Raw genomic sequence first — 57,671 nt, 5'->3', positions numbered from 1 at the left:
ATTTTGTGAGAAATGTGGTTATATTGCAGAAGGAGAGCCACATCCTAATTCTCATCGGAATCCAAATGCAAAAGTAAAATCAATAAAACCATTTTACCCACCTGAGTTAATTATTCAGGATGAGTTACATTTAATCACTGGTCCACTAGGTACAGTATATGGATTATATGAAACAGCTATTGAAAAATTGGCAACAGCAACTGTGAATGGAAAGGAAATATTACCGAAATATGTTGCTGCAACAGCAACAATACGAAACGCTGAAGAACAAGTGAAAAAAGTCTTTGGTAGATTAAAATCAAATCAATTTCCACCAGCAGGATTAGGTGTTGAAGATTCATTTTTTGGGAGAGAGGTTCCACTTGATGAATTCCCGTTTAGATTATATACAGGTATATGTGTAAGTGGGCACTCAATGAAAACAGTTATACTCAGAGTATATGCGGTATTACTGCAAGTTTCGGAAACCTTAATAACAGATGAAAAATATACTCAATTTGCTAATTATGTAGATCCTTATAGAACATTGATAGGATACTTTAATAGTGTTAGAGAATTAGGAGGAGCAGTTAGATTACTTGATGATGACGTTCGAAAGAGAATTCAAACGATAAAGAAAAAATATGGATATCCAAAAGAACGTTATATAAATAGAAATGAAGAGTTAACATCACGTGTACCTTCTTATCGAATTCCAAAGGTATTAGAATTACTAGAAAAATCATTAGGTGACAATGAATTAGATGTAGTTTTAGCGACAAATATGATTTCAGTCGGAATGGATGTGGACCGCTTAGGGTTAATGGTGGTTAATGGTCAACCAAAACAAACTTCTGAGTATATTCAAGCTTCTAGTCGTGTAGGAAGAAGCAAACCAGGGTTAGTAATCACGGTATATAACCCATATAGACCAAGGGATTTGTCACATTATGAGAATTTTAAGGGTTACCATAGCAGACTATACCATTTCGTAGAAGGAACTACGGCAACACCTTTTGCAGCAAGGGCAAGAGATAGGGCCCTGCATGCATTATTAATATCTGTTTTAAGGTTAAATGATACTAATTTAGCAAAAAATGAGGATGCAGTTAATATTATCAATGCAGACATTTCTGAATTAAAACAGTTTATTATAAATCGCGTAAGTATTTCAGATATGAAAAACAAATTTGATACGGAAAGAGATATCCATAAAATATTGGACAAATGGATTGAATTAGCTACTAAAAACAGTGAATTGAAGTATTACTTTTATCCTAGTAAAAAGCAATTAGAAAAAGAGGAAGTCCGTTTACTATCAAGATTTAATGATATTACTCCGAAGAATAAAGATGAGTTCGACACATTAGATTCTATGAGGCATATTGAAAGTACCTCTAAAATTTTCATTAAGGATGGGTGGAATAATTTATGAAAAATGAGGTAGGAGAAGTTCGTCCGGGACAATTAATCACTACATATGGACCTGGAGCTATTATGGATTCGGTTAATGATTCATTAGTGATTTTAGATATTACTTTTTGGAAGAAAAGTTTACAACCAATCCATGATAGTAGATTAGCTAGTTTTTTACATAAAGAAATGTTTAGAAAAATACCTGCTAAAGGAAAAAATGACTTACCTGCTATACCTTTCCCGAATTTTCATGTGTGTTCAAATAATAAATGCAGACGCTTATTTGATATTAGAGAAAGTTTTAATATGGAGAGTTATTTAGAAAAAGGTCCAATATGTCCAGAATGTGAAAAGAAAGCCTATCCATCACGATTTGTCATTTCGTGTAATGGTGGAAATCATTTGGACGATTTCCCTTGGAGTTGGTGGGCACATCAAAAATCGGAGAATTTTAGCTGTAATGGTAAGTTAAAATTAACCAATTCAGGAAACAATTCAGGGCTTTCATCGATGATCGTATCATGTGAAAAATGTGGAGATTGGAATCATATGGGAGCAGCCACTCAAAAGTCTTCTTTTGCTAATAAAGGATTAAATTGTACAGGAAACCATCCACATCGATTAAACGAAAAGTTACCTTGTAATGGGGAGCTTATACCACTTCAACGAGGTGCTTCAAATGTTTATTTTCCTGTATTGAGAAGTGCAATATCAATTCCTGAAAAGAAAAATATGAAAAAAGAAAAAATTATAGAGTTAGAAGATGATTTAAATCTTGCAGAAAAGTTATTTGGAGAAACAGGATTAAAAAGGGTTTATGAATATAGTCTAAAGGATTCTAATATATTTAGTTCTGCAGAAGATTTTATAGAGAATTGGTTAAAATATAAAAACCAAGAGACATCTAATGGGGATAGTGAAGATTTTAAAAGATATGAACAAATTAAAGAACTAGAGTACGAAGCTCTAACTAATCTATCAAAAGCAATTAAGGATGAAAAAACCTTCAAAGCAGAGGAAGTATTAATTCCGGACGATTTACAGAAATACTTTGTTAAAATTGTTAAAGCTCATAGACTTAAAGAAATTCTAGTGTTATTAGGTTTCACTAGAAATGATAGTCCAGAACCCGAGGTAAAGGATCCTGGAAATATTGTCTGGCTAGGTGACCGTCAAACAAAATGGTTGCCAGCGGTAGAAATATTCGGTGAAGGTATATTTATTGAATTTAATCGTAAGAACGTCGAAGAATGGTTAGAAAATAATTATGAGGTTTTTAATAAATCAGAGAAATATAAGAGTATGTATAAAAAATATTTAATCAGGAAAGAGTGGAAACATCAAAGTGATAAAGACGTAATTTATGTACTATTACATACATTATCTCACCTATTAATGAAGCAACTTTCCTTAAAATCTGGTTATTCTTCTTCTGCGATTAAAGAACGTATTTATTATAATGAAAAAATGGCAGGTATTTTGTTATATACTGGTAGTACTGATCAGGAGGGTTCTCTTGGAGGTCTAGTTGAAATGGGAGAAATCTCAAAACTTAGAAAAGTTTTAGTAGGAGCATTAGAGGATGCAAGATTCTGCTCAAATGACCCAAATTGTGCAATACAAGAACCTACAGATGACAATTATATCAACGGTGCATCGTGTTTTGCTTGTACAATGTTACCAGAAACAGCTTGTGAAACAGGGAATATGCTTCTAGATCGATCTTTACTCGTTAAAACAATGGAAAGTAATTTTACTCCTTTCTTTGATGGATTGATTTGATATGAATGAGGGTATTAGCTCAAAACTTTTTGTATTAGCAGATGAATTAAAAATGTATTTAGAAAATCCTAATTTAGATTTAAGAGAAGGATTAATAGATAAAATTCTTGCATCTTTCAAAAATTTAAATAAATCGGAAGCAACTGATATATTAAGTATATTTCAACTTCTAACCAAAGAATGGGAAAAATCCATAGCAACTGCTGAATTAGTTGTAACATTACCCCCTGATATTCAACATGAGTTTAGGCGAACAGTAGGTGTTCTTAGAGAGTATATTCTTTCTGCAAAACATACAATTACGATGACTGGTTTTTCAATTTCAGATTTTGCAAATGACTTAATTGAATTAATCATTTTGAAATGTTCTAGAGGAGTAAGAATTCGCTTTTTTATTGATAAAGATATTGATGAAACAATTTTCGATAATGCTATTAAACTACAAAATTTTGAGTTGTATAAATTTCAGGCACCTAACTATTATTCGCACTTACATTCTAAGATTGCTATTTTTGATAGTAAGAAAGCATTTATTTCATCTTCAAATTTATCTTACAATGGAATTTTAAATAATATTGAAATTGGTAGCATTGTAACAGGAGAAAAAATTAAAGGTTTAGAGGGGATTTTTGAAGCATTGGTAGTAAATAAATATTTTCAAAGAATACTTTAAAAAAAGCATCATTTCGTAACTTTACGAAATGATGCTTTTTTTATTTGTCTGATTTAAATATTCTTGCAATATTAATGCAATGTGATAAGCCATTAGTGGTGGTACTGCGTTACCTATTTGCTTGAAAGCTGCAGTTCTTGAATCTTCAAAGTAAAAGTCATCAGGAAAAGATTGAATTCGAGCAGCTTCACGAACAGAAATTGAACGATTCTGATTGACATCCGGATGAATGTAGTAGTGTCCATCCTTTGAAATATGTGCAACAACAGTATGGGAAATATCCTCTAATCTAACTAATTTAAATCTGTCTAAAAAGCTTTCTTTATTCTTATGTGATTGTAATTCATTTGGTAGCTCATTATACTTTAGTAGCCGTTTCTCTTTATTCCAAGTATCTACTACCAATTTATATATAAGTAAATCCTTTTCATTATTACTGCGAGTAATATGTTGGGATAGGATATTCCATTCTTGAGGTCTTATAAAAGAATTTGCAATTTTGGCTCGTTTCCTATATTTCTTCAATCCATCAATGCTTTCTCCCGCATTTAAAGGAGGTAAGTCATTAAATAGTTGTTTAATATTAACAGGTTCTGGAACAATATTAAATTCAGGGAATTTAAACTGATATATATTTTTCCAACCAATCAAAATTACCCTTTCTCTATTTTGGGAAACACCGAAATCTTTTGAGTTCAAAACTTTATAATCAATTTTATATCCAGCTCGTAAAACGCTTTTTTGTAAACTTTTAAAAATTGTTCCGTTTTTAGCAGTTAATATGCCTTTGACATTTTCAAAGATAAAGAACTTAGGTTTGTATTTTTTTAAAAAGCGAATATAGTGACGATATAGGTAATTTCGAGGATCATCTTTCATTCTATTTGGATCTCTAGATATTCCAACATATGAGTATGCTTGGCATGGAGGTCCCCCAATAATAATATCAATATGGTTATTAGGAGAGCTTTTTAACCTTTCATCTATTATTGATGTAATTGATGAGAATGTTTTATTACTTATTTCAGATTCTATTACGTTATTTAATACCCTACTTGGTACTTGTTCATATAGTTGTTCTCTAGAAATTTTTTTTTCTAAATAATCAAGATATAATTTAAATTTATTTGAAGATTTTAAATAATAATATGCTTCTCTTGTCCTTAACGTGTTACAAGCACTTTTATCCATTTCAACATGAGCTACAATATTAAAACCAGCCTTTCTAAAACCTTCAGACAGTCCTCCCGCTCCCGCAAATAAATCGATTATGTTCATAAATCAACAACTCCCTAGTATGGATTATACCAGGATTAACAAATTAATAGAATAAGTAAAATCATGAAGGAAAGAAAAATGGGTAAATTATAAATAATTTATTAAATATTTGATAATAGCTAATCAGTTTCTTTGAAGAGCTGTTTATTTATTGATATTAGAGAAATCAAAACCACTTATTAAAAGAGGGTCATATTTTTCAGAAATAAGTTTTCTGATAGTATTTCCTCGGTTTTTGTTATATTCATAGTAGATATGATAAGGCAAACAAAATTGTTCTTTGAAATGTATTAATGATTTATTAAGAATTTCATTTCTATTATTCTTAGTTAGATAATATAAATTAAGTATTGCAGATGTATCGAATATGAAAATACAATTTTCCATATTTCTTTTAATTCTTCTGATGTTGGTATTTTATAGCAATTACATCAAAGTTATCACCATACTTTTTTGGAAAATAATTGTAATATAAATAATTTTACCATAAATCAGATATAAATAAGCCACATTTAGATGTATCACATTGAACCGTACCACAAGTGATAGTAAAGCGTAAATTTGAGTTTTCTCTCACTTGTAAATAAAACTTTTCATTAAATATTTTAAAATTAAAGAGCGCTTCGGCTAAGCCAAGCGCTCTAATATAATTCCTCTAGAACAGTCCTGATAGCTTTTACAAAAGAATTTTCTTCCTCTTTATCTACATTAATGCCTATAGGAATTAAATTTCTTTTGAGTAGTTCAGCAGCATCAAAAGGGTGTAAATTCTCAATAATTATGAAATGTTCCCCTTTTATTTGGGCATAGATTTTATCGTACAAATCTTTAAAATACTGATCTTTAAAGGAAAAGCCGATAAACAACAAAGTTTTATTACTCATGATACCATTAAGAACATCTTTTATCTTTTCTTCTCTATAAAGCTTATTATAATCGTCTTCAGTAACTATCATAGAATTGTACATATCTGCATTTCCATGAAGATGGATTACTTTTTGCGTGTCTTCCTCCATTAAATCCTGTAAATCATCTAGAGTATCCAAGTTTTGAGGCATTACGAATTCACCTCTATAATCCTTTAAATAGTCAGATACTATGTTGTCATAGTTAGTAGTTATAATGAATTGTGTATCCAGTTTCAAAATATCTAAGATGTTGTGAAAAGTGTTATTAGGTTCTTTAATATAACTAGATTTGATTATAGATTTAATATCTTTTTTTATAGTTTGTTCATTTTGATACAATCCTGAATATATTTTTAAAAAGCTTAAAGCTTTTAGATAATCACCTTGTTGGATTAAATCAATATATTTTTCTCTATTAGTTTCATTAAGTCCTTTGTCTAATTGTAGTAGTAAATTCTTCCAACTAGGTAATTTAAAAGGTATTGATACCCCAGCGCCTAAAAAGGGAATTATTTTATGAGTACGATTTTTTAATCTATCTAGGTTACTTCTGTAATCCTCTATTATATATTTTTTTAATTGTTCCTTTTTTTGCTGACCTATAAGTTCCAAGAAGGGTTTATTCAGTGTATACGCTTCACGGATGATATGCGTTGGGGAATCCGCCAATTCTTCTCCACAATGATTGCATTTCTCACTTAAAGCAATAGCAAAATCAACTGAGTCTGTAACTTCACATTCATACGAAAGGTATTTTGAGGCCATCCCTTCACGTAATAGCTCATTGATAATCACATTACCTGTTAAATCACCAATATCATAATGTGTTAGTCTTTCTTTATAAAAAATTTCATTTTTTACTATTTCAGCTATAATGTTTAATTTTTCTATAGTTTGTTCTTCACTTATTTTTAATTTGAGGCTAACGGTATGAATTAATTGTTTTAATGACATAATGAATTATCTCCTTATTTAAAGGTCTGTCAGGAAGGAAAACTATCCTAAATTGATTACTAGTAGAATATATAGTCGTTTGGATGACGTCAATATCTTTTTCATCATTAAATTTGTAGTCTGTAAACCAAGAAAGTGACCAGCTATCTAATCCTAATGCTTGCTCAAAGTTAAAATAAAGACTATGAAACATATCAGAAGCTGAAACAGGATATTTAGCATTAGTAGATTGTGTAGAACTTTTACTTGATTTATTGGAAGTAAAGTTAACACGTGTTGGATAACCTATTAAATTACTCTTTTTAGCTTTTCTGACCAGATCCATAGGTGAGACTTTATATTCAATGTAATAAGACAGTAACAAAGAACTTATTTTTTTTCCTAAATCTTTCTTGTCAGCCATGGTGAGGGTATCACCAGGTATATTAAACAAAACCTTGTTCAAGTTTTTAACACTGCCTTTTATAGCTTTGTCAGTACGCGTGTTCACGTCATTTCTTAGATCGTCTAATAAATTATCATCTAATTCCTTACAGAGGTCAAACATACCTGCACGATCACTTTTAACGTCAGGCTTTTGTAAAGAAACGCCAAGTATATTAAAGATCTTTTGAATTGCATTCTTGTGGATTTGGTGAATTGTAGTACTTGCGTTTTTTTCATCCTTTTGCAAACCTAAAATATTTTTTACCATGGTCAGTGCGACTTTACTTTTAAAATCTATTTCAATGCCTGCTAAAAAATACACTTGTCCTCCGCTTTTTTTAGAAGCTACCTCTACAAAAAGAAATCTTGCATTGATTATAATTCCATTTTCCTCTTCATAATCAAATCCCGCAATAAATGTTGTATTAGGGGTTGTGATATTTAAGAGATCCATCAAATAAAAACCATTTTCACTCATTAACCTTTGAATGTCAGGAGGGATGGATTCTTTAATATTAATTTCGGTTATTAGTTGCTTTACTCTTTCTTTAAAATGTTTCACTTTTAAATTAGGGTGTGCAGAAATCTTTTCAACAAAAATATTTTTAAGATGACTATAAAGGATGTTTTCAAAAAATATTTTACCGACTTCTTCAAAATCACTGGATAAATTTTCATATAAATACTCATAGTATTCTGCAAAACTAAATTCTTGTACCTCTTCACTAATTTCCCATTTTTTCTGAATATCGTGTTTAAACTTGTCTACTTCTATAAAATCAATAAATTTATGTCCATTGAATATATATAAAGCATCTTCTAGTTGCATCTGATTGGCCCCCTTAACCAACTAATTATATCATAATGTTAAAAAATTCATTACAAGGAATTTTTTGATATACAGTATAATACGGATATTGGAGACAATAGAATTTTAAAATGTATGAATAAATTCGTAGTGTATTGAGAGCGGAAAGGTTTTAATGTTATTAAAAAGTGAACTATCATTTTGTTAGAAGAGTAAGTAATTTCTTATAGTAAATAATTATTTAGATTTTCTATATTTAATTTATGTAATACCGTTTAATTAGAACGAAGAAATTCTAGATAGGACAGAGCGAAGCGGAGTCCTCCGAGCAAGGCGAGGAGAAATTTATAATGATCTATCTGAGAGTCTGAGAAAGCTCTGAGGAACTTACGAAAGTTTCTATATAGCTAAGATACGAAAAAGTTAATAGTCAGTATTCAAGAGCGCTGATGACCTGAAAATTTTAACCTAAATATTGCTTATATATATTTTCAATACTAACTTTAAAACCGAGATATAATATTGATCTTAATTGGTAATAGAATGAATAGAATGTATTTTGGTAACATTCATATAAAATCAACTAATTGTTTGATTAATAATGGAGTTTAAGAAACTTTACCAACTCTGAAGATAATAAGTACTTTCAAATCTTTTTACACATAGCCTTATTTAATCCTTATTAAATAAAGGATTTCGTTTCTAATTGCCCCCGACCACCGGTATCAATAACTATCGACTAACGTTAATAAAATCAAGTTTCTCACAAATTGTGGGGAACTTTATCCTTTTTCTTATACACTGAATTCCTTGAGAATCTTTGCCATCAGGAATAATAGCTCTAAAACCATCACAATTTCTTCCATGAAGTACACTTTGCTTTACCATTCTCCCCAAATTTTTTCTTACTGTAAGAGGGATTTCATTCCAATCCATCTCTGTAATCAAATTTCGAATAAGAATACGTGTACCGGATTCCATTTTTTCAATTCCAACATCTACTTGCCATATAAGATCTTCATAATCATAACTTGGAGCTTCGTCCAGTAATAACAGACGTGAGTACTCTTGGATTGAGGGTCAATTTGAATTATAAGCATCCAATGTTATTTTTTCATATTCTTCTTTAGTCAATTCAATTTTAATCAATGGCAAAACGATCACTCCTTTTTGAATGGTTTAGGTTTCTTTACCATATCTAATTGATTTAGGAAGTGGAAATTAAATATTTAAAATTCTTTTCCAAATATAAGAACTCTAGATATTATTTCTTCAACACTGCTTTCGTGTTCAACCTTCATCTTTTCCCTTGAAAAATTAATGCTTACTTTTTCTTACTTCAATTCCTACTTGAGGTGAAGTATCTTCTTTACCAATGATTTGAAGTTTAGCAGTATGATATTTTCCTTTTACTTCTAAAATGTCTTTTAGCTACGCTTATCCTTTCTCAATTGTTAATTCACTTCTTGATTAAATAATACTTGGGCTTCCAATTCATCATAGTTGAATTCTCGATAGAATGATACCAGATGTTCAAAAAAGTCTTTGTTTTGATAAGCCGTGGTCCAGTTAACACTATTATGCTAGTTTTTTGTACAAGGTCCATTGTCACTAGTTTTTTGCCCTGGAAATTCTTCTATTTAAAATAGTAGATATTCCAGTGTTTTTTTCTATTATTCCAATGGATTAAAAGCAGAAGAACCGCCCATGTGCACAAATCAAATCTAATAATTTTCAAAATAGAAAAATAATGTTGTAATTTTAAAAATATTATTTATAATAAAAGTTGAGAGGTGATTCAGGTGTCAACTAAGAATGTATCTGAGGAAAAAGCATTAACTCCGAGAGGAATTGAAACACGTGAGAAGCTTTTACGAGCAGCTGAGGAGGTTTTTGGGCAGAAGGGATATTTTGAGGCGTCCATTGTTAATATTTCACAGGAAGCGAAAGTTGCCCAGGGAACGTTTTATAATTATTTTCCTTCAAAGAAGGATATTTATGATGAGTTAATTCGGAGCTATAGTCGGGATTTGCGTATTGCGATTAAAGAAGGAATGGCAGGAAGCTCGTCTTTTGAGGAAGCACAGCGAAATGGCTTTTTTGCTTTCTTCAGCTGGGTAAAAAACCATCCTAATTTGTACAGTATTGTCCAACAGGCGGTTGTGGTGGATCAGGAGCTATTCCGCTGGTATTATGGCAAGCTTGCCACTGGATTTTTAAAGAGCTTGTCTCAAGGAATCGAAGCGGGAGAATTTAAGGACCTGGATCAGGAGACCGTTGCCTACTGTTTAATGTCTATTGGGCAGTTTCTCGGAATGAGATGGGTGTACTGGGAAAAGAAAGAGGTTCCTGAAGAAGCATTTGATGCTGCGATGACGCTTATCTTCCAAGGATTAAAAAAGTAAAGAGGGGGAGTTCGATGAAAGGGATTGCCTATTGGATTGAGAAATGGGCATACACACATCCAGATCGAACAGCAGTTATTACAGATAACGAAATGGTGTCCTATAAACAGTTAGATAGAATGATAGCTTTAGCTGCCCAAAGGATCCAGGAAAAACTGCAAGGAAGAAAAGGGGAGCGCATTGCGATATTGTCGCATAATCGCTTGGAGTACATCGTCCTGTTATTTGCGATTGCTAAGGCAGAATGTGTGGCGGTCCCGTTGAATATTCGGTTAAGTGCGAAGGAGCTTATTTTCCAGCTCAATGACAGCGGTTCAAGGATCCTTTATGTCGAAAGGGATAATGCCGAGTTTGCCGCTTCCCTTGTTGAGCAAAGTGAGCTTGAACATTTGGCGTTCATGGAGGATGTATGTGAGGAGTCTCAAACAAGCTTTGCTTTTGAGCGAATGATTGATGAGGAGGCACCATACATTATCTGCTACACGTCAGGGACAACCGGTAAGCCAAAGGGGGCGGTGCTGACACAGAGTAATATATTCTGGAATGCCGTCAATAACAAGCTTGCCATCGATTTGACGTCAGAGGATCGCTGCATTGTGCTTCTCCCGTTGTTTCATATTGGCGGAATCGGGCTGTTTGCGTTTCCATCCTTATTTTCCGGTGGAACGATCGTTATCCCTGGAAAGTTTGATCCTGAAAAAACACTGGCAATGATTGAAACGTATCAGGTGACCGTGGTGATGGGCGTTCCGACCATTCATCAGGCTTTGCTCACGAGTCCATCATTCAATACCACTGATTTGAGTACTGTCCGCTGGTTCTATAATGGGGGCGCACCATGCCCGCGTGAATTAATAGATGCCTATTTTGATAGAGGCTTCTTATTCGGCCAGGGCTTTGGGATGACCGAAACGTCTCCTACTCTATTTATGCTTTCGAAGGAAGATGCCCCAAGAAAGAGAGGCTCCATTGGTAAGCCTGTGTTATTTTCCGAATATAAGCTGCTGGATTCTGAGGGGAGAGAGGTTGAAAAAGGGGCAGTTGGTGAGCTAGCTGTTAGAGGGCCAAATATTATGAAGGAATATTGGAATCGGGCGGATGCCACAAAGGATGCACTAAGGGATGGATGGCTGCTGACAGGAGATTTAGCGAAAACAGATGATGAAGGCTTCCTGTTTATCGTAGGCAGGAAAAAAGAAATGATCATTTCTGGCGGTGAAAATATTTATCCGCTCGAAGTCGAGCAGGTCATCAGCCAAATGGAAGGTATCGCGGAAGTAGCCGTCGTTGGAAATGCGGATCCGCTTTGGGGGGAAGTACCTGCTGCGTTTATTGTCAAAGAAAATGGAAGCGCTTTAACTGAGGAGGCAGTGATTCAACACTGCCAAGGAAATCTGGCAAAATATAAAATTCCAAAGCAGGTTACATTTTTAAAAGAAATGCCGAAGAATGCGACTGGAAAAATTCAAAAAACAAAACTCATAGGAAGCAGGTGACATGGTGAATAGTTATCATATCGGTCAACAGGCCTCTTGCAGCAAAACGATTACCGAAACAGACTTTATCCTGTTTGCAGGAGTAAGCGGTGACTTCAATCCTATCCATATTAATGCGGAATATGCCAAACAAACGAGGTTTAAACAGCGTATAGCGCATGGGCTTTTAACTTCAAGCTTATTATCACAGCTCTTAGGTGTTCATCTTCCTGGCAAAGGGGCCGTTTATGTCGAGCAAACCATCCAGTTTAAAGCCCCTGTTTTTATAGGCGACACCATTACAGCACAAGGAACCGTACAAGAAATTGATGAAAAGAGACGAATACTGACACTGCTAACACAGTGCTTTAATCAAGAGGGGAAACTGGTTTTGACAGGTACCGCCAAGATGATGGTTCCTGAGGATGGAGGGGTAATTTAATGGGAATTGGGATAAAAACAACAGGCGTCTATTTTCCGCCTGGTATAGAAACGTCAGCAGACTTAGCTGTAAAAACGGGCATACCGGAACAGGTGATTATCGAAAAGTTTGGTTTAGTCCAAAAGCATGTGGCAGATGATAGCCTACATGCATCAGATCTTGCTGTGGCCGCAAGTAGGCAGGCACTTGAAGGAATTGATCCGCTATCCATCGATGTGGTGATCTATTTTGGCAGCCCTCATAAGGATTACTATGTTTGGTCGAGCGCGCCAAAAATACAGTATGAATTGGGTGCGAAAAATGCCTATGCGTTTGAAATTATGAATGTCAGCTCCTGTTTTCCAATCGCCTTAAAGGTAGCAAAGGATATGATAGCTGCGGATTCATCGATCCAAAACATCCTGCTTGTTGGGGGCTGCAAGGAATCACAAGTCGTGGATTATGCCAACCCGCGTTCACGCTTCATGTTCAATTTTGCGGACGGGGGCAGTGCCGCACTCGTAACAAGGGATTCCACCGAGAGCGAAATTCTCGGGAGCGCCATCCTGACAGACGGATCCTTTCATGATGATGTTAGAACACCTGCTGGAGGGTCGAAGCATTTTGCCAGCCATGAAACGGTCGAAAAGAATCTTCATTATATTGATGTGAAGGATCCACAATCCATGAAAGAAAGATTGGATCCTGTGTCGATCGCCAATTTTGATACTGTTATTCGCAAGGCACTTCATAGAAGCGGTTATACTCCTCAAGATATTAAACTCCTATTGCCACTGCATACAAAACGATCAATGTTTAAAGAGCTCTTACAATCACTGGAACTTCCTGAAGAAAAGGCGATCTACTTAAATCATCATGGCCATATGTCAGCACTTGATCCATGCGTTGGTCTACACTTTGCCCAGGAAAAGGGACTTCTGAATCCTGGCGATCTCGCTGTAGCAGTTAGTGCCGGAACGGGCTATACATGGGCAGCGACTGTTGTGAAGTGGAAAGGAGAGAAAAGATGAAAAAAGTAAGGAGTCTCGTCCTTTTCCTTCTTCTATTTTCCCTTATGTCTGGCTCGAGCGTGTTTGCAGATGAGTCCTATCGTTTCCAGCATGCGTGGGGGAATGAGATTGATCCTTCTAACGAGTTCCGCACGCCGGTAGCAATGGCGAAGGATCACTCAGGGAATATTTACATGGCAGATATGGGGAATCATCGAATTGTAAAAATGGATTCCTCCGGTAAAATTCTCAAGTCATTTGGCACGCTTGGTCATTCCCCTGGCCAATTCAATATGCCATTTGGCATCGCTGTGGATCAGGAAGGGAATATTCTCGTTGCTGATACAGGGAACTTTCGCATTCAAAAGTTCGATTCTGAATTCAGGTTTATAAAAAGCTGGGGGACGAAAGGGGAAGGAAATACTCAATTCGGTTTCCCAAGAGAAATTGCGATCGATCAGGAAAACAATTATTACATTACCGATGAATTTAATCACCGAATTCAAAAATTTACTTCTGATGGCCAATATCTTCTCACGATTGGTTCCTATGGAAAAGGTGATGGTCAGATGGCCCTCCCGCAAGGCCTTGCGATAAACAATAAGGGGGAGGTCTATGTAGCTGATACGTACAATAATCGAATCCAAGTGTTTGATCAAAACGGCAGATTCATAAGGAAAATTGGCGGGCTTGAGCCTGGAATTGGCGCGTATCAATTTTACCACCCACGAGGCATTAACTTTGAGCCAAAGTCTGGCGCTCTCTATGTAGCCGACACCTATAATAACCGAATCATGAAATTTGATGAAAAGGATAGGTTTGTTTATACGACAGGGATTTTTCCTAATTTAGTGTATCCGAATCAGATTTTACCATCCGAGAATGGCGATTTATTCATTACGGACACAGGTAATAATCGGATTGAGGTGTACAAGGAAATTGGTCTGAGTATTACCTATAAAATGACCATCGGCTTAGCCAGATACGGAGACAAGCAATATGCAGGACCTTATGATGTGCAAAGCGATTCAAAAGGAAATGTCTTTGTATCCGATTCATTTAATCACCGGATTTTGAAATATGATGCAAACGGAAGTCTAGTAGGCAAATGGGGAAGCATGTTCGGTACTGGCGGGCCGTTTGGCTATGGCAGTTATTTTGGTCAATTTTTTGTACCGCGGCAACTAGCAGTGGACCGTTATGACAATGTCTATGTAGCCGACTCAGTGAATCACCGGATTCAAAAGTTCTCGAATTCAGGGACGTTCCTTGCGGCGTACGGCTCATTAGGAACATTAAGCGGCTTTTTCCAATTCCCAAGCGGGGTGGCAGTTGACAGCAAAGGCAATATCTTTGTGTCCGACTCGGAAAACAATCGAATTCAAAAGTTTAATTCCTTTTTTGTCTACACGAAGGAATGGGGCAGAAAAGGGACTGGCAATGGTGAATTCTCACAGCCGATGCAGCTTGCCATCGATTCGAAAGACAATGTGTACGTCGTGGACCGTATTAACAATCGTGTTCAGAAATTCGATAACAATGGCAAGTTTCTCGCGAAGTGGGGAACCAATAACGGAAGCGGGAACCTCGATCCATTGGAAAATTGGGGTGAAGAGTCAGGTGATTTGTTCTTGCCGACAGGAATTGCTATTGATGATCAGGACCGTGTCTATGTAACTGATACGTCAAATAATCGCATGAATCTCTATGATGAAAATGGAAGATTCATCGAACAATTTGGTTCCTTTAGTGGCGAAGATGGTCAGTTTTTCTCTCCTCAGGGGCTAGATATTGATCGTAATGGGAACATCATTATCGCAGACGGACTGCTTCAAAAAATACAGTTCTTTAAAAAAGAAAATTAATCATAGGGGGAATGGGAGATGAGGTATAAGATGTCTGGCATGAAGTCTGTTTTATCGATCATCATCGTACTCACTCTTTTCGTTGTAACAGGTTGTTCCGGGGAAAAGGCAAGCTCGAAGGAAGACACCATCAAAATTGGTGTCCTTGCTTCCTTAACCGGTCCGCTTGAGACGTATGGAAAGCAGACAGTAGCGGGATTTGAATTGGGGCTAGAGTATGCAACCGAAGGATCGAATGAAGTCGCAGGCAAGAAGGTGAAGTTTATCGTCGAAGATACGGAAACAAAACCGGATGTCGCGGTAAGAAAAGCAACGAAGCTACTGGAAGAGGATGAGGTCGATTTCTTAGTAGGTTCATCAAGCTCTGGCGATACGCTGGCCGTCTTGCCGCTTGCTGAGGAATACGAAAAAATTATGGTGGTGGAGCCTGCCGTTGCCGACAGCATCACCGGTCAAAACTGGAACAAGTACATTTTCCGGACAGGACGAAATTCCTCACAGGATGCTGTAGCTGGTGCAGCCGCAATCGCTGAGAAGGATGTGAAAATTGCTACCTTCGCCCAGGATAATGCCTATGGCAGAGAGGGAATCGCAGCTTTTAAAGAGGGAGCAGAAAAGCTCGGTGCGACAATTGTGAATGAACAATATGCCGATCCAAATTCAACTGACTTCACAGCAAATATTCAAAGCATTATAAAAGAAAAGCCTGATTATCTCTATATCGTCTGGGCAGGGTCAAATGCACCGTGGAAGCAGTTAAAGGATATGCAGCTTGAAGAGCAGGGGATTAAAATCTCTACTGCCGCCCAGGATATCGCTTCTTTAAAAACAATGGATTCCTTAATTGGCATGAGTGGTTTTTCCATTTACTATCATACGCTGCCAGATAATAAAGTAAATGACTGGCTAGTGGAGCAGCATAAGAAAAAATTCGATGGGGAAATCCCTGATCTCTTTACTGCTGGTGGGATGACGGCTGCGATCTCTATTGTCGAGGCGCTTAAGAAAACAGAAGGCGACAAAGATGTTGACGGTTTAATTAGCGCAATGGAAAATATGGAGTTTGAGACACCGAAGGGAACGATGAAATTCCGAGCAAAGGACCACCAGGCTTTACAATCGTTGTATGCAGTAACTCTTGAAGAACAGGAAGGTGTGGATCATCCGGTTCCAGTTCTCATCAGGGAATTAAATATGGATGAAACAGAGCCACCGATCAGAAATGGCAAATAAAAATTCAGAATAATTAGATATATAAGAGAGGAGGAGTATCGGCATGGAACCTATTCTGGAAACAAAAAACCTATCTGTTTCCTTTGGTGAGCATGATGTCATCAAAGATGTGACCTTGAAAATAGACCGCGGAAGGCTCATCTCAATTATCGGTCCAAACGGGGCGGGCAAGACGACGCTTTTTAACTTGCTGAGCGGGCAAATTTCACCGACAAAGGGAGACATTTATTTTAAAAACGAGAATATAACCAAGCTTTCTGTCCCATTACGGGCGAGAAGGGGCATTGGCCGCTCCTTCCAGCTCACAAATATTTTTCCGGAGCTGACGGTTCTTGAAAATATCAGACTGGCCATCCAATCCTCAAGCAACGATTACTACTCCATCCTGCCGCGGCTTTCTTCCAGGAGCCGCCAGCAGGAGGAAGCAAAAGCTTTTATGAAAAAATGTATGCTGAGTGGCAAGGAAGAGGTGCTGGCACAGGATTTGGCACATGGGGAAAAAAGAAAGCTGGAGCTGGCGATGCTGCTCGCTCTAAAAACAGAATTACTGCTTCTTGATGAACCTACAGCAGGAATATCGATTGAAGAGGTTCCTGCCATTCTGGAAGTAATCGAGAACATTAAAAAGGAAGGCTTGTACACGATTATATTAATCGAACACAAAATGGAAATGGTGATGCATTTATCGGATACGCTTGTGGTTCTTTTCAATGGCGAGCTCTTGGCCAGCGGGAATCCGCAAGATATCATCAAGGATCAAAGGGTTCAAACGGCATATTTAGGAGGCTTGCATCGTGAGTCTATTAAAACTGGATAATTTGGAAACCTATTTGGAGCAATATCACATTCTGCAGGGCGTGTCCCTGTCTGTTGAAGAGGGGAGCATCACGGTCCTGTTCGGTAGAAATGGGGCAGGCAAAACGACAACACTCCGCTCGATTATGGGCTTTAATCCCTCCACTACTGGAAAGGTGCATTTTCAAAACCAGATAATCAGTGGAATCTCTACCCATCTCATATCCAGAAAAGGAATCGGATATGTGCCTGAAAATCAGGGGATATTCAGTGGCCTGACCGTAGAGGAAACACTGAATTTAGCTAAGGCAAAGAGTGTGGGCGAGACGGAAGCAAAAATGGAATGGATGCTAGAGCTATTCCCAGATTTAAAGAAATTCTGGCGCAAAAAAAGCGGATTGCTATCTGGGGGACAAAAGCAGATGCTGGCGATTGCCAGGGCGTATATTAATGGGGATGGTTTGCTACTGATTGATGAGCCTAGCAAAGGCTTGTCCCCTATTATGGTTGAAAAGCTGATGGAATCACTTCTTAAAATGAAGGAAAAAACGACAATTCTTCTTGTTGAACAAAACTTTCTGATGGCCAGCGAAATTGGCGATTACTTTTATATTATGGACGACGGAAAAATTGTCCATGAAGGCGTGATGCAAGACCTTAAAGAAGATAAAGAAACCTGCCAGAAATACTTAGGGATAGCGTAGAAACGATCGTGTTAAAATGATCGACCGGAATGATGACCGAAAAAGGAAAGAAAGAGGAAGAAAGGTAACCAATCGCCCGGAAAGGTTCCCGAAACTCGAGAGAAAGAGGAAGAAAGGTAACCAATCGCCCGGAAAGGTTACCGAAACCCGAAAGAAAGAGGAAAAAGGGTAACTAATCACTCGGAATGATGACCGAAACGTGAAAGAAAGAGGAAAAAGGGTAACTAATCACTCGGAATGATGACCGAAACGTGAAAGAAAGAGGAAGAAAGGGAACCAAACGCCCGGAATGATGACCGAAACGTGAAAGAAAGAGGAAATAAGGTAACAAATCGCTCGGAAAGGTGACCGAAACGTGAAAGAAAGGGTAAGTAGGGTAACCAAACGCTCGGAATGATGACCGAAACGTGAAAGAAAAGGGAAGTAGGGTAACAAATCGCCCGGAATGATGACCGTAACACGAAAGAAAAGGGAAGTAGGGTAACCAACCGCCCGGAATGATGACCGAAACCCGAAAGAAAGAGGAAATATGGTAACCACTCGCCCGGAAAGGTTACCGAAACTCGAAAGAAAGAGGAAATATGGTAACCACTCGCCCGGAATAGTTCCCGAAACACGAAAGAAAAAGGAAATACGGAACTATTCGATCTAAATGATGACCGAAAGTAGAATGATATAAAGTTTTGACAATACGTAGGAAACGAAGGGGGGCTGGATATGGAAGTTTTTATTAATTTATTGGTCAATGGGGTTTCAACAGGGCTGCTTATTTTCCTTCTGGCTGCTGGACTTACTTTAATTTTTGGATTAATGAATGTGTTGAATTTTGCCCATGGCGGATTATTCGTCTGGGGGGCTTTTTCAGGCGCATGGATTTTTAAGGAAACAAACAGCTTTTTATTAGCGATTGCTGGTGCCATTGTGATCGGAATCGGATTAGGCTGGGTCATGGAGAGATTTCTCATTCGTCCAGTTTACGGGAATCATGTCCGGCAGCTGCTGATCACATTAGGTGGCATGCTGATTTTATCAGAAAGCATCAAAATCTTTTGGGGACCCAATCCCATTCGAGTAAATTTGCCCGGATGGCTGGAAGGAAGCTATCAGTTTGACGGAATTATTATTATTAAATATCGTGTGTTTGTGATTGTGATCGGCTTGCTTCTATATTTGGCATTATGGCTTCTGCTCAGCCGTACGCAGATCGGCCTGATGATCAGGGCTGGTGTCATGGATAAGGAAATGGTCCAGGCGCTCGGAATCAATGTAAAGGGACTGTTTACCTTTGTGTTCCTGCTGGGAGCGGCATTGGCTGCTTTAGGAGGTGCGCTTTTGGCGCCATATTCAGGAGTCGTTTTTGCGGAAATGGGCATGCAGTACGCTATATTAGCTTTCATTGTCGTGATCATTGGCGGAATGGGCAGCCTGCAAGGATCTGCCCTCGCTTCCCTGATTGTAGGTGTAGCGGGAGCCTTTATGGCCTATTTTATGCCTGATTTGTCACTCGCATTGAATATGCTCCTTTTGGTTATTGTTTTATTAGTGAAACCAACTGGACTGCTGGGAGAAAAGGGGAGTGCAGTATGAGAGGGCTATTTCATAAGGTTCCAATGTATGGGGGGCTTGCCATTGTCTTGATTATGCTGCTGTTCCCATTTGTCAATGACTCCCGAAGCATCCTGATTTTATTTACACAAATCTTCATCTTTGCTATTTTTGCGATGAGCTTTGATATCCTTTTAGGGTATACCGGTATCGTATCCTTTGGGCATTGTATGTTCTTTGGAATTGGTGCCTATAGTACGGCCATTATTTTTAATCATTTGGAAGCCAATCTGCTTACGTTTGTGATCGGTTTGGTTATAGGGATTGTCCTGTCAGCCTTGGTGAGCTATATCATCGGTTTATTATCGTTAAGGCTCAAAAGCCATTTTTATGCGATGCTGACATTGGCGGTTTCCCAGCTATTTCTCGTTCTAGCGGAGAAGTGGCGTGGATTCACACATGGCGGAGATGGATTTACATTCAGTGTGCCTGATGTATTCAAGGATCGTACTTCTTTCTATTATATTGCACTCCTAAGTGTGGCAGTTGTGTTTATCCTGCTGAAGCTTTTCACCGAATCATCTACTGGCAAAGTGTTAAAAGCCATTTCTCAGAATGAATATCGGGCAGCGGCATTAGGGTTTAGAACGCTACATTATAAGCTGATAGCCAGCGTAACGGCAGGGGTGGCCGCATCCTTTAGTGGAGCGCTATATGCTGTATCATTAAGATTCATCAATACCAATGTCTTTTCCATCGAAGTCACGCTCGATGCGCTATTAATGACGATGATCGGAGGACTAGGAACGCTAGCAGGGTCTATTGCCGGGGCAGGAATAATCGAGTTTTTACGGCATTATCTCTCAGAGCTTGCGATGTCCTACCCTATTTTTGAAAGATGGACCATTATCCTCGGATTCTTATATATCGTGGTACTGCTTGGATTCCCGTCCGGCTTGGCAGGGTTTATTAAGAAATTCACTTTGAAAAAGAAGCGGAAGGTGAAGAAGAAAGGGGAATTGGAGAGGACTGCTTAGTAAATAATTGACCAAAAGAGGGGGGCGTTTTTGCTCCCCTTTAGCATTTCATATATTTCAAGGGGTATTTACTTCGAATCGGTCATTCGGCAATGCAATAACTCAGTAAGGTGAAAAAACTGAAAAGTTCTTGTCTTCTGATATTGTAAATAATTGGTTCTCCTTATATCATTAAGGATATAGAGAAGGTTAAAGGGGGATACAATTATGATTCCAGCAAAAAGGGGTCCCATTTCAATGACTAAGTCAAAAGAAAAAAGTGTCGAATCGATCGTCGATTGGTTCGATCAGCATAAACAGTCGTTCTATATTCTAGGTTGGTCCTATCTTAAAAATCAGCAGCAAATGGAAGAGCTTTTTTATCGATCCATTGTAAAAGTCCACAAGGAGTTGCGATATAAAAGAGATATATCATTCGAAACGTGGGTAACGTCTATTTTTTTGCATATTTGCCAGGAGCTTTCCGATGATCGTAGTTTACAAGTTTCCGAGAAAGGCGAACCACGCCATGATTTATTTAATGCACTCGATCAGTTGGAAAAGGTTGAAAAGGATGCAGTAGTCCTTACATATGTCAAAGGAATTTCCCAGGAGGATACAGCAAAACTTCTCAAAGTTTCAGTGGAACAGGTGAAAGAATATTTGTTTTCCGGTCTCCAGTCACTTAGAAAAGGAATGGGGGATGGGTCCCATTTTAATGGCTGTAAAGAGTATCAACAGAATTACATTGATTACATAGAGAGAACATTGGAGCGGGAGAAAAAGGTTGATTTCGAGGTACATATGTATCATTGTCAAGACTGTCAGGAGGATTTCGCTGCCTTTAAGGAAATCATGTATACCTTATTAAATTTTACCGAGAGTATGAAAGATTTCAATGTGCCGTCTGATTTCATGGAAAAAGTCACAGCTAGGCTGACAGAAAAGGATAAGCAAAGACGATTGAAGAGGAAGAAACGTAAAAGAATGGGGCTTGTTTTTGCAAGTGTGTTCGTATTATTAATGGGCATAGAAGTTTTTACAGGGTCTTTTACGAGCCTCTACTATACATGGGCAGAAGAAGATCCGGAATTACGTAACCTTCTACAACAGGGGCTGGGTAAAAGGCTGGACCTGGAAGCGGAAAGTAATGGGGTGAAAATTAAGATTAGGAGCGCGATCGCTGATGATGTTCAGACGCTTGTTTTTTATGAAATAGAGGATACAGCTGAAAATAATCAATATGCGATCGTTTATAATGACGGTGCTTCTGTAGAAAATGATTATGATATCATGAATAGGGAAACTGGTCATATGTACTATTATTTTCCTGATCTTAAATCGGATCAAAATAATAAGGAAAAGAACGTGTTTCAAGGAAAGCTTAGTCTCCTGGCACTGACAAAGGATAAAGGGACAATTAAATTAAAAATCACACAGCTTCTAAAATTGGTTCGTGACCCTTCTGACCCAAATAGTCTTGGAGCTTACGAGAATATGGAATATAAAAAAGGGGAATGGAACTTCGAGATCCCTGTAACGAAATGGCCATCTAAAGAATATGCATTAGATGAATCAACAGAAATAGAAGGAATCCCTGTTCGATTTAATAAACTAACCATTGCTCCAACAGCGACCATTCTAAAATATGCAGTTAATAATGAACAGCCAGAGAAGCGGGTAGAGTTTCTTACTGCTGATAATCTGGAAGTAAACAATAAAAAAGTGAAAGCGACTATTTATGACAGCTCTTTTACAGATTTTGATATGAATGGAAGTACGTTTCAAACCAAATTTCCCTCACTTTATGGAGAAAAACCAAAAGAGATTAAAGTTCAATTCGGATTTGCTCGTATAACAGTTGAACACCAAAAAGCGATCGAACTCGATCCTTCTAGTAAATATCCTGAAACCTTTGAATATGCTGGCAGTACGATCTCCATTGACAAGGTGGAAATTGGAGAGTCTACTAATATTGTCATAAGCAATCATGACATCGAGAATCGAGCATTTGAGTCTCTTAACTACGATATTGTGAGTGAGGCTGAAAAAGAATATAGTTCAATGGAGATGAATTCTGAAGGGGTACTGGTTGATAAGAATGGGATTAAATACGATGAGAATGAAATCCCCTTCGCATATGAAGAAATCGAACAGCCCCGTTATTTCTATACTGTTCAAGAGACACAATTAAAAAGTGACTACGCTGGAGAGACGGTAATCCCTAAAAAGCTGATAATTAATGGATATAATACAACAAAATATTTGGATGATGTTGTGAAGATTTCGTTGAAAAAATAGTTATGGCTTACCTGCATTGTTATAAAAGTTATGGTTTTATAAGATAAAAGTAATTGAATTAAAAGTACCCTATAGAGTAGACATGAAAAATTCTACCTATAGGATACTTTTTGTATAAACACAGTAGATCTAACATGGAGGCCAGGAAAATAATGAGTAAAAAGATTTTCACAGAGAAAGAAATCATCTAATAAATACGTTAAAGTAGTTAGTTCAAAAGGAATTACTTATACGGGGTAATACCAGCGTTGCTATCTGTCCCCTAAAAAAGAATAGATATTATTGGATATTTTATGCGCAATGCTTCACAATGAAACCTTCAGAAGAGAAAAAAAGTGAAATCTATCGAAAACAAAAAATCGATGTGGAACCAGTTTTTAAATTCTTGAAGGCCAATTTACGTTTTACTCGACTTACTATACGAGGAAAATTAAAGGTTGAAAAAGAAATGGGACATTCTGGTAGTGGAAATAGCTGAACGTACACTACCTTAGGATATCAATTTGAAGGTGGAGAATTTATAAATAATTTTAAATTAACTTATACAGGTTATAGCAATTCAAACCTAAAACAAAATTAGTATATTTTGCAACAAAGGTATCGGCAAGAAGACCATATTATATTGATTCTTGGATTACTGGAGATGCACTATCCCCCAGCCGCATCACGAAATAATCTAGTTTTTGTTTTTGTATCCAATCACGATCCCGATAATATCTTCAGTTTTGATTTTCATTTGGTCACTTCGCAACCAATCATCTCCACTCACAAAAAAATCATTTTTACCAAGAGTAATTTTTTTTATGTTTTGTTTAAATAGTTTTTCCATTTCCTCTTTATTATAGGAAATTTTATTTTTATCCATACTTTCGAAATATTCCTCTTGTGAATAGCCTAATCGATGAACTTTACCATAAAAAGTATCTAGTTCCTTTGAGTTTATATATACTTGACCATCTTGAACATATATTTCTTCTTTTGGAACCCCTAAAATTCTTGTTATTACTTTTTCACCATCGATATTTTTTAATAGAACGACACTTCCTCGAGTTATTTTTGACTTTTCAATTTTTGTATTAACAACAACGACCTCGTCACTTAATTCATGATTCCCCCTGTCCATAGAATCGGACATATTATGTAATGTGATCATTTCAGAATTAATATTATTTATAATTTCTAATTTGGGAGTTGTAACCTCATCTGTAACGGTCTGGGCAACAGTTATTTTGGAACAACCAATAAGCAAAATTAGCAACATAAATAATAAAGTTAGTCTATTCAAAATCATCCCCTCCTTATAAGTACTTTACAACATTAAAGGATCAATTAGTTATCGGATTTTTGTATATTTTTAGAATTATTATATTTCTCTTCAAAAATACTATTGGAAATTGTACTTTGCAGGTATAGCAGCTTAACTTATATAAATGAAGTTGACATCTTAAAAGAGAAATAATTATCATTAGTTTCGGAATTGGAGTAGTAAAATAAAAATTGGATTTTTCTCCACAAAAGAAAGCAGTGATTTATTTCATGATTGGAATGTTAATTGGTTTAGGACTGATTTTTGTAGGAAGTATTATAGTTTATTTTGAAAATAAAAATGAACCTGGAAAATTTCAATTGATAAATCTTATATTAGATCTCAATCCATTCAACCTAGGTCCACTATCAATGGTTATATTAGGAGTAATCGTATTTTTTATAAGTATATTTTTTAAGTAAAAGCATGTTAGTTAAATTACTTTTAGTATAATCCTCCAATAAAAATAATTCGTTGACAAAAAAGGTTTTTCTACCTTATTATCAGCTTTTTTATTCGAGTAGTTTGATAATTTGCTTCAAAAAATACTTGAATTATTATAATAGGTTCTCATATTGTGGTGACATATTAATTCTTAGAAAGTAGAGTGTTTTTTTCCTTATTCCTCTATTAAGAGGGATTAAAAAATATATATTAAAGGTGATATTCGATTGAAATATTTAGCTATCTTATTATTTTTTATAATTGGAATTTATTTACTTTATTCTGGAATCAGACTTTTTATTAAAGAGAGAGAAAACGATAAAAAATGGTGGGATTACTTAGATGTAATTTTAGATATTATATCCGATCCAATTTCAAGCGAAGGGCTTCGTATTTATTTGGGAGGGTTACTAATTTTAGCTGTATTATTGCTGGTCTTCAACGTATTATGATTCATTTTCTTACTCATATTACTATAATTGTAAAGATGGTAGAAAGTTTTGTAAAGGGATGGATGGAATATGGACGAAAGCATAAAGAATAAAATTTCTGCATTATATGTGATTCGAAATCCTTTTTAGAAGAAATGAGTCGCATATTCTTAATTCTTGGATTGACTATTTTTTATAAAATAAGAAATTAATATTAACACTAGTAAGGGTATTAAATAAAATAAGATACTTTCAACCTGTAAATTCAATAAAATTTGAAAAATGATTAAGTAAAATATCAAGGGAATTATAAATAACAAATTCCAAAATTCATCTTTATTCTTAGCAAAAAGAATTACTATTAAAATTGCAATACTTATTAATCCACTTAGGCAAGACGAACTAAGCTGCGCTAAAGCCCTCCGTGACTTCAACAAAGTGTTTACCTGTATATTCAACATTTACCACCACCTTATTGGTTATCTTTTCATTCATCAAATCTATTAACTTTAACAAGTTGTATAGGAATATTAAGAAAAACAGTGAATTCAAGAGATAATTGTTTGTTTATTGAGGGAGGATTATTGAACAAGCAAGGGGTGGGTTTTATTAAGGTAGATATTTCTAAATCGTAAAGTTCTGGCCGGTCAAACAGGGTTTCTTGTCGAACCTTAGGCATATGAAATTCATTAATTGGAGGAAAAACAGATGGCAGAAGTTTTGTTGTTACACCATGTTTTAGGCCGAACGAAGGGGATTGAAGCAATGGCCAATCAACTGAGAGATGCGGGGCATACTGTACATGTGCCAGATTTATTTGACGGCCGCATGTTTTCCTCGCTGGAGGAAGGCTTGGTATTTGTTAAGGAAATCGGATTTGAAGAAGTGACGGCGCGCGGCGTTCAGGCAGCCAGCGAGCTTTCACGCAATGTCGTCTATGCTGGTTTTTCACTCGGTGTCCCGGCAGCACAGCAGCTCGCTCAAACACGTGAAGGCGCCAGAGGCGCACTGTTTTTTCATGCCTGCCTCCCGACCTCGGCGTTCGAATCTCAGTGGCCGTTCGACTTGCCTGTGCAAATTCACGCCATGAGTGCAGATCCTTTTTTCGTTGAAGACGGCGACATCAAGGCGGCCCGTGAGCTTGTGGCGTAGGCCAATCACGCTGAACTTTTTCTATACGAAGGCAAGGAACATCTCTTCACCGACAGTAGTTTACCGTCTTACGATGCTGAAGCGACGAAACTTGTGATCAAGCGGGTTCTCGACTTTCTAGCATAGTTGTGAACGGAAAAATTTTTAACTGCTGGGACATTAACTAGACCAAAATAGTACAAAAAGTGTATAGTGTTTGTTTCAGTGCCAAGAGGGTTCGGGTGTAGCGAAATTGTCAATTCCTTAAATTCTCTCCGCTATCGCTCCAGTCAGGCATTTACCGTTGACAATTGCTATGTTTTTTATTTTCTGCTGCAAGTTTGGAACTTTGCTGATAATAAAAAAGAATCCATTCAAAAAATTGATTTCATGAGCAAGATATTCCGCAATCGCGCCCGTTAATGGAATAACTATAAAGCTAATGAAGCTTTTTTAAAAGCTGCGTTTCCCTGCCCAGGCTCCTTGCATTTTACCGAGGAATACAATTTGCCCAATATGATATGCGTTGTGCATTGCTAAACTCTTCAGTTCAAGAACTAATGGATTGTCTTCGGGAATCGGTCTATATAAATCTTCTAGTCCTGATTTTGCTAGTATTTTTTCAAGTTCATGATGAACAGAAAAGTATTCTTGTTTTGTTTCCTTCCAATTTGGAAATGAACTTTACCCTCAAGCTTTACTAACTCAATTTTAACTAACCCTATTAAATCTCTAAGGAGGAACGTGAATGCAACTAAAAAGGAAAATCAAATATCGATACATTTTTACAAAAATGGTCGCTATAATAGTATTTTAAGTAGACAATTCCTGTTAGGGTATGAATGGGTTATTAATACCAAGGAGTTTGGCTTGCGGTGAATGAGAAGGAAAAAAATGATCTTTAACACTCAGAACATTCCTCTTCGGTTAACAGATAGACTTTCTGTAGTTGAAAGAGAACCCAATTTCTCTATTTTAATAAAGAGAAATTGGGTTTTTTAATATTATCATTTCCTTAACGTTGTAAATCAGCATTTTCCTAACTTTACCCCGATTAAAGGAAAATAGTGCTAATAAAAAGAAATATATTCTTAATAGTTATTGAAGGGGTATGTTAATCCTTCCTCAGATTTAATTTTTATGAGATACAAATTAGGAGGTATTTATGTGATAAAAAAGATAGATTATACGACACAGCCACCTGGGAATTTTGAGGAATTATTGAATTTATATGAATCGTTAGGATGGAATTCACTTAAATTAACCGTTAATGATTTAGAACGAATGTGTAAGCAGAGCTGGTATGCAGTATATGCTTTTGATAAACAACAATTAGTAGGAATGGGACGTGTAATTTCTGATGGCGTAATTACGGCAATTATATGTGGAGTATGTGTACTGCCTAGTTATCAGTCCCAAGGAATTGGTAAAGAAATATTGAACCGAATAACTAATCATTGTGAGCAAAATAAAGTAATTCCTCAACTTCTGTGTGTAGAAAGTTTGGAGTCCTATTATAAAAAAATAGGTTTTAAGAAATTTTCCGTTGGAATGACAAAAAATATAAATCGGTAATATTCTTTTGCTATCTATGATTGCTAAGTAACTTAATTTTAGAAACGTGATTGTGTAGCAATTCACTTAAACTAACGGGGCAAGAGTTGAAGATCCAGCTGCCAAATTGGTGGCTTTTTTGTTTCATAATAATAAAGTCGTTTAAAAAACAATAAAGTTGTTAAAAACGTCAGTCATGTTATTCAACAATCGGGCCATGTTTATTAGGGCAGCTCTCGTACTGATTGCTGGCTATCGGTGGCGGTGTATCGTAGTAGGTACGTCTCTTATGCTTGTCATCGTGATAATCGGGGCGAGATTTATTAGGCTGTTGGTGCTGAAAAGTGAATGTTGAAATATTATAAGAACTACCTGCAGAACAGTTGTTGTGAAAATTAACCATCTATACACCTGACTAGATCGGAGGAAAAATAGAGTGAAAAAAGTAGTCGAATATAGAAAACTGGCAATCGGTGATGAGAGTAGTTTTTCTAAATTAGTATTATTGTTTAACAAAGAATTTGAGTCACCAGATTTGAACTACGTAAACGATAAGAACATAAGAAGTCTTATAGCTAAACCCGATTTTATTTGTTTTGTTGCTTTTATTGGTGATGAAGTTGTTGGTGGTTTAACTGGTTACGAATTACTGATGTATGACCAGGAGGGTTCTTCGATGTATTTATATGACTTGGCGGTCGATAAGAACTATCAGCGTCGTGGAATTGGAAGTAATTTAGTTGGTGAATTAATGGATTATTGCAGATCAAAAGATATAAAGGATTTATTTGTTCAAGCTGATGTGGAAGATCAACATGCTGTTGAATTCTACAATAAAATTGGAGGGGATGATTCGGAGACGGTACAGTTCTCGTTTCATTGTTAAAATAGTGACCTAAATCTGTTGATAGTCTGGAGTAAGAGCGATGTAAGCAATTAAATTAGACCATCATATCGTAAAGGTAGAATAATCCAGATTACTTATTCAAGAAAAGGGCACGATTGTGGAAGAAAACTTAGATTTTCAAACGACTTTATTGTTACATTTACGAAGTGTTATTAAGCAATTTTACCAAAAATTAAACAACTTTATTGTTATTACACATTTTTCTTATTCGACTAACGGGGCAGGTTCGTGGATTAAAGAGTAAAGTTAGGGAACTCTAAATAGAGGTGTTTTCCTATGAAAACTTATTTTGGATTAATATTAGTATTTCTTGTTGTTCACCCCATTATTGTAGGAGCAGAAACTCAAGGATATGACATTGTCAGTAAGAACAACAAAGAGAATATAACCCTGTATGCAAAGAAAATGGATGGATTATTTAGGGATTTCAAGATTAATTTCAAAGGAGAAATGTACTCAAGACCCTTTTGGATTAGCGAAATAACCCCTACCAATTCTCCACAAATTATCTATAAAGACATAAATAAAGACCAAGAAAAAGAGTTAATCATAATCTTGACAAAAGGTTATGGTACAGGTGTCTTATGGGAGGATGTTTATGTTTTTGACACGATGGATAATCATTTAGACGTAAACGAAGTGATTGTCGATAATCCATTAGCAATTATCCATAAGAAAGTAAAAACTAAATTAACTGCACAAAAAGCTGAAGTCAATGTGAATGACAAAAAATGTATAATTGATATTACAGGTTTAGAAATTATGCCCGAAAACTTATTTAATGATATAGGTTTTGGAAGCATTATTGATTACGAAGTGAGAGACAATCAACTAATTGTAAGCGTTTCTGGACAAGTATCTCCTGCAAGTTTTATTGGAAGCATTGTAATTGTTTATGAGTATCGAGACAAGATGTATCAGGCAAAATCGATTGAATTTCAACCTTGCAATAAAGTGTACAAATAAATGTACTTAAACAATTGAGGGCATTTCGTTAATAAGGATGCTCTATTCTTTTTGAAGGTAAGACCAAGGTTAGTTAAACGTGAATAATCGCAAATTATATTCCCAAAACTAAAGAATGAGCTTTTAAAAGCAAAGGGGGCTATCAATTTGGACGCTTTGGGAATAAGCAATTATTACGAAGGTACATTATTTAATACAAGAAAAAATTTTTTAGAATTTAACAGAGGTAGGAAATTTACGATATGACGGGATTTAAAATTGTCACTCTACTTCTTATTGTATTTTTATATAATTCAGCCAACCAAATGACTTTTGCAAAGAATAATATTAATCGACAGGCTCCTTTTTTGAAACAATTAATGATGCACTCATTAAAGCATTATGATATTCAAAATATTAAAGTAGAAAATGATTCTGGATTTCAACGAGTATTCAGTATTAACGATGGTTATCAGGAACGTGTCCTTAAAAAGGTAGTGCATTGGCTTAATAACTCTAGCCAAGAGAAGGGAACAACTGAGGTATCTTTAGAGAATCCAACCAATAAATTGACATTAAAAATGGTAAATGATGAAGTGATTACTATCGAACCTGCTTTTAAGTGTGTATTTGAAAACAAACGCAAAACCTGCACACCTAAAGATGGGAAAATAAACATTTCGGTGGATAGGAAAGAAGTGCAATTCAAGTCCCAATCCCTATATGATTGGCTCGTAGTAGGGTGGCGAAAAGAATTGAATGGACCTACTAAGGAAGAGCTACTTGAGGAAGCATTGTATACACGTTACTTGTATATATTAGGTCCTTCTTATTCGGATTTTTTTATGTGTCCAAAAATCAAAATTGAACCCATTGATGGGGACCCTAGAAGACATCTCATTCTTGCCAGTGCTTTAAACTATTCAGGACATCACGATGGTGGAGATTATGATAAACTTACTTTTTCTGTAAGGGATTCTAACCTAGAAGGGCTACAAGTGACAAAAGTAAAAATTAAGAAACATATTCCACAAGCAGAAAGTCTAAAACAATGTCGAGAGTTCGATTAAATAGAATTTTATACAACAGAGGCATTTCTTTAAAATGAAAATTAGTTTGTGAGGACTGTACCTACACTTACGGGTGCAAAAGTTGAAGATCAACACCTTAGAAATCAACTATCTATGGATTGAAGGTTTTCTAATTTAATTCAAATATTACCAATATTTTATATATATCATTATTCTTCCAAATCATCTATGATATTTTTGAACTCGAGTTTAATTAAAAGTAAAGGACGAATAATGAATGAAATTTAGGAAAGTATTAACCATCATAGCAACTACCATTATTTTCATTAGTTTGTTTAACAATCAATTTTTTATATCTAGTAATGCGGTTTCCCAAAAAGAAGCCAATAACGACTCCTCGATAGTGAACAATACAAGCAAAAAAGTGGAAGTCAAACACTTACGTACAGAAAAGTCGAAAACTTTCAGAAATTCAAACGGGTCGTATTCTACAGAAATCTTTGATGAGCCTATTCATTATTACGATGAAAGAGAACAACATTGGACAGACATTAATAATACGTTGAATGATAATCAACAAAGTAATACCATTGAAAATACAAAAAACAACTATAAAGTCCGATTCAACAAAGGTAAATCTAACATACCTTTAGTTGAGCTGCAGAAAAATGGCAATACCCTCAAAATTGACTCTGTTAATCTAAAATCTTCAGGAAATATAAAGAATAATAATTCTGCCAATATAAATAAAGTGAATTATCATGCAAACAAAATAAAATACACAAATATCTTTCCTGACACTGATTTACAATACACAGTGGGTAATTCAAAAATAAAGGAAGATATTATTCTTTACCAAAAACCAGAAGGACAAGAACCTTCGATCTATTCTTTTTCTTTAAATTTAAAAGGGTTAGATTATCAGCAACTAGAAGATGGAAGAATCCTTTTACTTGATAAAAAATCAAAGAAACCTTCATTTTATATAGAAGCACCTTTTATGTATGACTCTTCGATACCCGAAAACTATCAAAAAAACAAAGATATATTGGATATCCCAGAAGGTGCTATTTCCTATGCACTTAAAATGGATGTAAAGAAACAGGACAATCAACTGTTGATTGAGCTTATCCCCGATCATGAATGGCTTACAAGTAATGAAAGGGAATATCCAGTCACTATTGATCCAACGATCGTTACTTTACAACCAAACTCTCAATTAGATGATACCAATATACGAAGCTATTTCCCAAACCAAGTTGGTGGAACTGAAACGAGCTTAGGAGTAGGTTTATACAAAGATTCTGCACAAACTAATAAAATTCGATCATTGCTAAAATTTGATCTATCTGCGATTCCTGCTAGCTCTCAAATTATTAGTGCCGATTTAAATTTATGGCTATCTTCGGTTTCAAATGATCTTCCGATTAACGTAGATGTATATGAGCTTTCATCTTCTTGGACAGAATCAGGAGCAAGTTGGAATAAAAGAAATGAATCCACAGCCTGGACGAACAAGGGAGGAGATTATAAGAACACACTGCTCTCTACTACTGGTTTAAGTAATCTTCTAGATTTATCTACGAATATTAAATGGAAGATTCCAAAAGATGTTGTTCAAAAATGGATTGAGAATCCGTCGACAAACCATGGTTTCCTCTTAAAATCAAGTGATGAAACGAAAGCAACCTATAAAAAATTTATTTCTGGTGATCATCCAGAATTTAGTAGTACAAGCTATTCACCAATGTTAGTTGTATCTTACTATCCAATTAGTCGTCTAGGCTTCGAAGATTATTGGACCTATGATTATCATCCACTAACTGGTGGAATAAGTGCAACTAATTTGACGACAGGGAATAACATCATACAGTTTAATGATTTCTCTTTTGGCAGCAGGGGAGGGACAGAAATTGATTTTACCCGTACGTATAATTCCAAATCCTTTGAAGAATCCCCATTTGGTTTTGGATGGACATTTACAGGGAATGAATCGATCATTGATTCCCCTCAAGATGGAGAAGTAATTTATACCGATGCAGATGGGACTTCTCACACATTTACTTATGATCAGACATCTCAAAGCTATCAATCTCCTAAAGGAAAATATTTAACCCTGAAAAAGCAACCGAAAAGCTATGAGCTTTTTGATAAATATGGAAATAAATCCGTATTTGAGGTGGCAGAAACATGGATGGATTCAAATAAGCGAAGCATAAGTAAAGCCAGAATCAACTATTCAGAGGATAAATTGGGCAATCGAATCACCTATCACTACAATGACAAAGATCAATTAGAGGGTATGACAGATCCGTCTGGACGAAGCATTCATTTTTCCTATAACGGAAATAACCGAATCATTTCGGCATCATTTGAAAATTGGAAGCTAAACTACCGTTATAATAGTAAAAACCAACTAACTTATGTAGACGAGTATGAGTTGGATGGAACCATTAAAACCACCCAATTTGTGTACAATTCAGATGGAACACTTTTAATTGATGTTCATCGATCCGAATCAAAGAAAAACAACGTTTACGTATGAAAATAGCTTTTTAACTAAGGTACAGGAGCCAAGTGGAGAAGGAGTTAATCAAGATCCTGCCACAAGACCAGGTACGACTTATTCGTATGATATCGGACAGTATCTGTCTACAGTCACTGATCCAAATGGAAACACAACAACTTATCGCTCAAATGGTGACTATGTCATTACGAAAGAAACCGATCCGAAAAATTTATCGACTGAGTATAAGGTAGATGCGAATTACAATCCAATTGAAGTGATTGATCCAGCCGGGCATTCTACTTTCATGGCCTATGATGAAAAAGGAAACTTGCAGAAAACAGTGGATCCTGAAGGAAACGTGGAAACCTTCACCTACGATTCATTAAGCAATATTCTTACTTCAACGGACACCCGTGGAAATGTCACAACCAATCACTATGATGCCAAAGGGTTACTTGTATCAACTACAGATGCGAAAGAAAAAGTAACTTCTTATACGTATGATGAATTTGGAAATCTTACATCAACACTTTACCCAAACGGGGCAACGGAGACCTATGGGTATGACCAAAACGGAAACTATATCAAAACAGTCAAAATGGACGGAAATACCGTCACAACAACTATGGATCAAATGGGCAATATTCTAGACTATACAGATAGTAAAGAATTTACGACTCATTTTGAATATAATCATCGCAACCAATTAACGAAGGTCAAGGATCAAATCTCTGAGACAAACGTTCAATACGATGATGCTGGCAATTTAATCGAAATTAGTCATCCTAATAATGGGGTTGAACGTTTCGAATATAATGGAAAAAATTTATTAACAAAAGCAACGGACACTTTAAATCATTCCGCTATATACAATTACGATTTAAATGGAAATCTATTGTCCCAAAAACTTCCAACAGGAATGGTGCTATCTCATAAGTATGATGAATTAGATCAGTTGTCAGAAACCTTTATTAATGGGAAAAAATTATGGGGATACACGTATGATCAAAACGGAAACCTCAAATCTGTAACGGATAAGAATGGAACAGTAAAGACCTATCTTTATTTAACCAATGACCTGGTTCAATCGATTACAAAAGGTGTTACTACCCTTCAATATGGTTATTCAGGTACTGACTATGTAAATGCTTTGCGCTTTGTCTCTGGAACACAGTCAGTAGACTATCAGTTTAAACCGAATGCTTTAAATCAATTAGAATCAATCAATAGAAATGGAGCACAAATTGCTAGCTTTCATTACAATTCTTTAGGTGTAGTAGACTCCATCACTAGGTCAAATAACGTCTCAACTCAGATGAAATTTGATCAAACGAATCGCTTGGAAGAGTATTCAACGATTGATAATAATGGAGCACCTATTGATCATTTTACCTATCAATATGATCAAAATAAAAATATTTCTAGTATATTATCTGACAACAGTCAGGTAAACTATGAGTATGATGAGCGAAACCAGCTAACGAAAGAAATACTCGCTGATGGAAAAAATATCACATATGAGTATGATAAGCAAGGAAACCGTACCAAGAAATCCGTGAATAACGGAAATTCACCTACCGTTACAAATTACACTTATAATTCAGAAAATCAACTTATTCAAGTAAATGAACAATCCTATGAATATGATCTAAACGGAAATCTTTTAGCCGATGGAACATTTAATTATCGATATGATGAACAGGGCCAATTGATTGAAGTGAAAAATAAAGATGGAGTTTTAGCTTCCTATTCATACGATGAAGATGGGAAACGAATTAAAAAGACAACAGCCGATGGAACGATCAACTATCATTATGATGGAGACCAACTCCTTTTTGAAACAGACGACGCCAACAACATCACAGCTGAGTATTCTTGGGATGACGAAGGAAATCCGATTACTTTAGCGAAAAATGGAAAAGTCTATTACTATCTTATAAATGGACAAGGTGATGTAACGAAACTAACCGATCAGAACGGCAATGTAGTGGCAAACTATGAATATGACGTCTGGGGAAATGTAAAGAAACAAAGTGGCAACTTAGCAGACGAAAATCCAATTCGGTATGCAGGGTATTATTTTGATAAAGAAACAGATCACTATTATTTACTATCAAGGTATTATAATCCTGATACAGGAACGTTTTTATCAAATGATGAATACCCAGGGGAAATGGATCAACCATTAACGTTAAATGGGTATATTTATGCAAATAACAACCCATTAATCTTTCATGATCCCGATGGTTACGCGGCGAAGCAAAATAAGGCGCAATTGATTGGTCCTGGTTCTTGGGGTTCACCTCGAGCAGGCGGAGGCGGCGGAACTAAGAGTTCTAGTAAAATCATTAAATTTAAGAACTTTAATAATCACTATAAAAAACATGTGACAAAACAAAAAGAATTTAAGACCAAAATTTCCAAAAAGCAATATTATAACAAAGCTTTAGATCTAGCAACAAGAAAAGCAGATGGAAAAGATGTTTTTAGAAAAAAGCTATCGAAAGGTCGAGAGGCATCATATAGAAAATCAACTAATGAAGTAGTTATCACACATAACGAACGGGAAATAGGTACTTTTTTTAGACCGTCAAATGGAAAAAGATATTATGACAAATTAAAATAAGGTGATGTAATGTGTATCTGTATTGTTTGTGGGTATAATGGGTTAGAAAGTCCTCAGTATGAGAGTGACAATTCGCCAAGTTTTGAAATTTGCTCTTGTTGTGGTTTTCAAGCTGGATTTGATGATGATGATCAAGGATATACTATAGAGAGCTATCGAAAAAAATGGATAGAACAAGGGGCACAATGGTTTGATGAAAGTAAAGAGCCTAAAGATTGGAATGTTAATGATCAGTTAAAAAAGTTAATATAGAAGAAAAGAACAGTGCCACTCCTCGAATAATCTTGTTTCAAAGAGTTGTCCGGAGTTGGCACTACTGTTTTTGTACGAACGAGTGAGTGAGTTATCGGTATAATCCGTCGGCTCACTTTTTTGTATCTAAAAGTTTAATGGGTTTTAGGAAATAGTGGTATAGAATACAAAATGCACTACTAAAATAAGAGGTGATCTTATGGAATATCCACTAATGAGTCCATCTTTGGAATTAAAACCATTTGAAAAAATGACTAAGAAAGAGGCTGAAAATCATTTTAATTGGTATTTGAGTGAAATTCCCAACAGAATTGCATTATTACGAGAAACTTTTTCAAAAACAGGTGAAGGAAAAATAGAAGATTTAGATTTCACACCAAAATCACTACAAAAAATATGGGAGTGGTTTTTGCCTAATATCGAAATAATCTCTAAATCTGATGATGAAATTAATGAAGAAATTAATGAAATACCTGTTCAATTTAAAGACATTATTAGCATTGATAGAAGGAAATTTAGTACAGGTACGCTTAGTATTGGCATGGATATTGCTATTTATTTTGCAGAGATCTTTATTAAAAATTACGATAATTTAACATGGGGGCTTATTACAAAGCCAAAATCCTTAGTTTATGTTAATCGTCCAGTGGTGGTTGGTTTCAGTTCAGGAGTTGAGTTAGACCCAAGACTTTTAGTATACAATCTTATACTAAACAAAATGGATGGTAGTGCAAAAAAGGAAGATTTATATAATTTATTTGAGGTATGGGAAGAAGATATCTAGTTTTAATAATGTTAGGGTTCACTTTTGGTTCACTTATAACTTTTTCACGGTCCAAATTATATGTGACTATTATTTGCTCAATAGATGACCTGACTCCTCCACTTGTTTGGTTACTATCACTTATAAGGGATTGAAAAATATCATAATAAAGGTCCGGATAATTACGTTTTACATTTTGATCAAATTTTGCTAATGATAATGAGTTTTCATCTAAAAAAACCATACTTTGAGTTCTGAATTTCACTTTTCCCTCTTTCGTCCACTTTTTTATGGTTGGAAAAAGTTCCTTTATCCCAGTGGTGACAATGAGGACATGAATAATCAAAGGCAAGAAAGATTTCATTTTTTGCTTTTTTGTCTTCCATATAAAGATTTAAATTCGAATCATTTATGGGACTGGTATTCAGTGTTGGTATTTCTTTTCCCTTGTTCGTTAGTAAAAATAGCATAGCTGTTAGTAACCCAATCACTATTATGATGAATAAAACAAAGCGGAAAGAATAATTTTTTTCTTCATTTTTTATGGCGATGTTCTCCCAAATTCTTACCACTATTAGAATCTAGGAAATCGCCCACACTCCTTTCTTTATGCATAACATATTAATCGCTTGAAAGAATAGACATTTTTTTTAAAATCGCAACCACCTTTATCAAAATGAATCCTGGTTCGTATTTATTTGGGAGGGTTACTTATCACTAACCATTGATCATAGTCGATTAAAAGCTGTCCTCTGACATAAGCAAATTAAAGTTAAAGCTTTGTATTATTTCAAACTGTCTACTTGACAGTTTGAAATTCAGTACTGCAAAATAGCTTTTATAGTACTGCAAAAACAGGACTATATTCTTTTATCAGTATCTTTAAACTAAAATAAGGAGATCAACTTGAGGGTATTTTTGTATGTTAAATAATTTAAGCAAAAAAATGTAGAAGGTGAATGAATACATCTAAGATAACATATAAAAGTACACAAATAATGTGGCAGCATTAATTCGAATATAAATTAATAGTTGTTAGTATTGTACATTTTTTTGAGGGGGATATAGCATACATGGAAAAATCGAAAGGTTTTATTGAATCAGAAATAAGTAAGGCAATTACTAAATGGGAAAAGGACTTTCTTGGACGCGGATCTCTATCTGTTAAAACCAATATATTGCAGGACATGATCATTGTGAATTTACAAGGTATTTTAACACCAGCTGAATATACTGTATGTGAAACAAAAACAGGGATGTTAACAATAAAAAGAACACGTTCGGAGCTCGTTGAATCAGGTATAGAAGACCTTTATGAAATTATACTAAATACAACTGGTGAGAAGGTGAAAAGTTTCCATACTGATTTAAGCTCTCGTACAGGGGAACGTGTGATGGTATTTAAATTATTTAATGATATTGAGTCAAAATTTTAATGTCATAAACATAATAAAAAAGACCATATCATTATATAACTGAAGGTAAGATAATATATTAAATAAATACTCTAATAAAAAGTTAGCAAATCTGATATTTAAGTGCGTGATCGAAATGAAGAAAAAGTAAACTATTAAGTTTTCAATTATTTAGCCTAAATTATATCCCAATATTCTCCATTAAAGAAAATATTAAAAAAATATTTATAAACTCTACTAAAATACATTTAGACTATTTGTTTACGACAGTAAATTGCTTACGGTGACAATTGGTGTTTACAAAATAAAGTCGCGACAAGTTGACAAATTAAATAATTTGATTTAAATTAAACCTAGCTTAATATTTGGTAAATGTTTATTATGTAATGTTAAATATTTTTTGGACTTTGGCATTTTTCTAATATATATATTGGCTAAATGAGAAAGATTCCTAAATATGAATAGCATAAAATTGATAAACTATATGATTAGATTAAGATTTTATAAAATGTAATAATACACTGTTTATAAACCAATAAAAGGTAGCTCTTCAAAAAACTTGAATAAAGTTAGTTGAAGTGAAACCGACAATTTTCAAAATTCATTGATTCAAGAAGATCATTGAATTTTTAAAGTTGTCGGTTTTTTTATTGGTTAAATTAACTAAAGATGAACTGTAATTCACAAGAATTTTTTAAAGTCATTTAGTAGGGAGCATTACAAATGTTAGTTTTATTATTTTTTATTACGCTTAGTGTGGCTTGCCTAAGTGGATTAATATTTTTACATCCAAAAATACCCTTACGTTATGTTCGAATTCATATCTGTATAGTTGCCTTGCCCCCATTGGCCTCATTACTTGCACTTATTAATACTAGTATGAATGAAGTTGTGGGACCTTGGAACTTAGATTCCTTAGCTTGGTTATTGGCATTGTTTGTTCTTTCAATGGGATTAATTATTCAACGTTTTTCCGTACGATACTTAATGGGTGATCACTCTTATAGAAAGTACTTTACACTTTTTACATTTACTACAGTTGTAGCTTCGATGGCGTGGTTAAGTGATGATCTACGCTTGATGGTCATTTGTTGGGGGGGAACACTTTTAGGATTGACTTTACTTATAAGGCTAAACCGTAGTTGGAAAGTAGCTAATGAAGCAGCAAAAGTAACTGGTCGCTTCTTTACAATAAGCTGGATTGCTTTGTTGTCCGCGGTCGTTTGGCTTTATTTGGTCACGGGTCAATGGCAGATATCTTTCGCTTTAACTGATAATAGTTTAGGTCAGCTTGGACCAATGGAGAGAACAGGGATTAATTTATTGATTTTATTGGCTGTGATGATACCGGCCGCCCAATGGCCATTCCAACGTTGGCTAATAGAGTCAGTCGTTGCTCCTACACCTGTTTCTGCGATCATGCATGCAGGTCTAGTAAATGCAGGAGGTATCATCTTAACGAGATTCTCCTCACTATTTAATGGGGATATGATGCAGATTCTTTTACTTATACTTGCTAGTATTTCCGTATTCATTGGAACAGGAATTAGTTTGGTCCATGTTGATTATAAACGTCAGTTAGTTGGATCAACAATTGCACAAATGGGATTTATGCTTATTCAGTGTGCATTAGGTGCTTATTTAGCTGCTATTATTCATTTAGTTTTACATGGCTTATTTAAAGCTACATTGTTTTTGCAGGCTGGTTCAGCAGCTCACGGTTATCATGCACCATCTAGCCTTAATGAAAAACCATCAAATTTATGGATGATGTCTGGTCGGGTTTTAGGCTTACTTGCAGGTGTTGCTTTTTGGTTTATGGCTTCAGATGATGGGTATCAACTAGTTAGTGCAGTAATCCTTGGATGGTCATTGTCTGTTTCTTGGACACAGCTTGTTGTTTTTGGAAAGGGGAGAATTGGCAAAATTGCTGGCTTAGCTTTTATGATTGGATTTTCCGGCGTTTACTTTTTCATTCATGATCTCTTCTACCAGTGGTTGCAAACAACTGTTTCTCAAAGTTTTCAACCTCCAATGTGGGCTGTCATCTTTGTCGTTTGCTTCTTACTAGTTGGTCATGCTATAGGTGCTTTGGCTGTCCGTAAACAATCTTCTACTTTATTTGCTGTACTCTATCTTTGGTTCGTTCGATTTGGTGAGGCACAACCTAAGTCGGTAGAAAGTCATCCAAACTACCTTAAAAAATTTATACATCAAGGAGGTAATCAGTGATGAGCGTAACAGCAGTATTGACGAAGGAAACCATTAAAAATAAAAAAAATGAATTTAAAGAACATGATCTTCATGATTTAGTTGTATCTGCTAGTCGAGTAATTGCACCACTTTCGCCAATCTCTATTTTTGCAGCACGTAACCCTTGGGCGGGACTTGAAAAACAATCCTTTGAACAAGTGGCACATTTGCTCAAAACTAGTCGTGAAGTGGATATCTATCCTAGTGCCTCCATCCTTCGTTCGGCAAAGGAACGCGGTGAGATTGATGAGTCTTTTCTTCAGATGGGATTACAGAGATGGCTTGACTCACAATCCTTTCATATACCTAGGGAGATTGCTGAGCGTTTTTGTCAGGCAGCATTAAAATTAGATCCATTACCTTCTAGTCTCCTCTCATCACCTGTGTTAAATAAATTGGGGACTGAAATCATGGACTTGGATATGAATCGTATCGGCAACTTTTCAAGCCAACCCATAAGTGCCAAATTAAAAAATCAAGACGGTGAAAGGATAATCAATACGCTCGATTATCATGTTATCAAATGGTGTAAATTATATCTGGATGATTCTCAGACAGGTTGGACCATGCCAAATCGAGACAAAGGTTTCTATCATGCATGGCACCGTCTCATTCAGCATGATCCATTGCTTAGCAAAAACCAGCGTAAAAGTTTAAAACACTTACCTCAGGAGGCACATACAGCTTTACTAGAGGTATTATCTGCATTGGACATCTCTCATTCAGAAATACCGACTTATCTGGAAGGACATCTTCTTTCATTACCTGGATGGGCAGGTATGATGCTTTGGCGTTCTCAACAATCGAGTCATGAACATGACCTTCTAACAGAATATTTAGCCGTTCGAATTTCCATGGAATGGGCGCTAGTAAAACCTTATTTACCTTTGTCAAATCAACAATCTGAGGAAAAAGGTTCAATAAAAACACTTTTAGCATCATGGATCCATTGGGGGAATCTATCAACCGAGGAATGGTCTCTGATGTCTTCGTTTGAACAACTCGAATATTTATCTTTTGCCAATCGTTTTGATGAGACGATTCGCCGAAAGCTTTGGTTGGAAGCTTGGGAACAAACACATACAGAACGATTAAGAGAGAAGATTACTACGAAACAATATGAGGCTAAAAATAAAAAATCCGTTTTAGCTCAATTAGCATTTTGTATTGATGTACGTTCAGAACCCTTTCGAAGACAACTTGAAAAAGAAGGGCCGTTTGAAACAATAGGCGTTGCTGGTTTCTTTGGTTTACCGATTGCCATTAGTGAGCTTGGTAGTCATCACGTCCATGCATCCATGCCGGTTATACAAAAGCCTAAACATCAAATAAAAGAATTCACAGATGAACAAAAACAGGAAACCTTTCAACAACGCAAGCAGGTAGAAAATTCATTGAGCTATACATTTAAGATGATGAAACACAATGCCCTTACAAGCTTACTTTTACCAGAAATTAGTGGACCCTGGCTTAGCATGCGAATGATTGCACGGAGCTTTGTGCCAAGAAGAGCAGATCACTTCATTCGTAAACTTCGGAAGAATTGGTTAAACAAACCCGAAACTAATCTCTCGCTTCATTATGATCATGACATAGATTCTGGGATACCTGTTGGTTTTTCTGAAGAGGAGAAAGTGGAGTATGTGCGCCAAGCCCTACAATTGATGGGACTCACTGAGAAAATTGCACCATTAGTCGTGATATGTGGGCATGGTAGTCAAAGTATTAATAATCCCTATTCTTCTGCTCTTGACTGTGGAGCATGTGGTGGTGCTGCGGGAGGATTTAATGCAAGGGTATTAGCCACCCTATGTAATCTTCCAGAGGTAAGGGAAGTGCTCGCCCTAGAAGGTATTAACATTCCAAAGGAGACGGTTTTTGTAGCTGCAGAGCATAATACAACAGTAGATGAATTACATTGGATTTATGTCCCTGAACTTTCAAAGTCGGCACAAGAAGCCTTGGATCATATCAAAGCTATTCTACCGAAAGTAACCCATCAAGCAAATGAAGAACGTCTCGCTAAATTACCGAATTTCAACTTGAAACATAAAAATCCTAGGGCTGAAGCACACCGATTTGCTGAAGATTGGAGTGAGATACGCCCGGAATGGGGATTAGCACGCAATGCCTCTTTTATTATCGGGCAACGTGAATTAACGCAGGATTGTGATTTAGAGGGGAGATCCTTCCTTCATAATTATGATTGGAGACAGGATGAAAGTGGTAATCTCTTAGCTAATATCATTGCAGGGCCAGGAACGGTTTCCCAAATGATAAATTTACAGTATTACGCTTCAACGGTAGCTCCTCACTACTATGGTAGTGGAAATAAAGCAACCCAAACCGTAACAGCAAATCTAGGTGTGATGCAAGGGAATGCAAGTGACTTATTACCTGGACTACCTTGGCAATCTGTCATGCTATCAGATTTCGAAGTTTTTCATGATCCACTTCGTTTGTTAATAGTTATCCAAGCACCTGAGAAATATGTAGAACGTTTATTAAATAATGATGTAGCATTTCGAGAAAAAGTTCAAAATGGGTGGGTTAGACTTGCTAGTGTTGATTCAAATGGTTGTTGGAAAAACTGGTAACTAAAAAATCAACATTCGCGTTACTCAAAAAAATTCATAAAAATGATTCTAATAATTATGAAGGAGCATGTTATATGAATATTAATAAAAATAAAAAAGTATTAGTAATAACAGACGTTGAACAAGAATTGGTACCTATCTTACAAAAAACAACTAATATTCAACCAGAAAATATGTTAACAATAGAAAGTTATGGTTGCATCATTTCACATCCTTATGGAGATATAATGAGGTCTGTTATAATGGCTATCTATGAGGAAAATGTTGAGGATATTTTCGTTGTTGGAACAAAAGATAAAAGCCATCGCTCGATAAAGCTACCTACCCAACTTGAAAAAGACAAAATAAAAACATTAGACTATCTTTTTAAAAATAGTACACCTGAATTACAAGGTGGTACGTTAGATGCTTGGCTAAATGGAAGTGGAAATGTTAGTGAAAATATCAAAAAGAGTGTTGAGGTCATTCGACATCATGCATTAGTTCCGTTACATGTTAATGTCCAAGGTTTAATGATTGATAACAACGGTGGGGTATTCTCAATTGTCGATCCTTCTACTAGTACAATGGTTTAATGTTTTACTAATAAAAACTTCCTACTTTTAATAAGAAGAATCAACTTTTAGTTACATGATGATTATGAAAGAAAAGTAACCCTCCCTTGCTGGTGTTTGGAGAAGGGATTACTTTTTTCCTTTTTGCGACCGCACTTCTTGCAGAGTAGCTATTTAGAACGCTGATGTGACAGCATCGGCGTTCCTTTTCATTTATTCTTGCCTCCATTGTAAAATCCGTCGATAGGAAAAAGAAAGTGGTACGGAAAGGATTGTGCCGCTTAAGTTACATGATGATACCGAAAGCTTCTTTCATTTTCTATAGAAATTTTTGTCGTGGGAACTGAAAAAACGAAGTGAAGGAAGAGTTCATTATTCGAAAGCTAATTTTTACAAAGGAGATTAATCGTTAAGAAGGCAGTAACGTTCCGTGCGAATAATATATACTTTAATACCCCATCTATCTCAAGGACTATTCGGTCTTGCCAACGCCAACAGCTAATTGCTCCCAAAGAATTCTTTCGACATCCCGCTTTTCAGAGTCTTTACAATTGATAATAATAATTACTTCGGAAGTCTTTCCTTTTAGTGCTTTTCGATTTTTAGGCTTTTTCGAATGGATGTATAGATCAATGCAAAAGCCAAGAATAAATCCAAAAGCTGCTCCAATCAGTCCCCAAATGATAGGACCCCAATGAAGTTTGAATCCTCTACTTGCTCCTATTACAGAAAAAAATACAGCAAGAATCATTCCCTTACTCAATAATGATTTTCCATCTGAACGATGAATGGTATCAAAAATTTCACTATCCTCGGGACAGTTATCTAGAGGTACAGCAAATATTTCACTTATCCCCATTTTTTCTAATTTCGTGATAGCAATTTCTAATCGAGTTGAATATTCAAATGTTGCGTAAATTTGCATTCGATTTCACCCTAGCTGCCTTAATTTTAAAATCACTGGATTGGTATTTGCTTTTTAAAAACATTTTTTGTTCCGCTTCAAATAATTTATTATTTTCCACAACATTCATGTAGGTCTGAAAGATATTAAAAAAATACAATGAAGGCATATAAAGCAGCCATTGTTTATTTAAAACCTTCGTTGATTTATCGATATCTCCAAGCATTAAGTAATGTAATCCTTCTATAAAGTGTGAGTAATGAATAAACATAACAGTCACAATTAGAGTAAAAAAAGCAGAGATAATCTGGTGAAGATATAATTGTCCAACGCTAGGAACGGTCATTGACCAAAACATTGCGACTACAGGACTTCTTTTATCAAGATAATTCACTTCAAATGGTTTTACAGTTAACGCATTAACAGGGGGTTCTTCTTTTTCGGCCAATAAATAAAGATTGTTCATTTCCACAGTCGTACGGTAGCTGTCCCATATCGCAAAGATGTAGAGAGGAATATACATATAGACATAATTCACATTTAATACTTCTTTCGCTAATTCAAATTTTCCCATGAAAGAATAAACCATTGCGAGGTTTAGATGCGAAATCTGATTGATAAATACTTCCCATATAATTAGAGCGAAGCCTCGTATATACTTATGTAATAATAGATGCCCATAACCAGGAAAAGTAGTTGACCATAAAGCAACGATATAGGGATTTCTTGGGTGAATATAGGTTGTTCCCCAAATGCTAACATTTGCGATTTCCCGTCGAAACGTTTTGTTCATCTTATACATATAAGTCCTCCGAGTTATTTCTTGTTTCGTTGATCGCCCAATCATTTTATTTTTAGGCTGTTTTCGTAATTGTTGCTTTTGTAAAAGCCCAACTGCCGGCTTTTACACTCAATAAAAGATTCAGCGATTCTTATGAAGTATGTAGCTCTTTTCTCAGTGAATTGAAGGTGTATCGGTTTTTAGCCGATAGTTATTTGTTACTTGAATCGCAACAACGTTTGAGAAAAGAGCCTATCTTTAATGATCTGAAATCCATATAAAAGCAAGGCTTCAACAGTAAATATTAATAATAGGTTGATTTTTTTCAATCGTACTAAAGACGCTATTCCAAGTTTCTGCAAGTAATACACCAAACCATAGGTAAATGCTCCATCAATTGCTAAATTTAAAAACATATATCTGAAAAATTTGCCATATGTCAATTTTAGTATCCACATAGAGCCAATTAAAAAGGGTCCCCATATAAAAGGAAAGACTCCAGAGATCTTTGGATGAAGGGTTTGATACCACCACCACCATTTTCGCTTTTTTGCGATAAAATTAACGATCCTAACGATCAATGATATAAATAAACCTGCAGGTAAAAATCGCTTAAAAGCTTCTTTTCCCATCAATGGAACTGTAAACCAAGGAAGTATCATCATTAGCAGCAACAATGATTTCGAATACTTGAACAATTTCATGCTGAGACCCCCTAATCTTGTCAGAAATAATATCCCCTAGAATAGGAAAAGTATAAAAAAACAACACTCTAAAAAATTGGTCTCTTTTTTCCAATATAACGAATGCAGAAAGTGGTTTCGGTCTTGCGCTTATAAATATTGATGATTTTTCAGCAAGGGACACAATTGAATGCTAAATAAAAAACTGATAATCGCCTAGTTGAGTGAGTAACGATGAAATTAATGAAGAAAAAATAAGCGATTGAACGATCGATTCAATGCGGTGTAAAATAAATACGTCGTCTTTTAGACATGAGGGGTCAAAAGTATCACTCCATCGAATTGATAAGAATAGTTTCAACAATATACAAGAGAAACATGGATCATGTATCTCACTCTACTTCCCTAGATGCTTTTTCTTTGCTGTTTATATTTGTTCATAGTAAAGTTTATTATGTTTGCAATTTACTATCGATTGATAAAAAGTGAGTAAGCATGGTATAAGTGTAAAGGAGCAGAACTTTTTGCTTTTTTATTTTGGGACGAGAGTTAGAACGTGTATCCCATAATGAGAGGACTGGATTTGATTATGACAGAAAATTTTTGGCGTGATTTACCACGACCATTTTTTATACTAGCACCAATGGAAGATGTGACGGATGTTGTTTTTCGCCATGTGGTGAGTGAAGCAGCAAGACCAGATGTGTTTTTTACAGAGTTTACAAACACGGTGAGCTATTGTCATCCAGAGGGGAACCAAAGTGTGCGTGGACGTTTGACTTTTACAGAAGATGAACAACCAATGGTGGCCCATATTTGGGGAGATCAGCCCGAGTATTTTCGGCAAACGAGCATTGGTGTAGCGAAAATGGGCTTTAAGGGTGTGGACATCAATATGGGCTGCCCTGTGCATAATGTGGCAGCCAAAGGGAAGGGAAGCGGCCTTATCCTTCGTCCAGAAGTCGCTGCAGAAATCATCCAAGCAGCTAAGGCTGGGGGATTGCCTGTTAGTGTGAAGACAAGGCTTGGTTACACGTATGTAGACGAATGGATGGACTGGTTAACACATGTATTGAAACAAGACATCGCTAATCTTTCTATCCATCTGCGTACAAGAAAGGAAATGAGTAAGGTAGATGCTCATTGGGAGCTAATTCCAGAGATCAAGAAGCTTCGTGATCAGGTGGCACCAGATACACTGTTGACGATCAATGGGGATATTCCTGACCGTCAAACTGGCTTGAAGCTTGTTGAACAATATGGTGTTGACGGGGTAATGATTGGGCGTGGTATTTTTAACAATCCATTTGCCTTTGAAAAAGAGCCGAGGGAACATAGCAGTGAAGAATTACTGGATCTCTTAAGATTACAGCTGGATCTTCATGATAAATATTCAGAAGAATTTGAGCCACGTCCATTCAAGCACCTTCTTCGCTTTTTTAAGATATACATCAAAGGGTTCCGAGGGGCGAGTGAATTAAGGAATCAATTGATGAGCACTAAGTCCACTGATGAAGTGCGTGAGATGATTGATAGCTTTATGGCAAAAGTAGAAAATTGAGGTGACCCTCAAAAGTAAAAGTTTATATTATACAGTTTATTGGCTGGTGTGAATGCGGTATGAAACCCTATTCATGCCTGCCAATTTTTTTTACATTCAAATGGAAAACAAAATTTTTGCGAACTTTTTGAAAAGTAGGGTGTCCTTTTTCTTCATTCATTTATATTTCTATATATGAAGGCAATTTTAGTGAAGAAAGGGTAGGGATGAAGATGGCAAAGTATCGAATGGTGCGTACTGAATTTTGGAAGAATCCGATTGTTTTAGAAGAGATGACCCCAGAGGATAAGTATTTTTACCTGTATTTGCTGACCAATCCGCATACTACGCAAATTGGAATCTATCGAATTACGAAAAAACAAATGGCTTTTGATTTGGGCTATTCGATTGAAAGTGTGCATTCGTTAATGGAGCGATTCGAGGAGCACCATCAGTTGATTCGCTACAATCCGGAAACAAGGGAACTGGCGATTAAAAATTGGGGAAGAGAGAATCTTCAAAAAGGCGGAAAACCGGTCATGGATTGTATCCTTTCCGAATTAAAAGAGGTCGAGGATGTTTCGCTAATTCGATATGTTTCAGAATTCATACATAAACAGGAGATTAGAAGTTTATATGAAGCGTTTTATCAACAGAAAGGGAACGTAGGAATAGAGAATGAAACATCCCCACGACTAACCGATTGTGAAGAATTTGACGATACGTCACTGTCTCGTTATACGACACGTGGGCAAAAAGAAAAACAAAAAGAAAATGAAAAACAACAACAAATCATCTATCCAATGAATGATGATGTGAAAGAAATTATTGCGTGTTGGGATGCGAATGGCTTTGGTTTTACGAATGTAAATGCGAAGCAGCAGCTGTTAGCTTGGTTAGATGATTCTCGATTTTCACAGCCGAAGGAAATGATATTAAAAGCCATGAATATTGCCTGTGCTAATAACAAGCGAAAGCTGAATTATATCGTAGGAATTTTGAAAAACTGGGAAAATGAATCATTACTTACGGTAGAAGAAGTTGATTCGGAGGATAAGAAGAAAAGGCAATGTAAATTATCAACTGAATCGTACTCTCCTGGAAGAGCGATTCCAAAGGAATTTGAACTCGACCTGTCGGCAGGGGAAGATGAATGAGTGTTGTGGAAAAAACGTTTCTAGGAAGCTTGATAAAAGCGGAATACTTGCTTCACGATACCGTCATCCAGCCAGATCATTTGGAAAGTGAACGGCACAAAGAGCTAATGAGAAGAATGGTGACGTTCAAGCGGGAGGGAAAGAATATTGATCTGCTATCCTTTACTACCCTCCCTGATCTCGAATCATTTGGTGGCATGTCTTATTTAACCGAGCTTTTATCTTATGCAGATATAGAGAAATTTAATGACACAGAGAAGCTCATTCTTGAGCTCTGGAAGGAGCGGGAAAAAAGAAACATCTTAACGCTAGCTGCGATGAATGATTGGGAGATTGCGAAAGTCGTTGACGAATTGGATAAAATAAACCAATCGAAAATGGAGGATCATACCTCTATACACCAAGCATTGCTGCGAATTTATGAGGCCCCCTGGGAAGAGCAGCATCATGCGAAAGGTGTGACAACAGGGATTAAAAAGCTCGATCTCATGACTGGTGGCTTTCAGGGTGGAGAAGTGACGATTGTAGCGGGGAGACCTTCGATGGGAAAAACCGATATGATGCTTCATTGCCAGAATATCTGGCTGGGCAGGTTATCTGCCACTCGTCTTTTCCTTAGAAATGCCTGAAAAGCTAATCACCTCTCGATTAATGGCCTCGACAGGAGGATTTAACCGCGCAAAAATGCGGGATCCGAAAAGAATGCTCACGCAAACTCAAAAGAAAAAATGGTCGGATGTCATTGGTGATCTCGATGAAACCAATATGCAAATCTTTGATGGGGCGGGGCAAACTGTAGCTGAAATGAGAGCGAAAACAAGAAAGCTAGTGCATGAATTTCCGTCGAAGAAACCAGTCGTTTTTATCGATTACTTAACCTTGATCCAATCAAATGAATTTTACGGAGGGAACCCCCATTTACAGGTAACAGAAATATCAAAAGCCCTCCAAACGATGGCAAAGGATTTTGACTGCCCCATCATTTGCTTGGCACAGCTTAATCGATCAGTCGAAACGAGAGCAAATAAACGTCCGATGATGTCCGATATTCGCGAATCAGGTAGTGTTGAACAGGATGCCGATATCATATTGTTCTTATATCGTGAAGCCTATTATGACAAGGATTCCGAGGATCATTCCCTTGAAATGATTGTCTCGAAAAACCGAAATGGACCCGTTGGGACAATCAAGGTGAAATACAACGAGCATACAGGGGCGATTGAGGATCGGAAAGAATAGAATTCGAACTCCAGTTAACCTTATGCAGTTTTTAAAAAGTTCACGGGGGGGTTATCACATGTTGGTGAGAGAGATGTACGAGTATAGTTTGATTTACGAGGAATCTACACTGGCCCATATCCTTTATTATTTATTAGCAGAGAAGAAAATTGCATTAGATGACGATGTATTTGAAATAGGCTTGAATCAAGTCAAACATGAGAAAGTAGCGGAATTGGTGCAAAGGAATGTATTAGGGATTCGTAGAATTGGTATCTACTCCCTGAAGATGGATCGGAAAACCTTTGTTTTTATTTATGCTAGAAGTGAGAGAGAGGCCATTCAATTCTATAGGAAGTCATTTCATAAGAACCCATTGAACTGTCATGAATATTTGCTAGATTTCGAGCTTGCTAGGGGTAATGATGTGATTTCGTTTCGGGAAATGAGGAAGGAGTTTGAGTGTTTTCCTGTGGTGGTGGGGTATTTTGTGAAGGGGGAGTGATAGAGGGGGATTTTGATTTTAATCAGCTGGATAGTAAAGATAACTTTCATAAGTTTTTGAATAAATGCCGTGTAAATTTGATGTGGGTATGGTCTTATGGGTGGCATGATGTAATGACCGCTCAATCCCCTAATATATAAGGGTTTTGAAGTTATTTGCGAACAAAATGCTAACATAGGTAAAAAATTTGAGGCTTTTCATTAGTTACTGCGAACTTTTGATGTGCCTCTTTTTATGTTTATTGCTTTCTTGGGGTTAGAAACGTTTTGTAATTTAATCTTTTGAATGGCTGAGGAGTCTGCCCATGATTTGTGAAGTTGAAATATTTTTCATAAATTACATTGTTTTTTCATCATCACAACGAGGCATTAGCAAGGAACAAGTCTGTGTTCTTGTGGCAAGAGACCGTCAGAAAATAATATATTCTAAAGTGGTTGGTCATGGACGGATTGTAAAAACCCGTTTGGAAGAAGCAATCGGCTCGTGGCGGCATTTATGACCAACGCAAGAGAAAAAGGACTTGAGCATTACAGATATAAATCAGATGGTAAGGAGCGAGTCCGGGGTGTTTACCATATTGAAAATGTGAATAGTTATCACAGTCGCTTGAAGGGCTGGCTAAATCGGTTTAATAGCGTGGCTACCAAATATCTCGGCCATTATTTGAGTTGGTTTCAATTTTTAGACCAAATTAAACACCGAAATGATGATACAACGGTTAGTAAGATGAGTATTGAAAGCTGCTTGTTCTCAACTGATACTACCTATGATAAACTCAGATTATCAGAATTTTCCATCGAGATAAAGTTTAAAAATAGAATAAACCAACAGGAGGAAAGAGAATGAAAACAACTGAATTACCGAAAGTCTATTTAAGAGAATTAACTCTTAATGATGTTGAAGACCGTTTTCGATGGTGTCTTGATAAAGAAGTCACAAAGCATTTAAATATGCCAGAGAAATATCCACCTTTTAGTAAAGAAGAAACTATGAGTTGGATTAAAATGTGCATTAACAAAACAAACGGATATGAACAAAAAGCCATCGAAACAGAAGAAGGAAAGCATATCGGTTGGATAGATTTGAAAAACATAGATAAACTCAATAAACACGCCGAATTAGGAGTAGCAATAGGTGATAAAACCTACTGGGGTAAAGGTTATGGGTTCTCCGCAATGAAAGAGATGCTTCAATGGGGTTTTAATGAATTAGACCTTAACAAGATTTGGCTTAGAGTAGAAGTTGATAATGAAAAGGCAATAAAGTCTTATAAGAGAATTGGGTACGTTGAGGAAGGTATATTGAGACAAGACAGATTAAGAAATGGTGAATTTGTTGACCGTTTAAGAATGAGTATTCTTCGACACGAGTTCTTCTGTTAACGGAAGGTTAAATAGAAAAAGGGAACTTCAAATATATGTAGTTCCCTTTATTAACGGGAAAGAGCTGATCAACAAAAGTTATCAGCTTTTTTGTACTACATCGGCAGTATTCCTGTAATATTCATTATACTTTCCTTATATAACACTCAGAGGGGATAATTCAAAAAATATATCTTGATAAAAACACTACTAAACGAAATGAAAACAAAAGTATCGTACTATTCCAATTTAGATACATAGAATCTATTTTTTAAGTCAATGTTAGATTAAAATTGTGAAAGAAATAGTTATATGCCCTTCTCATGATACGCCTTAAAAAAAGTTATTGCCCAAAATAAAAGAGCTATACCACTGATAGTAGCACCTAAAATACATACTCCATTCCATCCATACTGTGCATAAACATATGTTGAAAAAATTGCCCCTGATGCACTACGAATGGAATAAAAAATCATATAAGCAGCAGTAAGCCGACTTCTTGCTTCAGGACGTACTGTGAAAATTATACTTTGGTTTGTAACATGTATAGCCTGTACTGCTAGGTCTAGCAGAATAACTCCAATAACTAGTAAAAATAATGAGTAATTAATCATACTTATAGGTATCCATGATATTAATAATAGAAACAGAGCTATGGCAGTTGTTCGTTGGCCTTTTCCTTTATCTGCTAGATTTCCGGCTTTCATAGCAGCTAATGCTCCTGCAACCCCAGCTATTCCAAATGCTCCAATAGCAGTATGTGAAAGATGATACGGAGCTGCACTAAGTGGTAATACCAAAGAAGTCCATAAAATACTAAAGGAAGTAAAAATAAAAAATCCTAATATACCGCGAATCCATAAAATTCTCTCCTGTAAGAATAATAAGAGGACAGAATGTAATAAATGTGGATAAGACAAATGTGATTGTCTATTTCTGTAATTTGGTAATATTCTGTATAGTAAACATATTATCAAAAACAGAATGGCAGCTGCAGTAAGATATACTGAACGCCAACCACTAAAGTCTGTCAATACTCCAGCAAATGTCCGAGCAAGGAGAATGCCAATTACTACGCCACTTGTAACAATACCTAGTATACGACCACGTTCTGTAGGATTAGACAGTGTTGATGCAAATGCTACAAGTGTCTGTGTAACAGTCGCTAGGAAACCTACTAAGGCCATACCAATAAAAAGGAATGTACTTGTGGGAGAAATCCCAATAAAAAAAAGAGCTAAAACTAATAAAAGCATTTGAACAATAATGAGTTTTCGAGGGTTTATTAGGTCTCCATGTGGCACTAGGAATACTAATCCGAGTGCGTAACATATTTGAGTGATAGAAATTACTGTTCCAATAATGGAATGTTGAATTTTAAATTCATCTGATATTGCAGTCAATAGAGGATGAGCAAAGTAAATATTGGCAACTGCTACCCCGCAAGCTATTGCAAATAAGAATGTTAAATAACGGGTCATAACTGTACTACGACCTAACAGTAATTGACTATTATGAAGGTTAGAAGTTGTTGATATCTGTTCTTTCCTATCCATAAATCATTCTCCTTTTGTTTTTTTATTTTGTACCAATTGGTATATAATTATCACAATTAATATATAATCAATTTAATGATGTAATGTCAATTAATTTACTTTTAATAAAAGTTTTTTTATTATGATTCGTAATAATTGACAATTATTCACTATTGAAATAATATGTATAACATACTATTCGGTATATAATTTTTAAATGGTAAAGGAGATAAAGGGATAAGATGGCTCGACTACGTGAGTTTGATGAGGAAAAAGCTTTAGATGCAGCTATGCACCTTTTCTGGGAAAAAGGATATTCAGCTACTTCCTTAAGCGATTTAACTGCAAAAATGGGCATACAGCGTCCAAGTTTATACGCAGCTTTTGGTGACAAAGAAGGTTTGTTTGAAGCTGCATTACGAAGGTATACAAAATTACATGCTTCCAAAGTTCGTATCAAACTGCAAAATAGACCTGCTAAAGAAGGGATTCAAACTTTTTTTGAAGAGCTAGTAGAGGAGGAGTATAAGAAAGAAACGGACAAGGGATGTTTTTGTATAAATACAATGGTAGAATTAGCTTCCCATAATGAAAAGTTTGAAATTTTGACTAGGGAACATCAGATGTATCTTTCAGTCCTATTTCAGGAATTAATTGACGAAGGAGTTAGAAATGGGGAATTTACAAATAATCTAAATTCTAAAGCATTAGCACAGATGCTAGTCACTTCATTAGTTGGACTTACAGTTATGATAAAATCTCGTCCGGAACGCTCATTCATAGATAATTCTTTAGCGGTAATATTGACAGTATTAGACCAATAATAGCTATTTAAAGGGGGATTATTAATGACACCAGAACAAGTTGTGAGGAACTTTTTAGAGATAGTCCGATCAGGTGAGAATCCGGAATTTTCAAATGAATTAATGGCAGATAGTGTAGTGGCACATCAAGTTGTATCTGAAGAAGAACAAACAATTCGAAGAACACCACAAGAATATGCAGAACACGTAAAAGAAATGATTGAAACATATGGTAACTTTTCATTTGAGATTCAAGAGTTTATTTCTCCAGGAAATAAAGTATACGTAAGGTGGAAGCAAGCAGGGAAACATCAAGGGAATATTGGGAAATATCAAACCACTGGACTACCATTAGTTGAATTAGCAAGTGCAGTATATTGAGTGGAAGACGAAAAAATTGCTGAGTATTGGATACAAATAGATCGATTAGGTATAAATAAACAGCTTGAACGTAATGCTTCTAATTCAATTTTAAGGTGGATTTAGAGAGAAGAATTAGCAAAGATTCAGCTGTATATGCTGAATCTTTTCATTTAATAAAGGAAGTTCAAAAAAGAAACATTTGTGAAAGAATGCACTTAAACAATCAGGTGCATTAATCCAGACGGATAATTGAAAATAAATCCTATTTAAAAATTTTTTACAGTAGAATTTAAAGATATTATAATTTATACCGCATTAAAAATTTTTTATTGCGGAAATTTACCTTACTATAAAATTTTTATAGCAGTTTTCCAAAATTTATGTTAATAAATCGTCATAAAAATTTTTTATAGCAGGAAAAAATATGTTTATTTTAACAGAACCAACGGACAAGCCCTCATTCCACTAGATAACTTTGGTTTGAGCGAAAAGTTTGAATGGCCGAATAATCATCTGAATCTTCTATTTAAATTATTGTTCGACACACATCGTTTCAACTAATACGTTAAAACGCCCCGTTCTTGTTAGGGCTATTCTCTGGCACTGCTTGTCCTACATCCCACATTTCAACGATTTGGTTATCTTGGAAACGGAAAATATGGATAATAGCCCATCCAAGGTCATCAGGATTTTGTCTCACATGGGAGTGAACCGCAACGGTATCTGCCTCTTCAATGGCCCGTTTGACCTCAAGAATCTTTTGTGGATTATTGGTAGCATCCTCTTCCATCGCGTTCATGAGGGAATCGGCATCGCCACTGAAAAAAGGGTTGTGGTGTAGAAAATTAGGACCGATGTATTTTTGATAGGCTTCGCGAACTTGCCCTGATGCGACAAGCTGTAGAAAATCAACGGCTTTCTCCTTTAACGTGTAAGTTGGTGTATCGTGCTGTTCTATACTCAATTCAATCATCCTTTCCTTTTATTAATAAATTAAGTAAAGCTTAAAGGATTTATCTTCCTATGTAAATTGTTGATATACATTTTGGATAAGTTTTAGGCAGCAATATTGAGAACGTTAGAATTTACTTTATAAGAATCGCTGAATCTTTTACAAAGCAACAAACTATATGATGATGCTAGGATATTTTCATGGAAACATCTTAGTTAAGTTTTAAAAACTTGACAAGAATGATAAAGAAAGGTTGTGTCCATATGGGAAACAAAAATACAGGTAAAAAATATATTGAAGATATAACTCCGGTAGCTCAGTTAAAGATTTAAGTAGTGAATATGACGTTTCTGAAGTAACAATTTATTCGTGGATTAAGAAATTCTCCCCCATTCAAACTGAGGATGGATCAACTGTCACAGCTGATGAAATCGCCAAGATGAAGAAACAAATGCTTCGCCTTCAAGAAGAGAATGAAATCTTAAAAAAGACTATGGCCATATTCGCGAAAAAGTGAATTTCAATGAGCTCACAGATATTATCAAAGAGATTAAAGATCAGTATTCCATTCAAAGATAATGTGATGTCCTTGATGTCCCGAGAAGTACTTATTATCAAACTTCTCAAAAACTAGAGTCAAATCGTGAACGAGAAAATAATGAGTTAACCAAACAAATTAAAGAAATCCATGTAGAAAGTAAACAATATTATGGAGCTCCTAAAATCCACAATATTCTTAGTAAGAAAGGTTTTAATGTGAGTTTAAAACGTGTCCAGCGATTGATGAGAGAAGCCAACATCCGGTCAATTGTAGTTAAAAAGTTCAGACCAACCCCAAGCAAAGGGCGAATATTAGAGCGAGAAAATGTTCTAAAAAGAGACTTTAAAACTACTACTGTTAATGAAAAATGGGTCGGAGATATTACGTACATTCATACATTAAAAGATGGATGGTGCTATCTAGCTTCTGTCATGGATTTACACACTAAAAAAATTGTTGGTTACTCTTTTTCACGGACGATGACAACTGATTTGTTTACTATGGCACTAGAAAATGCTTATGATTCACAGAATCCAAGTGATGGCGTAGTCTTCCATTCAGACCTAGGTCCACAATATACTAGCGATGATTTTGCGAAAAAAATATAAACCTATAAAATGACACACTCCTTTAGTCATAAAGGTTCTCCGTATGACAATGCTTGTATTGAGAAGTTCCATGCCAGTCTAAAAAAAGAAGAAGTGAATCATGTGAAGTACCTAATTTTGATTCTGCAAAAATAGCTTTATTCAAATACATTGAAGGCTGGTATAACCGAAAAAGAATACATGGAAGCATCGGATACAAGACTCCACAAGAGTTAGAAAACGAAATTTTGGTGAGCGTTGGCATAATGCAAACTTAAAATAAACCACAGGCTTTACATGGAGAGGCGAGCATGATAGCCTGTATGGCTTCTAGCCAACATTACTTAGTTAGCTGGCTTTCTGGCTAAGAAATTGTGCTCGCAGATGCTCCATGTCAAGCCTTCGACGGTTATCCTGTATAAAAGGTTGGAAATTGATTTAAAACTTAATATATTGTTGTCCAAAATATTGCCTCAAATCCACTGAAAAAAGGATTTATTAAGTATATAAAGAAATAGATAATATATTTTAATAAATATAGAATAGAGGTACTTAAATGTTCATCAGCAGATAGAATTTCAAAAAAGCAGAAAAGGGGGATAATAGATAATAAGAAGCAATGTCTAAATATTTGCAGGTTGAGATATAAAATCTTATTCTAATGTAAGGAGAGAAGTGAGAAGTGGCAATTATAGGTTTTCTTATTCTTGGTTGGATATTAAGTTGGTTTGATTTTCAAGAATTATTTATACAAGCATTTAATGAGTTATTTAATAAGGACATTTCAACTGCAAGTTACTATTTAGTGTTTTTTTCAATAGGTTTAATTGGGGATATCGTTTTACTTTTTAAAGGTTTTTATTTTTAGTTATCAATTAATCTGCTAAGTGTCTGTAAAATTAACAATAAAAACTTTAACAGTTATTCTACAATTTTTATTTTTGAAAATATACCTTTAAAGTGCTTGAGTTAGGTGTTTTTTTCTTATATTTGCACTGAGTTAGACAATTGAAATAACTTGAGGCTAAA

44 protein-coding genes and 4 pseudogenes (1 of these 48 only partly in view) are annotated in these 57,671 nt (G+C 35.7%); 39 read left to right on the top strand and 9 right to left on the bottom strand.

Going from position 1 to position 57,671, the window contains the following annotated elements; genetic code table 11:
* The 3 genes in view from drmA to MHI39_RS20010 are tightly spaced (at most 1 nt apart) and all read left to right on the top strand, a layout consistent with a single transcriptional unit that may run on beyond the window.
* A protein-coding gene (gene drmA, locus MHI39_RS20020; RefSeq protein WP_342540031.1) for a DISARM system helicase DrmA crosses the window boundary here: on the top strand, positions 1–1,414 show its end. 1,907 nt of this gene lie to the left of the window's left edge; the window shows 1,414 of its 3,321 coding nt (coding positions 1,908–3,321); its start codon lies beyond the left edge, outside the window; it ends in the stop codon at positions 1,412–1,414.
* On the top strand, positions 1,411–3,177 hold the full coding sequence (locus MHI39_RS20015) for a DUF1998 domain-containing protein (protein ID WP_342540030.1): 1,767 nt from the start codon (positions 1,411–1,413) through the stop codon (positions 3,175–3,177). The genes drmA and MHI39_RS20015 overlap by 4 nt, the downstream gene beginning before the upstream one ends.
* 1 nt (position 3,178) lies before the next feature.
* Complete coding sequence (locus tag MHI39_RS20010) at positions 3,179–3,850, top strand: phospholipase D-like domain-containing protein (RefSeq protein WP_342540029.1); 672 nt, start codon at positions 3,179–3,181, stop codon at positions 3,848–3,850.
* Positions 3,851–3,871: 21 nt separating this feature from the next.
* On the opposite strand, the gene MHI39_RS20005 is transcribed toward MHI39_RS20010, so the two are convergent.
* The 3 genes from MHI39_RS20005 to MHI39_RS19995 form a co-directional block, all read right to left on the bottom strand.
* The gene (locus MHI39_RS20005; RefSeq protein ID WP_342540028.1) at positions 3,872–5,128 is read right to left on the bottom strand and encodes a DNA cytosine methyltransferase; all 1,257 of its coding nucleotides are present in this window, start codon (positions 5,126–5,128) and stop codon (positions 3,872–3,874) included.
* A gap of 641 nt (positions 5,129–5,769) precedes the next feature.
* Entirely contained in the window at positions 5,770–6,990 is a 1,221-nt protein-coding gene (locus MHI39_RS20000; protein WP_342540027.1) for an SIR2 family protein, read from the bottom strand.
* Entirely contained in the window at positions 6,959–8,245 is a 1,287-nt protein-coding gene (locus MHI39_RS19995) for a hypothetical protein (protein ID WP_342540026.1), read from the bottom strand. The genes MHI39_RS20000 and MHI39_RS19995 overlap by 32 nt, the downstream gene beginning before the upstream one ends.
* A 1,781-nt stretch (positions 8,246–10,026) precedes the next feature.
* Between MHI39_RS19995 and MHI39_RS19990 the strand changes: the two genes are divergently transcribed.
* From MHI39_RS19990 to MHI39_RS19940, 11 genes are all read left to right on the top strand, one after another.
* On the top strand, positions 10,027–10,629 hold the full coding sequence (locus MHI39_RS19990; RefSeq protein ID WP_058003262.1) for a TetR/AcrR family transcriptional regulator: 603 nt from the start codon (positions 10,027–10,029) through the stop codon (positions 10,627–10,629).
* 14 nt (positions 10,630–10,643) lie between these two features.
* Positions 10,644–12,125, top strand: coding sequence for an o-succinylbenzoate--CoA ligase (locus MHI39_RS19985; RefSeq protein WP_342540025.1), 1,482 nt, complete (start codon positions 10,644–10,646; stop codon positions 12,123–12,125).
* 1 nt (position 12,126) lies between these two features.
* Positions 12,127–12,546: a MaoC family dehydratase gene (locus MHI39_RS19980; RefSeq protein ID WP_058003264.1), complete on the top strand. Its 420-nt coding sequence runs from the start codon at positions 12,127–12,129 to the stop codon at positions 12,544–12,546.
* Complete coding sequence (locus tag MHI39_RS19975) at positions 12,546–13,556, top strand: 3-oxoacyl-ACP synthase (protein ID WP_342540024.1); 1,011 nt, start codon at positions 12,546–12,548, stop codon at positions 13,554–13,556. The genes MHI39_RS19980 and MHI39_RS19975 overlap by 1 nt, the downstream gene beginning before the upstream one ends.
* Positions 13,557–13,600: 44 nt before the next feature.
* Entirely contained in the window at positions 13,601–15,400 is a 1,800-nt protein-coding gene (locus tag MHI39_RS19970; protein ID WP_278892463.1) for a 6-bladed beta-propeller, read from the top strand.
* A 30-nt stretch (positions 15,401–15,430) separates the two neighbouring features.
* Positions 15,431–16,633 (top strand): substrate-binding domain-containing protein, encoded by a 1,203-nt coding sequence (locus MHI39_RS19965; RefSeq protein WP_342540023.1) that lies wholly within the window; start codon positions 15,431–15,433, stop codon positions 16,631–16,633.
* 43 nt (positions 16,634–16,676) lie between these two features.
* A complete protein-coding gene (locus MHI39_RS19960) occupies positions 16,677–17,450 on the top strand; it encodes an ABC transporter ATP-binding protein (protein ID WP_278892449.1) in 774 nt (257 codons plus the stop codon).
* Positions 17,428–18,132 carry an ABC transporter ATP-binding protein gene (locus MHI39_RS19955; protein WP_180213391.1) on the top strand — a complete coding sequence of 235 codons (705 nt, stop codon included), beginning with the start codon at positions 17,428–17,430 and terminating at the stop codon, positions 18,130–18,132. The genes MHI39_RS19960 and MHI39_RS19955 overlap by 23 nt, the downstream gene beginning before the upstream one ends.
* 717 nt (positions 18,133–18,849) lie before the next feature.
* Positions 18,850–19,719 (top strand): branched-chain amino acid ABC transporter permease, encoded by an 870-nt coding sequence (locus MHI39_RS19950; protein ID WP_058003270.1) that lies wholly within the window; start codon positions 18,850–18,852, stop codon positions 19,717–19,719.
* Positions 19,720–19,760: 41 nt separating this feature from the next.
* Positions 19,761–20,714 (top strand): branched-chain amino acid ABC transporter permease, encoded by a 954-nt coding sequence (locus tag MHI39_RS19945; RefSeq protein ID WP_180213438.1) that lies wholly within the window; start codon positions 19,761–19,763, stop codon positions 20,712–20,714.
* Between the two features lie 207 nt (positions 20,715–20,921).
* Positions 20,922–22,994: a DUF4179 domain-containing protein gene (locus MHI39_RS19940; RefSeq protein WP_278892451.1), complete on the top strand. Its 2,073-nt coding sequence runs from the start codon at positions 20,922–20,924 to the stop codon at positions 22,992–22,994.
* Positions 22,995–23,670: 676 nt separating this feature from the next.
* On the opposite strand, the gene MHI39_RS19935 is transcribed toward MHI39_RS19940, so the two are convergent.
* Entirely contained in the window at positions 23,671–24,279 is a 609-nt protein-coding gene (locus MHI39_RS19935) for a S26 family signal peptidase (protein ID WP_058003272.1), read from the bottom strand.
* A 692-nt stretch (positions 24,280–24,971) separates the two neighbouring features.
* On the opposite strand from MHI39_RS19935, the gene MHI39_RS19930 reads away from it, so the two are divergent.
* From MHI39_RS19930 to MHI39_RS19865, 14 genes and pseudogenes are all read left to right on the top strand, one after another.
* Positions 24,972–25,196 carry a hypothetical protein gene (locus MHI39_RS19930; protein ID WP_058003274.1) on the top strand — a complete coding sequence of 75 codons (225 nt, stop codon included), beginning with the start codon at positions 24,972–24,974 and terminating at the stop codon, positions 25,194–25,196.
* A 687-nt stretch (positions 25,197–25,883) separates the two neighbouring features.
* Positions 25,884–26,453, top strand: a pseudogene (locus tag MHI39_RS19925) (dienelactone hydrolase family protein).
* Positions 26,454–27,476: 1,023 nt separating this feature from the next.
* A complete protein-coding gene (locus MHI39_RS19920; protein WP_058003425.1) occupies positions 27,477–27,881 on the top strand; it encodes a GNAT family N-acetyltransferase in 405 nt (134 codons plus the stop codon).
* Between the two features lie 415 nt (positions 27,882–28,296).
* On the top strand, positions 28,297–28,746 hold the full coding sequence (locus tag MHI39_RS19915; RefSeq protein WP_058003277.1) for a GNAT family N-acetyltransferase: 450 nt from the start codon (positions 28,297–28,299) through the stop codon (positions 28,744–28,746).
* 297 nt (positions 28,747–29,043) lie between these two features.
* Positions 29,044–29,733, top strand: coding sequence for a hypothetical protein (locus MHI39_RS19910; RefSeq protein ID WP_342540022.1), 690 nt, complete (start codon positions 29,044–29,046; stop codon positions 29,731–29,733).
* A 242-nt stretch (positions 29,734–29,975) separates the two neighbouring features.
* The gene (locus tag MHI39_RS19905) at positions 29,976–30,782 is read left to right on the top strand and encodes a hypothetical protein (RefSeq protein WP_058003279.1); all 807 of its coding nucleotides are present in this window, start codon (positions 29,976–29,978) and stop codon (positions 30,780–30,782) included.
* A gap of 238 nt (positions 30,783–31,020) precedes the next feature.
* Positions 31,021–33,288, top strand: a complete 2,268-nt coding sequence (locus MHI39_RS19900) for a DNRLRE domain-containing protein (protein ID WP_342540021.1) — start codon at positions 31,021–31,023, stop codon at positions 33,286–33,288.
* The gene (locus MHI39_RS19895) at positions 33,245–35,878 is read left to right on the top strand and encodes an RHS repeat-associated core domain-containing protein (RefSeq protein ID WP_342541469.1); all 2,634 of its coding nucleotides are present in this window, start codon (positions 33,245–33,247) and stop codon (positions 35,876–35,878) included. The genes MHI39_RS19900 and MHI39_RS19895 overlap by 44 nt, the downstream gene beginning before the upstream one ends.
* A gap of 9 nt (positions 35,879–35,887) precedes the next feature.
* Positions 35,888–36,130 (top strand): hypothetical protein, encoded by a 243-nt coding sequence (locus tag MHI39_RS19890; protein WP_058003281.1) that lies wholly within the window; start codon positions 35,888–35,890, stop codon positions 36,128–36,130.
* Positions 36,131–36,329: 199 nt separating this feature from the next.
* Positions 36,330–36,914 (top strand): hypothetical protein, encoded by a 585-nt coding sequence (locus MHI39_RS19885; RefSeq protein WP_058003282.1) that lies wholly within the window; start codon positions 36,330–36,332, stop codon positions 36,912–36,914.
* Between the two features lie 1,052 nt (positions 36,915–37,966).
* On the top strand, positions 37,967–38,329 hold the full coding sequence (locus MHI39_RS19880) for a DUF2294 domain-containing protein (protein ID WP_216385423.1): 363 nt from the start codon (positions 37,967–37,969) through the stop codon (positions 38,327–38,329).
* A gap of 702 nt (positions 38,330–39,031) precedes the next feature.
* Complete coding sequence (locus tag MHI39_RS19875; RefSeq protein ID WP_216385425.1) at positions 39,032–40,540, top strand: NADH dehydrogenase subunit 5; 1,509 nt, start codon at positions 39,032–39,034, stop codon at positions 40,538–40,540.
* The gene (locus MHI39_RS19870) at positions 40,540–43,158 is read left to right on the top strand and encodes a putative inorganic carbon transporter subunit DabA (RefSeq protein WP_342541468.1); all 2,619 of its coding nucleotides are present in this window, start codon (positions 40,540–40,542) and stop codon (positions 43,156–43,158) included. The genes MHI39_RS19875 and MHI39_RS19870 overlap by 1 nt, the downstream gene beginning before the upstream one ends.
* Before the next feature lie 74 nt (positions 43,159–43,232).
* On the top strand, positions 43,233–43,733 hold the full coding sequence (locus MHI39_RS19865) for a carbonic anhydrase (protein ID WP_058003426.1): 501 nt from the start codon (positions 43,233–43,235) through the stop codon (positions 43,731–43,733).
* A gap of 451 nt (positions 43,734–44,184) precedes the next feature.
* On the opposite strand, the gene MHI39_RS19860 is transcribed toward MHI39_RS19865, so the two are convergent.
* The 3 genes from MHI39_RS19860 to MHI39_RS19850 all read right to left on the bottom strand — a co-directional run bounded on the left by MHI39_RS19860 (position 44,185) and on the right by MHI39_RS19850 (position 46,101).
* The gene (locus MHI39_RS19860) at positions 44,185–44,637 is read right to left on the bottom strand and encodes a hypothetical protein (protein WP_342540020.1); all 453 of its coding nucleotides are present in this window, start codon (positions 44,635–44,637) and stop codon (positions 44,185–44,187) included.
* Complete coding sequence (locus MHI39_RS19855) at positions 44,615–45,418, bottom strand: hypothetical protein (protein ID WP_342540019.1); 804 nt, start codon at positions 45,416–45,418, stop codon at positions 44,615–44,617. Before MHI39_RS19855 ends, MHI39_RS19860 begins: the two co-directional genes overlap by 23 nt.
* 197 nt (positions 45,419–45,615) lie before the next feature.
* Entirely contained in the window at positions 45,616–46,101 is a 486-nt protein-coding gene (locus tag MHI39_RS19850) for a hypothetical protein (RefSeq protein WP_058003288.1), read from the bottom strand.
* Between the two features lie 568 nt (positions 46,102–46,669).
* On the opposite strand from MHI39_RS19850, the gene MHI39_RS19845 reads away from it, so the two are divergent.
* The 7 genes and pseudogenes from MHI39_RS19845 (at position 46,670) to MHI39_RS19815 (ending at position 51,882) form a co-directional block, all read left to right on the top strand.
* Positions 46,670–47,641: a tRNA-dihydrouridine synthase gene (locus MHI39_RS19845; protein WP_216385431.1), complete on the top strand. Its 972-nt coding sequence runs from the start codon at positions 46,670–46,672 to the stop codon at positions 47,639–47,641.
* Positions 47,642–47,853: 212 nt separating this feature from the next.
* Entirely contained in the window at positions 47,854–48,777 is a 924-nt protein-coding gene (locus tag MHI39_RS19840) for a DnaD domain protein (RefSeq protein WP_342540018.1), read from the top strand.
* A complete protein-coding gene (locus MHI39_RS19835; RefSeq protein WP_342540017.1) occupies positions 48,774–49,406 on the top strand; it encodes a DnaB-like helicase C-terminal domain-containing protein in 633 nt (210 codons plus the stop codon). Before MHI39_RS19840 ends, MHI39_RS19835 begins: the two co-directional genes overlap by 4 nt.
* On the top strand, positions 49,399–50,016 hold the full coding sequence (locus MHI39_RS19830) for a DnaB-like helicase C-terminal domain-containing protein (protein WP_342540016.1): 618 nt from the start codon (positions 49,399–49,401) through the stop codon (positions 50,014–50,016). Before MHI39_RS19835 ends, MHI39_RS19830 begins: the two co-directional genes overlap by 8 nt.
* A gap of 58 nt (positions 50,017–50,074) precedes the next feature.
* Complete coding sequence (locus tag MHI39_RS19825; RefSeq protein ID WP_342540015.1) at positions 50,075–50,500, top strand: hypothetical protein; 426 nt, start codon at positions 50,075–50,077, stop codon at positions 50,498–50,500.
* A gap of 349 nt (positions 50,501–50,849) precedes the next feature.
* Positions 50,850–51,346: pseudogene (locus MHI39_RS19820) on the top strand (IS1595 family transposase); the annotation flags it as partial.
* Positions 51,343–51,882 (top strand): GNAT family protein, encoded by a 540-nt coding sequence (locus MHI39_RS19815; RefSeq protein WP_078110539.1) that lies wholly within the window; start codon positions 51,343–51,345, stop codon positions 51,880–51,882. The pseudogene MHI39_RS19820 and the gene MHI39_RS19815, both read left to right, overlap by 4 nt.
* A 287-nt stretch (positions 51,883–52,169) precedes the next feature.
* On the opposite strand, the gene MHI39_RS19810 is transcribed toward MHI39_RS19815, so the two are convergent.
* Positions 52,170–53,417: an MFS transporter gene (locus MHI39_RS19810; RefSeq protein ID WP_342540014.1), complete on the bottom strand. Its 1,248-nt coding sequence runs from the start codon at positions 53,415–53,417 to the stop codon at positions 52,170–52,172.
* Positions 53,418–53,638: 221 nt separating this feature from the next.
* On the opposite strand from MHI39_RS19810, the gene MHI39_RS19805 reads away from it, so the two are divergent.
* Both MHI39_RS19805 and MHI39_RS19800 read left to right on the top strand, forming a co-directional pair.
* Positions 53,639–54,220: a TetR/AcrR family transcriptional regulator gene (locus tag MHI39_RS19805; RefSeq protein WP_342540013.1), complete on the top strand. Its 582-nt coding sequence runs from the start codon at positions 53,639–53,641 to the stop codon at positions 54,218–54,220.
* 24 nt (positions 54,221–54,244) lie between these two features.
* A pseudogene (locus MHI39_RS19800) lies at positions 54,245–54,685 on the top strand (ester cyclase).
* Between the two features lie 442 nt (positions 54,686–55,127).
* Here the strand turns inward: MHI39_RS19800 and MHI39_RS19795 are convergent.
* On the bottom strand, positions 55,128–55,535 hold the full coding sequence (locus MHI39_RS19795) for an ester cyclase (RefSeq protein WP_180213860.1): 408 nt from the start codon (positions 55,533–55,535) through the stop codon (positions 55,128–55,130).
* 280 nt (positions 55,536–55,815) lie between these two features.
* Between MHI39_RS19795 and MHI39_RS19790 the strand changes: the two are divergent.
* Together MHI39_RS19790 and MHI39_RS19785 are read left to right on the top strand one after the other, a co-directional pair.
* Positions 55,816–56,920 (top strand): annotated as a pseudogene (locus MHI39_RS19790) (IS3 family transposase); the annotation flags it as partial.
* A gap of 404 nt (positions 56,921–57,324) precedes the next feature.
* Entirely contained in the window at positions 57,325–57,510 is a 186-nt protein-coding gene (locus MHI39_RS19785) for a hypothetical protein (protein ID WP_218958471.1), read from the top strand.
* Positions 57,511–57,671 lie beyond the last annotated feature (161 nt).

Origin of the sequence: Heyndrickxia sp. FSL K6-6286 (assembly GCF_038630395.1) — a bacterium.
Taxonomy (GTDB): Bacteria; Bacillota; Bacilli; order Bacillales; family Bacillaceae_C; genus Heyndrickxia; species Heyndrickxia oleronia.
Note: the sequence above shows the minus strand (reverse complement) of the source record. Positions and strands in the feature narration are given on the sequence as shown.

Bases quoted from the DNA above. Each gene is read 5' to 3' on its own strand.
- MHI39_RS20015 (WP_342540030.1), top strand. From the start codon at position 1,411: ATGAAAAATGAGGTAGGAGAAGTTCGTCCGGGACAATTAATCACTACA.
- MHI39_RS20010 (WP_342540029.1), top strand. From the start codon at position 3,179: ATGAATGAGGGTATTAGCTCAAAACTTTTTGTATTAGCAGATGAATTA.
- MHI39_RS20005 (WP_342540028.1), bottom strand. From the start codon at position 5,128: ATGAACATAATCGATTTATTTGCGGGAGCGGGAGGACTGTCTGAAGGT.
- MHI39_RS20000 (WP_342540027.1), bottom strand. From the start codon at position 6,990: ATGTCATTAAAACAATTAATTCATACCGTTAGCCTCAAATTAAAAATA.
- MHI39_RS19995 (WP_342540026.1), bottom strand. From the start codon at position 8,245: ATGCAACTAGAAGATGCTTTATATATATTCAATGGACATAAATTTATT.
- MHI39_RS19985 (WP_342540025.1), top strand. From the start codon at position 10,644: ATGAAAGGGATTGCCTATTGGATTGAGAAATGGGCATACACACATCCA.
- MHI39_RS19980 (WP_058003264.1), top strand. From the start codon at position 12,127: ATGGTGAATAGTTATCATATCGGTCAACAGGCCTCTTGCAGCAAAACG.
- MHI39_RS19975 (WP_342540024.1), top strand. From the start codon at position 12,546: ATGGGAATTGGGATAAAAACAACAGGCGTCTATTTTCCGCCTGGTATA.
- MHI39_RS19970 (WP_278892463.1), top strand. From the start codon at position 13,601: ATGTCTGGCTCGAGCGTGTTTGCAGATGAGTCCTATCGTTTCCAGCAT.
- MHI39_RS19965 (WP_342540023.1), top strand. From the start codon at position 15,431: ATGTCTGGCATGAAGTCTGTTTTATCGATCATCATCGTACTCACTCTT.
- MHI39_RS19960 (WP_278892449.1), top strand. From the start codon at position 16,677: ATGGAACCTATTCTGGAAACAAAAAACCTATCTGTTTCCTTTGGTGAG.
- MHI39_RS19950 (WP_058003270.1), top strand. From the start codon at position 18,850: ATGGAAGTTTTTATTAATTTATTGGTCAATGGGGTTTCAACAGGGCTG.
- MHI39_RS19940 (WP_278892451.1), top strand. From the start codon at position 20,922: ATGATTCCAGCAAAAAGGGGTCCCATTTCAATGACTAAGTCAAAAGAA.
- MHI39_RS19910 (WP_342540022.1), top strand. From the start codon at position 29,044: ATGAAAACTTATTTTGGATTAATATTAGTATTTCTTGTTGTTCACCCC.
- MHI39_RS19905 (WP_058003279.1), top strand. From the start codon at position 29,976: ATGACGGGATTTAAAATTGTCACTCTACTTCTTATTGTATTTTTATAT.
- MHI39_RS19900 (WP_342540021.1), top strand. From the start codon at position 31,021: ATGAAATTTAGGAAAGTATTAACCATCATAGCAACTACCATTATTTTC.
- MHI39_RS19895 (WP_342541469.1), top strand. From the start codon at position 33,245: ATGTTCATCGATCCGAATCAAAGAAAAACAACGTTTACGTATGAAAAT.
- MHI39_RS19890 (WP_058003281.1), top strand. From the start codon at position 35,888: ATGTGTATCTGTATTGTTTGTGGGTATAATGGGTTAGAAAGTCCTCAG.
- MHI39_RS19885 (WP_058003282.1), top strand. From the start codon at position 36,330: ATGGAATATCCACTAATGAGTCCATCTTTGGAATTAAAACCATTTGAA.
- MHI39_RS19880 (WP_216385423.1), top strand. From the start codon at position 37,967: ATGGAAAAATCGAAAGGTTTTATTGAATCAGAAATAAGTAAGGCAATT.
- MHI39_RS19875 (WP_216385425.1), top strand. From the start codon at position 39,032: ATGTTAGTTTTATTATTTTTTATTACGCTTAGTGTGGCTTGCCTAAGT.
- MHI39_RS19870 (WP_342541468.1), top strand. From the start codon at position 40,540: ATGAGCGTAACAGCAGTATTGACGAAGGAAACCATTAAAAATAAAAAA.
- MHI39_RS19865 (WP_058003426.1), top strand. From the start codon at position 43,233: ATGAATATTAATAAAAATAAAAAAGTATTAGTAATAACAGACGTTGAA.
- MHI39_RS19860 (WP_342540020.1), bottom strand. From the start codon at position 44,637: ATGCAAATTTACGCAACATTTGAATATTCAACTCGATTAGAAATTGCT.
- MHI39_RS19855 (WP_342540019.1), bottom strand. From the start codon at position 45,418: ATGTATAAGATGAACAAAACGTTTCGACGGGAAATCGCAAATGTTAGC.
- MHI39_RS19850 (WP_058003288.1), bottom strand. From the start codon at position 46,101: ATGAAATTGTTCAAGTATTCGAAATCATTGTTGCTGCTAATGATGATA.
- MHI39_RS19845 (WP_216385431.1), top strand. From the start codon at position 46,670: ATGACAGAAAATTTTTGGCGTGATTTACCACGACCATTTTTTATACTA.
- MHI39_RS19840 (WP_342540018.1), top strand. From the start codon at position 47,854: ATGGCAAAGTATCGAATGGTGCGTACTGAATTTTGGAAGAATCCGATT.
- MHI39_RS19835 (WP_342540017.1), top strand. From the start codon at position 48,774: ATGAGTGTTGTGGAAAAAACGTTTCTAGGAAGCTTGATAAAAGCGGAA.
- MHI39_RS19830 (WP_342540016.1), top strand. From the start codon at position 49,399: ATGCCTGAAAAGCTAATCACCTCTCGATTAATGGCCTCGACAGGAGGA.
- MHI39_RS19825 (WP_342540015.1), top strand. From the start codon at position 50,075: ATGTTGGTGAGAGAGATGTACGAGTATAGTTTGATTTACGAGGAATCT.
- MHI39_RS19815 (WP_078110539.1), top strand. From the start codon at position 51,343: ATGAAAACAACTGAATTACCGAAAGTCTATTTAAGAGAATTAACTCTT.
- MHI39_RS19810 (WP_342540014.1), bottom strand. From the start codon at position 53,417: ATGGATAGGAAAGAACAGATATCAACAACTTCTAACCTTCATAATAGT.
- MHI39_RS19805 (WP_342540013.1), top strand. From the start codon at position 53,639: ATGGCTCGACTACGTGAGTTTGATGAGGAAAAAGCTTTAGATGCAGCT.
- MHI39_RS19795 (WP_180213860.1), bottom strand. From the start codon at position 55,535: ATGATTGAATTGAGTATAGAACAGCACGATACACCAACTTACACGTTA.